The sequence below is a fragment of the Paenibacillus sp. RRE4 genome, assembly GCF_031844205.1.
Taxonomy (GTDB): Bacteria; Bacillota; Bacilli; order Paenibacillales; family Paenibacillaceae; genus Paenibacillus; species Paenibacillus xylanexedens_B.
On the sequence record NZ_JAUZUT010000005.1, the window covers coordinates 230,685 to 282,767 of the forward strand.

At 45.4% G+C, this 52,083-nt stretch carries 45 protein-coding genes; 29 read left to right on the plus strand and 16 right to left on the minus strand.

The features are described from left to right. Nucleotides 1-47 precede the first annotated feature (47 nt). The 8 genes from Q9R46_RS22130 (at nt 48) to Q9R46_RS22165 (ending at nt 10,690) form a co-directional block, all read left to right on the plus strand. Nucleotides 48-749, plus strand: coding sequence for a DNA alkylation repair protein (locus Q9R46_RS22130; RefSeq protein WP_311281805.1), 702 nt, complete (start codon nt 48-50; stop codon nt 747-749). Nucleotides 750-831: 82 nt separating this feature from the next. Next, nucleotides 832-2,634, plus strand: coding sequence for a sensor histidine kinase (locus Q9R46_RS22135; RefSeq protein ID WP_311281806.1), 1,803 nt, complete (start codon nt 832-834; stop codon nt 2,632-2,634). A gap of 11 nt (nt 2,635-2,645) precedes the next feature. Next, nucleotides 2,646-4,247, plus strand: a complete 1,602-nt coding sequence (locus Q9R46_RS22140) for a response regulator transcription factor (protein ID WP_311281807.1) — start codon at nt 2,646-2,648, stop codon at nt 4,245-4,247. A 152-nt stretch (nt 4,248-4,399) separates the two neighbouring features. Beyond that, nucleotides 4,400-6,073 carry an extracellular solute-binding protein gene (locus Q9R46_RS22145; protein ID WP_311281808.1) on the plus strand — a complete coding sequence of 558 codons (1,674 nt, stop codon included), beginning with the start codon at nt 4,400-4,402 and terminating at the stop codon, nt 6,071-6,073. Between the two features lie 311 nt (nt 6,074-6,384). Then, on the plus strand, nt 6,385-7,359 hold the full coding sequence (locus Q9R46_RS22150; RefSeq protein ID WP_311281809.1) for an ABC transporter permease: 975 nt from the start codon (nt 6,385-6,387) through the stop codon (nt 7,357-7,359). 15 nt (nt 7,360-7,374) lie between these two features. Continuing rightward, the gene (locus tag Q9R46_RS22155; protein WP_186375587.1) at nt 7,375-8,274 is read left to right on the plus strand and encodes a carbohydrate ABC transporter permease; all 900 of its coding nucleotides are present in this window, start codon (nt 7,375-7,377) and stop codon (nt 8,272-8,274) included. After that, nucleotides 8,271-9,851 (plus strand): glycoside hydrolase family 43 protein, encoded by a 1,581-nt coding sequence (locus tag Q9R46_RS22160; RefSeq protein WP_311281810.1) that lies wholly within the window; start codon nt 8,271-8,273, stop codon nt 9,849-9,851. The genes Q9R46_RS22155 and Q9R46_RS22160 overlap by 4 nt, the downstream gene beginning before the upstream one ends. Before the next feature lie 26 nt (nt 9,852-9,877). Continuing rightward, entirely contained in the window at nt 9,878-10,690 is an 813-nt protein-coding gene (locus Q9R46_RS22165; RefSeq protein WP_311281811.1) for a hypothetical protein, read from the plus strand. A 200-nt stretch (nt 10,691-10,890) separates the two neighbouring features. Here Q9R46_RS22165 and Q9R46_RS22170 read toward each other — a convergent pair whose 3' ends face one another. Beyond that, the gene (locus tag Q9R46_RS22170) at nt 10,891-11,610 is read right to left on the minus strand and encodes a suppressor of fused domain protein (protein ID WP_311281812.1); all 720 of its coding nucleotides are present in this window, start codon (nt 11,608-11,610) and stop codon (nt 10,891-10,893) included. 132 nt (nt 11,611-11,742) lie between these two features. On the opposite strand from Q9R46_RS22170, the gene Q9R46_RS22175 reads away from it, so the two are divergent. The 3 genes from Q9R46_RS22175 to Q9R46_RS22185 all read left to right on the plus strand — a co-directional run bounded on the left by Q9R46_RS22175 (nt 11,743) and on the right by Q9R46_RS22185 (nt 15,147). Next, nucleotides 11,743-12,072, plus strand: coding sequence for an ArsR/SmtB family transcription factor (locus Q9R46_RS22175; protein ID WP_145414628.1), 330 nt, complete (start codon nt 11,743-11,745; stop codon nt 12,070-12,072). Between the two features lie 177 nt (nt 12,073-12,249). Continuing rightward, complete coding sequence (locus Q9R46_RS22180) at nt 12,250-14,022, plus strand: SulP family inorganic anion transporter (protein ID WP_311281813.1); 1,773 nt, start codon at nt 12,250-12,252, stop codon at nt 14,020-14,022. Between the two features lie 75 nt (nt 14,023-14,097). After that, the gene (locus Q9R46_RS22185; protein WP_311281814.1) at nt 14,098-15,147 is read left to right on the plus strand and encodes a phosphotransferase; all 1,050 of its coding nucleotides are present in this window, start codon (nt 14,098-14,100) and stop codon (nt 15,145-15,147) included. Between the two features lie 145 nt (nt 15,148-15,292). Here Q9R46_RS22185 and Q9R46_RS22190 read toward each other — a convergent pair whose 3' ends face one another. Beyond that, nucleotides 15,293-16,285, minus strand: coding sequence for a DUF4003 family protein (locus Q9R46_RS22190; RefSeq protein WP_311281815.1), 993 nt, complete (start codon nt 16,283-16,285; stop codon nt 15,293-15,295). Between the two features lie 27 nt (nt 16,286-16,312). Next, nucleotides 16,313-16,681 carry a DUF6713 family protein gene (locus Q9R46_RS22195; RefSeq protein WP_311281816.1) on the minus strand — a complete coding sequence of 123 codons (369 nt, stop codon included), beginning with the start codon at nt 16,679-16,681 and terminating at the stop codon, nt 16,313-16,315. 303 nt (nt 16,682-16,984) lie between these two features. Here Q9R46_RS22195 and Q9R46_RS22200 point away from each other — a divergent pair, with 303 nt between their 5' ends. Beyond that, nucleotides 16,985-18,361, plus strand: coding sequence for an amino acid permease (locus Q9R46_RS22200; RefSeq protein WP_311281817.1), 1,377 nt, complete (start codon nt 16,985-16,987; stop codon nt 18,359-18,361). 179 nt (nt 18,362-18,540) lie between these two features. Beyond that, nucleotides 18,541-19,443 (plus strand): SDR family oxidoreductase, encoded by a 903-nt coding sequence (locus Q9R46_RS22205; RefSeq protein WP_311281818.1) that lies wholly within the window; start codon nt 18,541-18,543, stop codon nt 19,441-19,443. A gap of 146 nt (nt 19,444-19,589) precedes the next feature. Here Q9R46_RS22205 and Q9R46_RS22210 read toward each other — a convergent pair whose 3' ends face one another. Then, complete coding sequence (locus Q9R46_RS22210; RefSeq protein ID WP_311281819.1) at nt 19,590-22,043, minus strand: transglutaminase domain-containing protein; 2,454 nt, start codon at nt 22,041-22,043, stop codon at nt 19,590-19,592. A gap of 255 nt (nt 22,044-22,298) precedes the next feature. Here Q9R46_RS22210 and Q9R46_RS22215 point away from each other — a divergent pair, with 255 nt between their 5' ends. Then, nucleotides 22,299-22,721, plus strand: coding sequence for an ester cyclase (locus Q9R46_RS22215; protein WP_311281820.1), 423 nt, complete (start codon nt 22,299-22,301; stop codon nt 22,719-22,721). Nucleotides 22,722-22,810: 89 nt separating this feature from the next. Here Q9R46_RS22215 and Q9R46_RS22220 read toward each other — a convergent pair whose 3' ends face one another. Next, entirely contained in the window at nt 22,811-23,572 is a 762-nt protein-coding gene (locus Q9R46_RS22220) for a GNAT family N-acetyltransferase (RefSeq protein ID WP_311281821.1), read from the minus strand. Nucleotides 23,573-23,733: 161 nt separating this feature from the next. Here Q9R46_RS22220 and Q9R46_RS22225 point away from each other — a divergent pair, with 161 nt between their 5' ends. After that, nucleotides 23,734-24,393, plus strand: coding sequence for a M48 family metallopeptidase (locus Q9R46_RS22225; RefSeq protein ID WP_311281845.1), 660 nt, complete (start codon nt 23,734-23,736; stop codon nt 24,391-24,393). A gap of 1 nt (nt 24,394) precedes the next feature. On the opposite strand, the gene Q9R46_RS22230 is transcribed toward Q9R46_RS22225, so the two are convergent. Further along, on the minus strand, nt 24,395-25,477 hold the full coding sequence (locus Q9R46_RS22230) for a saccharopine dehydrogenase (protein ID WP_311281822.1): 1,083 nt from the start codon (nt 25,475-25,477) through the stop codon (nt 24,395-24,397). 194 nt (nt 25,478-25,671) lie between these two features. Between Q9R46_RS22230 and Q9R46_RS22235 the strand changes: the two genes are divergently transcribed. Both Q9R46_RS22235 and Q9R46_RS22240 read left to right on the plus strand, forming a co-directional pair. Continuing rightward, nucleotides 25,672-26,043 (plus strand): iron chaperone, encoded by a 372-nt coding sequence (locus tag Q9R46_RS22235; RefSeq protein WP_145414619.1) that lies wholly within the window; start codon nt 25,672-25,674, stop codon nt 26,041-26,043. Next, nucleotides 26,040-26,585 (plus strand): isochorismatase family protein, encoded by a 546-nt coding sequence (locus Q9R46_RS22240; protein ID WP_311281823.1) that lies wholly within the window; start codon nt 26,040-26,042, stop codon nt 26,583-26,585. Before Q9R46_RS22235 ends, Q9R46_RS22240 begins: the two co-directional genes overlap by 4 nt. Before the next feature lie 110 nt (nt 26,586-26,695). On the opposite strand, the gene Q9R46_RS22245 is transcribed toward Q9R46_RS22240, so the two are convergent. From Q9R46_RS22245 to Q9R46_RS22260, 4 genes are all read right to left on the minus strand, one after another. Continuing rightward, complete coding sequence (locus Q9R46_RS22245; protein WP_311281824.1) at nt 26,696-26,941, minus strand: hypothetical protein; 246 nt, start codon at nt 26,939-26,941, stop codon at nt 26,696-26,698. 52 nt (nt 26,942-26,993) lie between these two features. Then, nucleotides 26,994-28,154: a CAP domain-containing protein gene (locus tag Q9R46_RS22250; RefSeq protein WP_311281825.1), complete on the minus strand. Its 1,161-nt coding sequence runs from the start codon at nt 28,152-28,154 to the stop codon at nt 26,994-26,996. Between the two features lie 273 nt (nt 28,155-28,427). After that, nucleotides 28,428-30,656, minus strand: a complete 2,229-nt coding sequence (locus Q9R46_RS22255) for an S-layer homology domain-containing protein (RefSeq protein WP_311281826.1) — start codon at nt 30,654-30,656, stop codon at nt 28,428-28,430. Between the two features lie 198 nt (nt 30,657-30,854). Then, nucleotides 30,855-31,457 (minus strand): hypothetical protein, encoded by a 603-nt coding sequence (locus Q9R46_RS22260; RefSeq protein WP_186331836.1) that lies wholly within the window; start codon nt 31,455-31,457, stop codon nt 30,855-30,857. A 151-nt stretch (nt 31,458-31,608) separates the two neighbouring features. On the opposite strand from Q9R46_RS22260, the gene Q9R46_RS22265 reads away from it, so the two are divergent. The 5 genes from Q9R46_RS22265 (at nt 31,609) to Q9R46_RS22285 (ending at nt 35,521) form a co-directional block, all read left to right on the plus strand. Next, nucleotides 31,609-32,187, plus strand: coding sequence for an RNA polymerase sigma factor (locus Q9R46_RS22265; protein WP_311281827.1), 579 nt, complete (start codon nt 31,609-31,611; stop codon nt 32,185-32,187). Continuing rightward, on the plus strand, nt 32,156-33,007 hold the full coding sequence (locus Q9R46_RS22270) for a hypothetical protein (protein WP_311281828.1): 852 nt from the start codon (nt 32,156-32,158) through the stop codon (nt 33,005-33,007). The genes Q9R46_RS22265 and Q9R46_RS22270 overlap by 32 nt, the downstream gene beginning before the upstream one ends. Beyond that, complete coding sequence (locus tag Q9R46_RS22275) at nt 32,988-33,863, plus strand: ABC transporter ATP-binding protein (RefSeq protein WP_311281829.1); 876 nt, start codon at nt 32,988-32,990, stop codon at nt 33,861-33,863. Before Q9R46_RS22270 ends, Q9R46_RS22275 begins: the two co-directional genes overlap by 20 nt. Further along, the gene (locus Q9R46_RS22280; protein WP_311281830.1) at nt 33,860-34,927 is read left to right on the plus strand and encodes an ABC transporter permease subunit; all 1,068 of its coding nucleotides are present in this window, start codon (nt 33,860-33,862) and stop codon (nt 34,925-34,927) included. The genes Q9R46_RS22275 and Q9R46_RS22280 overlap by 4 nt, the downstream gene beginning before the upstream one ends. A gap of 144 nt (nt 34,928-35,071) precedes the next feature. Next, entirely contained in the window at nt 35,072-35,521 is a 450-nt protein-coding gene (locus Q9R46_RS22285) for an SMI1/KNR4 family protein (RefSeq protein WP_311281831.1), read from the plus strand. A gap of 76 nt (nt 35,522-35,597) precedes the next feature. Here the strand turns inward: Q9R46_RS22285 and Q9R46_RS22290 are convergent, their stop codons facing one another. The 5 genes from Q9R46_RS22290 to Q9R46_RS22310 all read right to left on the minus strand — a co-directional run bounded on the left by Q9R46_RS22290 (nt 35,598) and on the right by Q9R46_RS22310 (nt 42,569). Further along, nucleotides 35,598-36,836 carry an alginate O-acetyltransferase AlgX-related protein gene (locus Q9R46_RS22290; protein WP_311281832.1) on the minus strand — a complete coding sequence of 413 codons (1,239 nt, stop codon included), beginning with the start codon at nt 36,834-36,836 and terminating at the stop codon, nt 35,598-35,600. A gap of 14 nt (nt 36,837-36,850) precedes the next feature. After that, nucleotides 36,851-38,272, minus strand: a complete 1,422-nt coding sequence (locus Q9R46_RS22295) for an MBOAT family O-acyltransferase (RefSeq protein WP_311281833.1) — start codon at nt 38,270-38,272, stop codon at nt 36,851-36,853. Nucleotides 38,273-38,314: 42 nt separating this feature from the next. Next, nucleotides 38,315-39,493 (minus strand): carbohydrate binding domain-containing protein, encoded by a 1,179-nt coding sequence (locus tag Q9R46_RS22300; protein ID WP_311281834.1) that lies wholly within the window; start codon nt 39,491-39,493, stop codon nt 38,315-38,317. Nucleotides 39,494-39,511: 18 nt separating this feature from the next. Beyond that, complete coding sequence (locus Q9R46_RS22305; protein WP_311281835.1) at nt 39,512-41,788, minus strand: glycosyltransferase; 2,277 nt, start codon at nt 41,786-41,788, stop codon at nt 39,512-39,514. A gap of 376 nt (nt 41,789-42,164) precedes the next feature. Continuing rightward, nucleotides 42,165-42,569 carry a CBS domain-containing protein gene (locus Q9R46_RS22310; RefSeq protein ID WP_090923108.1) on the minus strand — a complete coding sequence of 135 codons (405 nt, stop codon included), beginning with the start codon at nt 42,567-42,569 and terminating at the stop codon, nt 42,165-42,167. A 175-nt stretch (nt 42,570-42,744) separates the two neighbouring features. On the opposite strand from Q9R46_RS22310, the gene Q9R46_RS22315 reads away from it, so the two are divergent. Next, a complete protein-coding gene (locus Q9R46_RS22315; protein WP_311281836.1) occupies nt 42,745-44,916 on the plus strand; it encodes a penicillin-binding transpeptidase domain-containing protein in 2,172 nt (723 codons plus the stop codon). Nucleotides 44,917-45,093: 177 nt separating this feature from the next. On the opposite strand, the gene Q9R46_RS22320 is transcribed toward Q9R46_RS22315, so the two are convergent. Continuing rightward, nucleotides 45,094-45,849 (minus strand): class I SAM-dependent methyltransferase, encoded by a 756-nt coding sequence (locus tag Q9R46_RS22320; protein WP_311281837.1) that lies wholly within the window; start codon nt 45,847-45,849, stop codon nt 45,094-45,096. 275 nt (nt 45,850-46,124) lie between these two features. Between Q9R46_RS22320 and Q9R46_RS22325 the strand changes: the two genes are divergently transcribed. The 6 genes from Q9R46_RS22325 to Q9R46_RS22350 all read left to right on the plus strand — a co-directional run bounded on the left by Q9R46_RS22325 (nt 46,125) and on the right by Q9R46_RS22350 (nt 51,478). Next, on the plus strand, nt 46,125-46,550 hold the full coding sequence (locus Q9R46_RS22325) for a VOC family protein (RefSeq protein WP_311281846.1): 426 nt from the start codon (nt 46,125-46,127) through the stop codon (nt 46,548-46,550). Between the two features lie 270 nt (nt 46,551-46,820). Further along, complete coding sequence (locus Q9R46_RS22330) at nt 46,821-48,029, plus strand: hypothetical protein (protein ID WP_311281838.1); 1,209 nt, start codon at nt 46,821-46,823, stop codon at nt 48,027-48,029. Nucleotides 48,030-48,041: 12 nt separating this feature from the next. After that, entirely contained in the window at nt 48,042-49,193 is a 1,152-nt protein-coding gene (locus Q9R46_RS22335; RefSeq protein ID WP_311281839.1) for a S1C family serine protease, read from the plus strand. 129 nt (nt 49,194-49,322) lie between these two features. Beyond that, nucleotides 49,323-49,928, plus strand: a complete 606-nt coding sequence (locus Q9R46_RS22340; protein ID WP_145335858.1) for a TetR/AcrR family transcriptional regulator — start codon at nt 49,323-49,325, stop codon at nt 49,926-49,928. A gap of 21 nt (nt 49,929-49,949) precedes the next feature. Next, a complete protein-coding gene (locus tag Q9R46_RS22345; protein WP_311281840.1) occupies nt 49,950-51,170 on the plus strand; it encodes an MFS transporter in 1,221 nt (406 codons plus the stop codon). A 140-nt stretch (nt 51,171-51,310) separates the two neighbouring features. Beyond that, nucleotides 51,311-51,478 carry a DUF3934 family protein gene (locus Q9R46_RS22350; protein ID WP_145335591.1) on the plus strand — a complete coding sequence of 56 codons (168 nt, stop codon included), beginning with the start codon at nt 51,311-51,313 and terminating at the stop codon, nt 51,476-51,478. The last annotated feature ends 605 nt before the right edge of the window (nt 51,479-52,083 follow it).

Sequence of the window (52,083 nt, forward strand, 5' to 3'; positions counted from 1 at the left end):
ATCGGAGTGTCCGTGTACACATAATCCTTACAAAAGGAGCTGCTCACATGAATGTAAACGAGGTTATGCAAGAGCTTGAGGCTCTGGGAAAAGAACGCACGAAAAAAATATATCTCTCTAATGGTGCGCATGAACCCGTGTTTGGTGTTGCGACGGGGGCGATGAAACCGATGGCGAAGCAAATCAAGAAAAATCAGCCGCTCGCAGAACAGTTGTATGCAACAGGTAACTATGATGCGATGTATTTTGCAGGTGTGATTGCTGACCCGAAAGCGATGACCCACGCCGATTTTGATCGCTGGATGGATGCGGCGTATTTCTACATGGTATCCGATTATATCGTTGCCGTAACTTTAGCGGAGACAGATATTGCCCAGGAGGTTGCAGACACCTGGATTGCGAGCGGAGAAGAGCTGCGAATGTCCGGCGGATGGAGTTGTTACTGCTGGCTTCTAGGTAGCCGTAAGGATACCGAATTTGAGGAAAGTAAACTTAGACAGATGCTTGAGCAGGTAGAAAAAACGATACACAGTGCGCCTGAACGTGCAAAAATAGCCATGAATCTATTTATCTATACGGTTGCCATGTCTTACGTTCCGCTACATGAGGTAGCGGTGGAAACGGCCAAAAGGATTGGTCCACTTGAAGTGGACAAGCCGAAAAGCAAGCAGATCAGTGCTCTGGGCAATATTCAAAAGGCGCTGGACCGCAATCAGCTAGGTTTCAAACGCAAATATGTAAGATGTTAGTCCGAAACGTGTATTCCATTATCACCATGGCTCGTTATAATGGTGTTAATGGATGACACGGGTGGGGGAGACAACAACGGACATGAAACGCAAGTTAAAGTGTAAGCGTATTCAGTTGCTGGATGATTGGAGTTTAAGAACGAAGTTATACATAATGTTTATTTTTTGTGTGCTGGTACCGGTGCTGGCGACCAATGCCGTATTTTATCAGAGCATCAAGGGACAGATTGAAGCCAAAGAACAGAGCCGGATCAACGAAATGCAGCAGCGGATTCGCTTTAATCTGCGGAACAGCTTGGATAACAGCCTGTACGTATCCAATTTTTTATATACGGATGCTACGCTGAATCGGTTTATGGAGTCCAAATACAACAATCAGGAAGACTATTATTTTGCATATTATGATATGCTGAGCGGCAACAATCTGGTTCGGTATTATTACAGTTACCAGCAAGTAAATCAGGTGACGTTTTATGTAGATAACGATACGTTTGTGAATGGCGGCAACTTTATCAAGCTGAATGATGACATAAGAAAAAGTGAATGGTATCAGGCATTGATGAACACAGACGACCAGATGATGATTTACTCCTATTTTGACAAGCAACAGGCTGAGATGTCGCAAAGTCAAGGCGGCCGTAAGGTCAGCCTTATACGCAAACTCAATTATTTCGGAAAACAACAGGTGGAGAAGGTATTGAAGGTAGACCTCGACTACGCCTTCATTAACAAATCGTTTAAAAATGAGGGTGCTGGCGGCAAAATCTACATCGTTTCGGATGACCGGATTATTTTCTCCAATGATGCCCAGCTGAATCAGGCACGGAAGCCGTTCCATCTGATGTCCGCCATGCCGAAAGATGGGGGTCAATCCACCGAATCGATTCCTGTCGTATCGGAAAATTGGCAGATTATTGTGCGCGGAGAGAGACTGGATTTTCTGACCGAGATCGTGGATTCCAGATTTAATCTGCTGCTGCTCATCATTGTTAATCTACTGGTGCCGACACTGCTCATCTGGCTGATCTCCAGATCCCTCATTCACAGGTTGGGCCGAATTGCAACGCATCTGGATCAAGTTAAACAGGAAAAATTCGAAGTGATTACAGAACCTGCGGGCAAGGATGAGATCGGCAGCTTAACCCATAGTTACAATACGATGGTCATCAAAATCAGGAATCTGATCGAGATTGTATTTAAAGGGCAGGTCGAACGGCAGGCGCTTGAACTCTCCAAGAAACAGGCCGAATTAAAGGCACTGCAGAGCCAGGTCAATCCACACTTTATGTTTAACACGCTTGAGACCATTCGCATGCGTAGTCTGATCAAGGATGAACATGAGACCTCTGATATCATTCAGAAGCTGGCGCTGCTGCTCCGGCAAACAATTAACTGGGGTAATGATCTCGTTACCATTCAAGATGAGATTCGTTTTGTCGAGAGTTATCTGGTCATCCAGCAATATCGGTTTGGCGAGAAGTTACAGTTCGTTATTGACGTTACGGATACGGATATTCTGGAGATGAAGATTCCGAAGCTGACCGTATTAACGTTTGTCGAAAATGCTTGCATCCATGGTATTGAAGGTGGCTTGAATGATGGTGTCGTGGAAGTCAGATTCCAGAAGGATAATGACCAACTGCATATGATGATCCAAGATACCGGAGTTGGCATGGAGCAGGACAAACTGGAACTCATCCGAACGATGCTGCTTGATCCAAGTCTGGAACGGCTTAGCGAATTGAGTAGCATCGGAGTGATGAATGCATATATTCGGCTTCGGATGTATTTCGATGAACGTGTGCAAGTAAGCATTGACAGTGAAAGGTACAAGGGGACTACGATTCGTATCCAAATTCCGCTTGTACAAGCATCTCAGGGATAAGGAGCGAGGATATGATCAACGTGCTGATTGTGGACGATGAGCCGTTTATTCGCCAAGGACTGCTTCTGCTGATCGATTGGAACACGCTTGGATTTCAAGTTTGCGGTCAGGCTTCCAATGGGGTACAGGCGCTCGAATGCATCCGTACAATGAAGCCTGATCTCGTCATATCCGACATTAAAATGCCGGAAATGGATGGCATGCAGCTTGCCAAAATCATCTATGAACAATACGGCGGCGAGATGAAGATGGTGTTACTTAGCGGGTTCTATGAGTTTGAGTATGCCAAACAAGCAATCAAATATCAGGTGAACGATTATATACTTAAGCCGATTGTGAAGGATGAGTTGTTGCAAGTGCTTGAGGCCTTTAGCAAGGCTTTCATGGAAAGAACGGAAGAAAAGCGGCATCAGGAAAAACAGGAACAGATCGTTATGGCTCAACAGGTGCAATCAATTTTGCTTGGAACGGCTGATGAGGATACACTCGCCAGCATCCAGGCCGATTACGGGGACGTAATGAAGTATCGATGCTTGATGATTGAAACGGAAACGGAGCGGGAGCAGCTGCAAACCGATGGGAGTCTGCTCGTGGAAGCCCATATGAATCGGAATCATGCAGGCTATGTCCTGAAATCTTTTACAGGTGAGAAAAACCGAGTGCTGCATATTGTGACCGACCTGTTGCTGAAGCGTGAAGCATCATCACTGGAACAATACGTCACAAGGCTGTATACAGAGCTAAGTCAGATACAGGGTGCAGCCATGGCCATCTATGTCGGCAAGGAAGTGGACAGGCTGGAGGAACTGCACGAGTCCTATTATTCTTGCGGTAAGATTAAAAGTTTACGTTTCTTTAGTGCGTACGGGCCGATTTATTATTTTGAACATATGGACACAAGTGTATTCACTAATCAGCCTGCCGGTCGGGAAAAACAGCTCTTCGATGGACTCATTCAAGCGATTGAGGAGCAGCGGATCGAAGATATACGTGGCCATGCACAGGCCGTTTTTCAATTTTTTCTGGAGCAGCGCATCGAGCCGGGCATCGTGGGCATTCATCTTCATTATTTGGCGTACACGTTGCTCGGACTGGTCAACAGGGAAGATACGGATCTGAATTCAGATGAAGAATGGATGCAGTCCACATTTTTACAGGAGAATTATGCCATGCTGTCCATGGAAGAGAATATCGAGAATCTGTGTAACTTTTCGTACATATGTGCGGAGAAGCTGAAAGAGCGTCAGAAGTGGAATGCGATGGGTGTACTGGCGCGAGTCGAGGCTTACATTCATGAGCACTATATGGAAAATATTAGCCTGAAGCTGCTCGGAGAGCATTTTTTCATGAACAGTGCCTATCTGGGACAGATTTTCAAAAAGCATTATGGCGTGAGTTTCAGTGATTACCTGAATCAGATTCGTATTGACGAGGCCATTCGATTGTTGCGCAGAACGGATTATAGAGTCTATGAGATCGCAACGAAGGTAGGATATCGGGACTCCGATTATTTCATTAACCGGTTTGAGAAAATCAAGGGAGAGACGCCTGCCCAGTATCGAAAAAGGGCACAAACGATTCAATCTTCGGATTCATCATCCTGCACGCCTTGAGGGGGAGCAGGATTTTTTGCATATCTGGAATTATTGGGATGAGGTCTATAATTTGTCCCGTTGAGCAGGACAGGTAACAATGATAATTTTAAATCAACCTTTAGAAAGCGCTTTCTAAAGAGTGTCTCTCAACATACTTCGCTGGAGGGGTCATGATGAAAAAGGATGTCAGAAAAAGATTAAGGCAGCTCGTTCTACTGACGTTAATGTTTACGGTTGTGCTCGCCGGTTGTACGCCGGGGTCATCCAAGACGGAAGAGAAGACGGCAGATGGCAAGGAACTGAAGCAATTTTCCGCATTTTTTGCTGTACCAGGCAAGCTCGCACCTGATGATAACCGCGTAATGAAGGCTATTGAGGAAAAGACAGGTGTACGCGTCACGATGGACTGGCTCACAGGCCAGACCGCCAAAGAACGGATCGGGGTTATGATTGCAGGTGGCGAATATCCGGATTTCATTGATGGCAGTGATGGTACACAGCAGTTAGTATCTGCCGGTGCTTTAGTGCCGCTTGAGGACTATATCGATAAATACCCGAATATCAAAAACTATCTCGGTGACAATTGGAAGAAAATGAAAAATTCAACGGATGGCCACATCTATTTCATTCCGCAATTCGGAAATTTACAGGGCGAGTCCATGAAAGTATCCCATGATGGGGAAGCGTTCTGGATTCAAAAAGCGGTGCTGGAATGGGCGAACTACCCAACGATCAAAACGCTGGATCAATATTTCGACTTGATCGAAAAGTACAAAGCCGCGAATCCAACGATTAACGGTCAGCCGACCATCGGATTCGAGATCATTTCATACGACTGGCGTTACTTCGCACTAGAGAATCCGCCGTTGTTCCTGGCAGGTTACCCGAACGAAGGTGCCGCTATTATCGACAAAGCTACATTAACAGCGAAAAACTACAATACGATTCCGGAAGCTAAGGCTTATTTTAAAAAGATCAATGAGGTTTACAACAAAGGGCTTGTCGACAACGAAACGTTCACAGCCAACTACGATCAGTACATTTCCAAAATTTCAACGGGGCGTGTACTGGGCATGGTCGATCAGGGATGGCAGTTCCTCGACGCAGAGGCTTCTCTGGTAAAACAAAAGCTGTATGAAAGAACCTATGTCCCCCTGTCCATTACGTTGTCTGAAGATGTAAAAGGACGTTATCAGCATAAACCGATTCTGAATGTCAACGGCGGTCTTGCGATAACGAAGAGTTGTAAGGATGTTGAAGGAGCGCTTCAATACATTAATGATCTGCTTGATCCGGAGACGGAAGTTCTGAGAACGTGGGGACAGAAAGATGTAGATTATCAGGTGGATGACAAAGGTGTATTCTCCCGTAACGAGGAGCAACGTGCCAATTCGAAAGATCCGGACTGGGTACTTGCCAACACTGGAAGCCCGCTGGTATATTTCCCACACCATGAAGGCATGACAGCAGACGGTAAAAATGCGATGGACCCGAAAGAACAGCCTGAAGAATACCTTGCTACATTGAATGACATTGATAAAAAAGTACTCAAGGCTTACGGATACACCAAATTCACGGATTTCCTGGAGCCTGCAGAAGAGAATGAACCATGGTTCCCGATATACACCTTCAATTTTGAACCGAATAAACCAGAAACGATTGCCAGACAGAAGATGGACGATGTAAAGCGCAAATGGTTGCCTAAAGTGATTATGACCTCACCAGCAGAGTTCGATCAAGCATGGGAAGAATATCAAGCGACACTCAAAGAAAGTGCAGATATTAAAGCCTATGAGGACGCATTGACCGAAGAGGTTCGCAGACGTGTAGACCTGTGGGGTTAAGCATGTGAAACAGATGAAAGTAGTAAGACAGGCTATATGATAAGAAGCAAGATAAGCAATACAATAAGCGGTGCGAAAATAACTACGGTAAGAGAACTATGACAAGTAGCACGATAAGTATGAAGAGTAATACGAGTAGTTAGAGAAGCAAGATCAGTAATCAATAGCTAGATTTAAGGCAGAGAGGCTATGGGACATCCTGTAGCCTTTCTTAATCCACACATAAACGTGTACCCATTGGACAGGAATGGATTCGAATCATCCATGGCGGATGATATAGATAAAACTCGTAATCAAGGAGAGAGAAAAGCATGGCTAAAAAGGAGTTGCAATCCTCGGTCAACACCAGTCATATCCCTTCGGGGAAGAGCTGGATCGGGTATAACTTGTCCCGAATGAAAAGTCAGCGCCAATTGATGTGGATGTCATTTCCCTTCATTGCGTTTATTGCTATTTTTGCCTACGGGCCTTTGTGGGGCTGGCTCATGGCTTTTCAGAACTACAGACCAGGCCTTGGGTTTATGGAGCAGGAATGGGCGGGGCTGGATCATTTTCGGACGTTATTTACAGACCCGACTTTCTTGCGTGTCATTCGCAACACACTGGCGATGAGCCTGATCAGTCTGTTTCTGGGATTTGTCGGTTCGATTGGCCTGGCGCTCTTGCTCAACGAACTGCGGTTGGTTTTATTTAAACGTGTCGTGCAGACCGTTTCTTATCTTCCGCACTTTCTATCGTGGATCATCGTGACAGGCATCGTTGCGAATGTATTGTCAACGGAAAACGGGATTGTAAATGTGCTGATGACCAAGCTGGGGCTGATTGATGCGCCGATTAATTTCTTTGCCGAACCCAAATACTTCTGGGGCATCGTAGGTCTATCCAGCATGTGGAAAGAGATCGGATGGGGCACAATTATTTATCTGGCATCTATGGCTTCGATTAATCCAAGTTTGTATGAGGCAGCGTCCATTGATGGAGCAGGCCGTTTTCGCAAAATGTGGAACGTCACGCTTCCGAGCATCAAACCAACCATCATTATCCTGCTGATTATCAATGTGGGTAACGTACTGAATGCAGGTTTTGAGATTCAATATTTGCTGGGGAACGGACTGGTGCAGGATGTATCCGAGACGATTGATATCTTTGTTCTGAAATACGGGATTAATCTTGGAAACTACTCACTTGCCACCGCGGCAGGGATCTTCAAAAGTGTGGTCAGTCTGGTGCTCATCTTTATCGCCAACGGGATTGCCAAATCTCTTGGGGAAGAGCGGTTGATATGATAAGGGGGCAGCGCTGTGAATCGAATTAGCGGAAAACGAAGCCTGGGTGACTCAATTTTCTCTATCACCAATGGCATATTTATGTTGCTTGTTATGGTTGTTACGTTATATCCTTTTTTAAACACCATTGCCGTATCTTTCAATAACGGTCTGGATACGATTCGCGGGGGAATCTATCTCTGGCCGAGAGAGTGGACGCTGCAAAACTATGTTTCCGTGTTCCAAAATCCACATCTGACCCAAGCGGCATTTATTTCAGTTGCCAGAACGGTCATTGGAACCGTGGTACAGCTCTTCTGTACAGCCATGCTGGCTTATGTACTGAGCCGTAAGGAATACATGTTCAACAAGTTTGTAACGACACTCTTTGTGATCACGATGTATTTCAGCGGCGGCTTGATTCCTGGCTACATGTTGATCAAACAAGTGGGGCTACTGAACAGCTTCTGGGTTTACATTATTCCCGGACTCATCGGGGTATTCAACATGATTGTCATCCGTACCTACATTCAGGGGCTATCCGAAGGACTGATTGAATCAGCCAAAATGGATGGTGCAGGAGATTTCCGCATCTTTATGCGTATTGTGCTTCCGCTCTCTAAACCGGTGCTGGCTACGGTGGCTCTCTTTATTGCTGTAGGTCAGTGGAACTCCTGGTTTGACTCCATGCTCTATACGGCAGGTAACCGCAATTTGACCACCTTGCAATATGAACTGATGAAGCTGTTATCTTCGGCAACGTCACAAGGGGGAACGGTCAATGTGGATCAATACAAAAATGTGACGAATATGGTCACCCCCGTATCCATTCGGGCAGCCATCACCATTGTGACAGCCATGCCTATTGTCGTGCTTTATCCATTCTTGCAAAAATACTTTGTCACTGGACTCACCATTGGAGGGGTAAAAGAATGAACAATGTTAATCAAGGCGAGCAATGCACGTTTAACAATCCGATCATGCCAGGATTTTATCCAGACCCGTCTGTCTGCCGGGTAGGGGAAGATTTTTATCTGGTCACATCCACGTTTGCCTATTTTCCCGGCGTTCCGATCTTTCACAGCCGTGATCTGGTTCATTGGAAACAGATCGGTAATGTGCTGGATCGTGAGTCTCAGCTTAAGCTGGAGGGCGCAGGACATTCCCAGGGGATTTTTGCACCGACGCTTCGGCATCATGATGGGCTCTTTTATATGATCACAACGAATGTATCTCATGGTGGAAACTTTGTTGTAACCGCTACCGATCCGGCTGGGCCATGGTCTGATCCTTATTTTATTGAAGGTGCGGAAGGTATCGATCCAACGATTTTCTTCGATGAAGACGGCAAAGCATATTATTTAGGAACACGGCCTTGCTCGGAAGGCGTGCGTTACAATGGCAACTGGGAAGTATGGCTGCGTGAACTGGATCTCGGCAGCATGAGACTGGTCGGAGACAGCTATGTTCTCTGGCGCGGAGCGATGGTGGATGTCATCTGGCCTGAAGGCCCGCACTTGTATAAAATTGGTGAGTATTATTACCTGATGATTGCCGAAGGTGGTACAGGTCTGAACCATGCAGTTACCATTGCACGCAGCGGCAGTTTGACTGGTGGTTATATCGGGAATCCGAATAACCCGATTATTACGCATCGTCATATGGGCAAGCATTATCCAGTCATCAACGTAGGACATGCTGACCTGGTACAGGCACCTAACGGTGAGTGGTTCATGGTGATGCTAGCTTCCAGACCGTATGGTGGGGATTTCAGCAACCTTGGCCGGGAGACGTTTATTGCTTCGGTAGAATGGGAGGACGGCTGGCCTGTCGTCAATCGGGGGCTCGGCAAACTGGAGGAGCAAGGTGTACTGAATCTGCCAGCGGCTCCTGTGGTGCCGGACTTGCGTTGTGAAAATTTTGACAATGATGAATTGGGCTTGCAGTGGATGTTCCTGCGTAATCCTCAGGAGGATTTGTACTCGTTGAGCGAACGCAAAGGGTACCTGCGTTTGAAGCTGAAACCGCAAACATTAAAGGAACTTGAGAATCCCAGCTTTGTCTGCATACGACAGCGGCATATGGATTATGTCGCAGCGACTGCGATGGAATTTGTGCCGCAGCATGAATATGAGACGGCGGGTCTGGTGGTTATCCAAAATGACCAGTATCACGTGAGAATCGAACGGGCATGTGAAGGTGAGCAGCAGGTGCTGCGGGTAATGACGTGGCTTGGTGGTGAGGAATCACAGGTTGGCCAAGTTGTGCTGGATGGAGAAACTCCGCGTGTTTACCTTAAAATGGTGGCGCTAGGACAGCAACTCAGCTTCTACTACAGTACAGATGGAAGCAAGTATCATTTGGTTGCAGGACAAGTGAATACGACCAGCTTGAGCACGGAAGTGGCTGGCGGTTTTGTTGGGTGCTGTATCGGCATGTTTAGCAGCAGTAATGGTGAGTCTTCCGATCAGGTGGCCGACTTTGACTGGTTCGAATATGGTTCGTACAATTAGACTCTCATTGAAGGAGAGAATGTATAATGAAAGCTGCAAAAACCATCCTGTCGAGTGTAGTAGCGATAGGAGTAATAACAACTTTGTCCGGGGTCTCTCAAATATCAGCTGATCAGGGTAGTAAGATGACATCATTAACTACTGTAAAATCTGCATCGGTCGAACCCGATTTGTACCAAGAAGTTCCCAAATTCCAAAAAACGTTAAGTAAGAACAAAGTGATCTGGAATGGGAAAAATATTGAATTAATCGCAAACATCGTAGAGGAAGAAAACGTCCCTGCACCAGAATCCAAAGTAATTCGTTCTATTGTCATTTCTAAAGGAAAGATGAAACAGACAATAAAAGCCGATGATTTGGGAGAAAAATGGCATGAAGTTATACGTGTTGTTGATTCAAATTCAAGTAATTGGGTGGCTGTGCAGGTAACAAAAAGTGCCGGTAATGCTGTCATTCTTATGAACCTGAAGGCAGGTGAATCCACGATTTTAAATGATCGCCTTGCAGAGGAAGGTAAGAAAGGCGTAGAGAGTATCCCTTCATTTAACTGGTCACCTGTGGAGGATAAGCTCGCAATTTCATATGGGAATACGGAGAAGAGTTCGCTAGCCATATACGATGCGAATAAAGGCACTTTTGTATATATACCGCGTACAATAAACTATATCAGTACAGGGGTTATCCTTTGGCACAAAAACGGGAAATCGTTTGATTACATTAGTGAGTACCCTTCCGATCAAATGAGTCTTTTTAGATATAATACAGTAGCCAAAAAGGTTAAACTGATCAAAAAAGTGACTCGAAAAGAATTACAACAATTTATGAAGCTGGACAAATAGGTCCAGGATTAATTAAGAAGATAACATGTTTAAGCGGCCTTAATCCTTTAATAAATGGGGAGTAAGGCCGTTTAATGCTTTCTGCAAGCGTTCGTAACTGCATAACCCATGCATTTCTTCATGTCTTCTGAAGCTTTTTCATGAATTTGTATTCAAGTTGTGTTCAGTAGGGATTGCAGAGGAGTGTCCAATGATTAATGCTACGCATCTCCGCAGGTATTGACCCGGTTCACATCCAAAATTTCGTTCACGTGATGTTCTTCAAATTGATCGAGTAGCGCATCCAAGCCATACTCCAGCTTGTGTTCAAGCTCTTCTAGATAAAGAGGCAGGATCGCATAGAAGTGCACAGTCTGTCCATTCTGCATGTCGAGCGTCAAGAAATCCTCGTCCGTCTCAAGTGGAGGAAGTACGATAAAGGCACACATGTCAGTCTTGCTAGAGATTGGCGTTGCCGGGTCGCCATTGGGTACCGTATGCCCCCAACTCAGCCAGGTATCATAGTCATGTGGCAGTCGAGCCATCGTTTTCAACCATCGTATCGGCCAGTAATTATCTGAATCCTCTAGTTCTTCTTCTAATAGAGGCCAATCCGGAGGTAAACATATCATCAGTTCTGCATACTTATAATCCTCGGCATCTTCAGGTGTGTTCATTGGCAAGGCGCTCATGCCTGTAGTATACAACGTATAATAATTACGCTCTGGTGTCGGACGAATGATATGTACATCGATATGAACTTTGTCTGATATGAGCTCATGGAATACGGAGTCGGCTTCGCCTAGATAAGTATCTGCATGTTGCTCGATTTGCTCCAGCCATTCGTCTTCTGCATAAGAAATAGACTGCCACTCACGATTCTTATCCTTATGACGAAGTATGGGGACTCCAGAGGGTGAATATTCGGATGACTCGGACATATTTACAGCTCCCTTGCACAGTATAATGTACTCGCTTTTCCATCTTATCATATCATGTGAATTGAAGTCTGGACCTCGTTCTATGGTATGATGTGAGCATGGTGAAGAGTTCGATTGAAGGAGCAAAGGGGAATGAATCAGAACGTACAACAGTTCAAAGCCGATTTCTTCAAAGCACTGGCACATCCGATGCGAATTCGCATTCTGGAATTGCTGAGTGAAGGAGATAAAAGCGTCAATGAATTGCAAAGCATTCTTGGAACGGAAGGTTCTGCGGTATCTCAGCAGCTGGCTGTGCTGCGCAGCAAAAATGTGGTACAAGGCATTAAAGAGGGCACAACCGTCACGTACTCTCTGCGGGATCCGCTGATTAAAGACCTGCTGACTGTTGCCAAACAGATTTTTGATAACCATCTGGTCGATGCGATTTCGATGCTGGAGGGTATCCGTAAAGACAGCTGACACAGGAAACAAGAGCAACCGTAAGTTAGCACGGGAGCTCTTGTTTTTTGTTTCATTTTCTATACGGGTACAATCCCATAGATTGTGATATTTGCGATTGACAGAGCATATATCAAGGAGTAGTGTTCAATGTATATTCAAATATTCAAATATATGAAGAAAAGAAGGTTATGGAGCATGAAAGGCATCGGAAGATATGCGGGGTATCGAATAACTGATTTTCGCAAGGATCTGATATCGGGGCTGATTGTAGGTATTATTGCGATTCCGCTGGGTATGGCATTCGCCATCGCCTCGGGAGTTAAGCCGGAATATGGATTGTATACTACCATTATTGCAGGTATTCTGATTTCACTGCTAGGCGGGTCCAAGTTTCAAATTGGTGGGCCAACAGGCGCATTCATTCCGATTCTTTTTGCTATAGTCATGCAGTATGGTTATGAAAATTTGCTGATTGCCGGCATGATGGCAGGGCTAATGCTCATTGTGATGGGCGTATTTAGACTCGGAGCATTAATCAAATTCATACCAAGGCCTGTGACGATTGGATTTACGGCGGGTATTGCCGTTTTAATTTTTAGCGGACAGATCGTGAATGTGCTGGGTCTTACGGGTGTCACGAAGCACGAGGATTTTTACTCCAACATGAAAGAGATCGGGATGCACATCGGTACCATTAATATATACAGTTTGCTCACAGCGGGGGTGTGCCTGGCTGTTCTTCTGCTTGTGCCGAAGTTTGCACCTAAAGTACCCGCTTCGCTGCTCGGTTTGATTTGTTCGACAGTTATCGCCGCCGTTTTCTTTAAGGATCAGGTGGCTACGATTGGCTCATCCTTCGGTACGATTCCAGGAACCCTGCCTGGGTTTCACCTGCCTGAGATCACATGTGAGCGTATCGTGAATTTGCTGCAGCCTGCATTTGTCATTGCTATGCTCGGTGGTATTGAATCACTGTTGTCCGCTGTTGTCGCCGATGGTATGACAGGCAGTCGCCATAACAGCAACCGGGAACTGATCGGGCAGGGAGTTGCCAACCTAGTCACACCGCTGTTCGGCGGTATTCCAGCGACCGGAGCCATTGCCCGTACAGCAACGAATATTAAATCAGGTGCGGTATCTCCATTGTCTGGTGTGATTCATGGTGTCGTGGTTCTGCTTGTTCTGATTTTGTTTGCACCGTATGCATCCCATATTCCGCTTGCCAGCATGGCGCCGGTTCTGATGTTGGTAGCCTGGAACATGAGTGAACGAAAATCGTTTGCTTATGTATTGCGAACCAGAACGGGAGATTCGCTTGTCCTGCTTCTGACCTTTCTGCTTACGGTATTTACGAGCCTTACGACTGCGGTCGAGGTGGGGTTGATTCTGGCGGTCATTTTGTTTGTAAAACGAATGAGCGAGATGTTGAAGGTAGCCAAGGTACTGCCTGATCCGGATCATAAACATGAGAAGGTGATGGCTCATATGGTACGGGAGGGACATGATTGTCCACAGATCAGCCTGTATACGATCGAAGGGCCGTTATTTTTTGGTGCAGCGGATATGTTTGAAAAATCGGTTATGGATTCACTTCCGGAGCGTCCAGGTATGCTCTTGTTGCGCATGGGGAAAGTTCCTTTTATAGATACAACAGGAGAGGCTAACCTGGCTAGTTTAATCAAACATTTTGAACGTTCAGGCGGGATCGTACTGTTGTCAGGTCTTCAGGAGCAACCGCTCGAAATACTGAAACGAACAGGTTTGCTGGAGCGAATCCATCCGGAACATCGATTTGAACATACAGGGGAAGCCATTAATTATGCATTGCAGCATCTGAATGAAGAGAAGTGTAAGGGGTGTAAGCATTTCGCTTTTCGGGAGTGCGCGGCTTTGTCGGGTTCCGGTATGGAATCTAAGCCTGAGCAACAGCAAAAGTGGAAAGTAGCTACGGCTAAAACGTCTCTATAATAATCGTTCCAATAAATTCCTGTATGGTATATATTAAGTATATTAATGACATATCAGACAGGAAGGGACTTGACCATGTTTAATTATCCAACGGCTTTGCGTTCAGTGCTCAGTCCGGCATATCTGGAGTGGGCATTACAGTCACATTATGATATCGGAACGTGGGAAGAATGCAGGTTTTGGCTACGGGGTTTGAACGATACTTACCGGGTAGAGACGAGTACAGGAGTATATATCTTGCGAGTATATCGTACTGAGGTGGCGGAAGCAGATGTTCGTTATGAACTGAGTGTTCTGACTGCACTAAAAGAAGGTCTAGGTTCAAGTGAGCATACAGAGGTGGGAGACTTTATCCCAACGAAAGATCAGACCGGGTATACAATGCTGGATGCAGCTGAAGGAAAGCGGGCAGCTGTGATCTTTAACTATATTGAGGGGACAGAGAATAATCTGGAGGATGAGGATTCCTGCTACGCTTTTGGCCGGTCTGCTGCTGAACTGCACCATGCTATGGATGGGATTAAGCTGGAAGCGGAGCGAGAACTGGTGTCAGCGGCAGACACAAGGTTGAAGGGGGAGCGGAGTAAAGAAAGGTTTAAGCTGGATACGAAATTTCTCATCGATGAGCCACTGGAGCGAGTCATTCGTTTCATAGGAGAGAGTCATAACGAAACAGCATTTTTGCGAACGTTTACCAATGTGTTAAAAGAAAAGATCTCTGCCGTCTCCAGTTCAGGTCTGGACTACGGCTTATGTCACGGGGATATGCATGGAAACAACAATGTGTTTGAGAAGCAAAAACGCTTCATCCATTATGATTTCGAATGGGCTGCACCGGGATGGCGTGCGTATGATCTGGCTCAAGTGAAAGTTCGGAAACGGCAGTCGGGTGATTCGGAGCAGAGGCAAAAGCTATGGGATTCGTTGATGAAAGGCTACCGATCCGTTCGGAACTTTACAGATGCAGACGAACAGGCGGTTGATCTGTTTATTATCGCTCGCAGGTTCTGGGTGATGGGTCTGGATGTGGCCTTTATCGATAGTGATATGGGCGCGCTGGATTACGGCGAGGATTGGCTGAATGACTTTTTGGAAGAGTTTCGTGGGATGGGGATTGTAGTGTAGTAACTCCTCCAGATCAAAAATTAGAAATAACTGTTCTAAAAAACGATTATGCGGTTTTACTCACATAATCGTTTTTTTCCTATATGTTGCATGTTGCCAGGAATAATAATCGTAGCAACATGCAATTTTTGACTGCCGTTCTCGGCTAGGATTGCGTGGAAGAGACAGCTGTCGCTGCAGCAGCAGCAGCAGCTGCGGTCATGGCAGCTTGCTGGGCGATGATGATATTGGTAATCGTCGTTGACATGGAAGTTGTCAGGATTTCGTTTTGCAGACTCTCCACATGTTGAATTGCAGTCAATGCGGATGAGAACAGTAGCAACTCCTGTTTGTTTATGGACCATGCCCCAAAACCCTCTTGGGTCCGTAACCAATCATATGTCTCAACAACCTGATCTACCAGCAAATTGATTTCTACTGGCAATAGTGCAAAGAGCGCAAGGGAAGGCAATGTGTACGTTTTGTCCATACGATGGTTCTTAGAGCGAAAGGCTTCACTTAAAGCCAGTAGACGTTCACTAACCTCAGAACCGCCATCCCCGATAACGAGGATCTGTGTTAAGGTCTGAACGCTGTTTTTTGCGGAAAAGTGAGGTTTTAACTCCCGATAAAGTTGCTCCATATGCGTTATAGCCGTGTCCAATTCCAAATCGGAGAGGGCTAACATGGCTGTGAAAATATAATCATCATGTCCTGTGAGGAAGGGATGCTCTTTTTTCATACGGTCATAGAATAATTTGGCGCGTTTGACGGTATGCTGAAACTGCTCAGGCTGCCCCTGAGCAGCGATCTGATAAGCAGCCATCACCAGGTAATCCGAGTTGCGGAACTTGATTTCTTTCAGCAAGTCATGGACTTGAATCGTATGTTGCAGTCTTGCAAGTTGATCCGTTGTCAGAGACAGCATAGCTGCAAAATGAAAAGAGGAGGGGCCTCTAAATGCAGAGAAACGTTTGGTATGCTGTTTCATCAGATCATTGGTTTGCTGAATGGCTTCTGGATCTATACTTTTATTCTCCACGACATAGAGCAAGGCGGCTAGACGACGCATGATCGGGTGCTGCCATTTGAATGGTTTTTTGAGAATCAGGGTATTAGAAACGAATAATTCCGCTTTTGCCATCTGTTCTGGTTGCATGTGTAAACCTCCTAAGGATTAATATGTTTATTTCAACATAAGGAATATTAAATGAATCAGTGCAATGCATCCCATTGGATAGATCAATGATCTGGAGAACCTGTTTTTAAATTCGTTCTGAGGATGCTTTTCAAAAAAGAAGTGTAATACGGTATGTATGATAAAAAATATATCCAGTATCCAGAACGTTATGGTCTGATAGGAACTGAAAAGAAGTGAGAAGATGATCGTATACAGTGGAAGATGAATCCAGGTGAAATAGGTATATGCTTTTTCTGCTTCCATATCTTTTAACACGATAAACAATTTCCATTCGGACCGCCGGATCGCATCCATTTCATGCAGAAGAAACAGGGAGAGGTTAAACAGAAATAAGATCAATAAAAAAATTGGCATCTTTATCCTCCTATTTTAATTTTGATGGATCGGTTGGTAAAGGCATTAAAAATGATACGGTACTCCCACCGGAAAAGTTCCGGTAAGATAAGCAAAAGCGCTACTCATATCAGAAAGAAATGATTGAAGATTTGAGCAATTTTTGACATATGTACCTGTGAGTGCTTACTTCCTCATAATCCATATTGTATTTCTGCTTCACATCTCGTACAATTTGATGAAGTAATTCTGCATTGCGTTAATGTAAGTGGATTGAAGTGGAATGATAATTGGAAGCTGTTTATGAGAAAAGGGGAGAATCACTTGGAATCAAAAGAACTATCGAGAGGGCTGAAACCCCGTCATGTTGAGCTGATTGCGCTCGGCGGTACGATTGGCGTCGGGTTGTTCATGGGATCGGCAAGCACGATCAAATGGGCTGGTCCGTCCGTATTACTGGCCTATTTGCTGGCCGGGATCATTATCTTTTTTGTCATGCGTATTATGGGGGAAATGTTGATTCAGGAGCCGGTAACCGGTTCGTTTGCGACATTTGCTCACAAATATATCAGCCCGCTTGCCGGGTTCCTCACGGCCTGGAGTTATTGGTTCCTGTGGGTTACGGTGGGTATGGCGGAAGTTACAGCCATCGGGATTTACGTGGGATACTGGTTCCCGGATATTCCCCAGTGGATTCCGGCACTCGCGGGTGTGCTCATTATTGCGACAGCCAATCTGGCAGCAGTGAAGTTCTATGGCGAATTCGAGTTCTGGTTTGCGATGATCAAGGTAACCGCAATCGTGGCGATGATTGTCATCGGAACAGGTCTTATTTTCTTCGGATGGGGAAATGGAGGAGAGCCGATTGGTTTGTCCAATCTAATCAGTCACGGAGGCTTTTTCCCGGGAGGCATCAAAGGATTCCTGTTTGCGCTATGTATTGTCACGGCTGCCTACCAGGGTGTGGAGATGGTCGGAATTACGGCTGGGGAAGCAGAAAATCCGAAATACACGCTGCGCAAAGCCATTAAAAACATTGTGTGGCGGATTCTCATTTTCTACGTAGGTGCGATATTTGTGATCGTTACGCTGTATCCGTGGAACGAGGTAGGGGAGACTGGAAGTCCATTCGTGCTAACCTTTGCCAAAGTGGGCATTGTTGCAGCTGCAGGTATCATCAACTTCGTAGTGTTAACAGCGGCAATGTCGGGATGTAACAGCGGGATCTACAGCGCAGGACGGATGTTATACACACTGGCAGAGAACGGACAAGCACCGGCCTTTTTCAAAAAGCTGTCCAAAGGCGGGGTTCCCCGTAACAGTATCGTAGTGACCATCTCTCTTCTTCTGATCGGGGTTGTACTCAACTATCTGATGCCTGATTCGAAGCTGTTCCTGTACATTTACAGCGCAAGTGTATTGCCCGGTATGGTGCCTTGGTTTGCGCTGGCGTTCAGTCAGTTCAGATTCAGAAAGCGTTGGGGGCAGGACCTGGCGGAGCATAATTTCAAGTCCAAATGGTTCCCCATCAGCAATTACATTATTATTGTGTACCTGATTTTGGTCATTATCGGTATGGCCTTTAACCCGGATACACGTCTGCCACTGATTGTGGGGGCAACGTTTATGGCGATTGTAGTGGTTGGTTATTACGTATTTGGCATCGGTGGTCGGCAGTCCAAAGCTAACGATTCCAAATAAAAGGCAACAATGATGATGCACTTCTTGAACATACTGGGTGACTCGCAAAGAGTCCCGTATGTTGAAGGAGTGTTTTTTTTGCAGTTTAAATAACGGGCATCTCGGTTACAAAGGAAAGAGTACACCTTTACGCAAATGAAATTCACAACACATAAATACGAACCGAGGAGGAACCAAACATGGCTACGCAAGATCAGCATTCGATTCAAGATCCAACGACACAATATCCGAAGGCAACGAAGGAGTGGAAGCAACAGCAGGATGAGCCGGGATTGCAGCGTGAGATGACTCCTGCTCCGGATTGCGGTGAAAAAACGTATAAAGGCAGCGGACGCCTTACGGGTCGTAAAGCGGTCGTTACCGGTGCGGATAGCGGGATTGGCCGAGCGGTGGCAATAGCCTATGCACGTGAAGGAGCGGATGTTGTACTTTCCTATCTGTCGGAAGAGGAAGCAGATGCCAAGGAAGTAGTGCAACTGATTGAGGAAGCGGGCCGCAGAGCCATTGCTGTCCCAGGTGATCTGAAGGATGAGAAGTACTGTGAGGAACTGATCGAAACGGCGGTCAAAGAACTTGGTGGCATTGATATTCTGGCTAATGTGGCGGGCAAACAGCAGTTTGTCGAGCAGATCGCCGACCTGACAACGGAACAATTCGATGCGACGTTCAAAACGAATGTTTATTCCATGTTCTGGCTCAACAAAGCAGCAGTCAAACACATGAAAGCAGGCGGTTCGATCATCAATACTTCGTCGATTCAGGCGTATAAACCGTCTCCGATCTTGCTGGATTATGCAACGACAAAGGCTTCCATCAATACCTTTAGCAAAGCACTCGCCCAACAGGTTGGCAGCAAAGGTATTCGTGTGAACGTTGTCGCTCCAGGGCCAGTGTGGACACCTCTACAGGTGGTTGGTGGACAACCTGTAGAGAAACTGGCGGAATTCGGCAACAACACACCGCTCGGCCGGGCAGGACAACCTGCCGAGATGGCCCCGGCTTACGTATTCCTGGCGAGTCAGGAATCCAGCTATGTGAGCGGAGAGACCTTGAATGCCAATGGTGGTACGGTTAGTCCATAATCGGGAGAAGGCTGTATAGTTATATTGAAAAAACCTCGGTATTGGAGATCAATCCATTCCATCAAGTTTCCAAAATAAAACAGGCCAAGGCAGAGTGTGCTCTGCTTTGGCCTGTTTGTATGTGTTGTGTTACGTCAGAAGTTGGTTTATTTTTGCTCCGACTTCGTTTCAAGCAGTACATAGCTACCTAGTGTAGCGAGCTCCGCGTTATCCAGCAGTGCTTCATTCACTGCAGTCACCGCTTCCGTTGTTGCATTCAACAGTTCATCGAAGTCAACAGGTGAGGCAAACCTGAGAACGACGGAAGCCTCTCCCTTTTTCAAATGTGTCTCGGTTTTGCTCTTATAATCGTTAATTGAGTCGACTTCAAGTTCGTTCTGTACATAATAATCATTGGCGTCACTTTCGCCTTTGAACGTACTGAGTTCGGAATCGAGCCAGTAATCTTTGTCCGCGATAGTCTTCTGACTTGCAGCCGTTTCATCATTGGTATTATACAAGAAATAAGGAATTCCAGAGTTGGTCAGATTATTAGTTGCGTCAACGTTGAACCACTCGTTTCCGATTTTCACCTTGTTCCATGCATGAGGTACGCCGCTGGAGGTTCCTGTAACCACGATACTCTCCAAGCCGGACAGATCTGAGAGCAGTTTGTATACGGAAGCATAACTTGCGCATACGCCGACGCCTTTGACGAGAATACCATAGGTGGTAAACGAATCATTAAACTGTGCATCCACATGCTTAAAGTTGTTTTGCTCTGCATTTTCCAGTGCAGCATCATCATATTTCGCATTGTCGTTCAAATAATCGTAGATGACTTTACGCTTCTCGTCATCGCTCATGCCTTGTTTAATAATGGAAGCAACAACCTCTTTGGCTTTGGCGATAATCTCGGTTTGTTTTTTCTGGATATCTGCAGCCGTTTCGTTGTAATGAATCGAAAGGGTCAGCGTGCCATAGTTATATTCGAAGCCTTCTACCCCAAGAATCAGTGGATTCTGGTACATGACTTTCAAGACAACATCCGAGAGTGTTGTAAAATTCTGAGCTTCAGGAAAAGCTTTCAAGGAGATACTGTCCTGAGCGGCAATCATATTTTTAGCCAAAACTTCTTCCAGCGCAGAATCCGCATTCATGAAATCATCGCCAGTAGCTGGCTCGGGCACGATTTCCTGATTACCTTGTTCTACATTTTGCTCGGTATTAGACTTCTGCTCGTCGACAAGGTTTTGCTGGGAGTCTGTATTTGCTTCTACACCTGTATCTGTATTTGTATTTGTTTCTGGAGCAGATGTCTCTTGCGAGGAATCACTCGCAGATTCGCTTGCCGTCTGATCGGCAGCTTCCTCGCCGGTGGTAGTTTCATTGTTGTTAATAATCGTTGGTACATCCGGTGCAGGCACATAAGGTGTATTATTTTTAGGCTCAACGAATCCGTTACTGGAATCAGCCACAGGCTGTTGGGCAAGCTTGTCTAGATCTTCCTGAGTAACATTCTCTACACGTACGTAATTTTTTAGCGCTGTTCCTTTGACGTGAAAAGGAATGACCGTTTCATTGAACGGAGAGATTTCTACATTAGAGGTATCATAGACAAGTGTTTCACGAGCCAGTGAGCCGTCATTGTACTCTACCGTTATTTTTTGTGGCAGGTCGTTAACGCTTTTCAATTTTTCTCGATAAAAATCTTCTTTTAATGCGGATGGTAACTGGGAGGCTAGTGGGGCTGTGGCAACTCCGTTGCTAAAGTTGGATTCTTTGCCTTTACCGACTGCAGTAACGTAGTATTCTCCCTGAATACCGGAATTCTGATGTGTTGTAACAATATCATTGTAAATACCAAGGCCGCCTTTTCCATCTTTCATAAAGTCATTAAAGGTCGTCTCGGTTGTGGTTGCAACAACCAGAGGTGTACTTTCACTATAAGCGTTCTCTGCACCTTGAAGAGGAAGATTATTAGGATCAAAAATTCGACTTCGGTCGATACGTTTATAAATGTTATATTGGGTAGCACCTTCAACTTTATCCCATGCAAGCGTTAGTCGTCTGTCTTTGTCGATAACATACTTCAATTTAGGTACGGGCAACTCCGATTTCACTGTAAATGGGATGATAAGTGGTTGATTAAGCAAAGTGGGATTCTCTGCATCCGGATCATAGTTTAGACGAATATAATAGATTGGAGCTCCGCCCCAACCGCTGCTTCCCTTGGTTTTCATCGCTTCCGAGCTTAATACCCCCCAGCTTAAGGGTTTAATCGATACGCTGTCTTCATTAATTTCTGGTAGTGCATATACCTTACTGGCCTTTAGTGCTTTAATATCGGTATGTACGGAGATAATATCATCTGAAGATAAGTTCAACTTTCTCAAATCGCCTTTGAACTTAAACGTAAATTCTTCATCCTGAGCCACATTGTACATGGGCATAATTGCTTTTTCCGAGGCTGTTCCATACTTTTCTTTCAAACTTAAAATGCTGGAGCCTTGCTTGGGTTCAGTTGATTTGTTCTCAGACGGGTTACTCTCCTGATCATTACTCTGGCAACCAGCCAGCAACAGGGTAAATACAAACATCATAAAAAATAATCGTTTCATGGTACACCGCTTTCTACTTATTCTGGGTAAAACTTATTTTGGATCCTCCTACCGTAAAAACCTCCTATTAATTTCCTAATACCTTTGATAGTTTATGGTCATATCTACTTATTGTCAAGGTAGGTTGTAGGGGGTTCGTAGACCTATATAGAGGTAGAACAGTTTAGCGATTTTTACATAGAAATGATGTTACAATGGTTCAATAGGAGTTAATAATCTCATCTCTAGAGAAGAATGTTGGAGGAGGCATCTTGTATGATTGCAGAACAGGTTGTGCGAACATTTTTTGAAGAAGTCCGGTCAGGCCGGAATCCGGATTATGCCAATCAAGTGATGGCGGAACAGGTGTTAGCCCATCAAGTGGTATCCGAGGAAGATATCACGGTAAACAGAACACCTGCCGATTATGCAGCTCATGTGCGCGAGATGATTGAGGCATATGGTTCTTTTACACTGGAGATTCAAGAGATGATTGCCCAAGGCAACAAAGTATATGTGCGTTGGAAACAATCGGGTGTTCATACAGGCCAGGTGGATCATTACAGCCCAACGGGGCTTCCGGTAATTGAGATTGCCAGTGCTGTTTACAGGGTGGAGGAAGGTAAAATCGTGGAATACTGGATTCAAATCGATAGATTAGGTATAGAAAAACAATTGGAACGCAACCTGAACGCATAAAGTCAACGATGGAGCAGTTGAGGCCTTTCTTTTTTACAAAAGAGAGGCCTGTTTTAAATTTAGTTGAGATTTTGCCAAACGATGGAGTCTTACAATGCATGATTCTTAACCCGGTACCAATACGAATAGGCATCGGTATATCCCAATTTGGCATATAGTCGCCGTGCAGCTGCATTGCCCTCGACCACTTGCAGATAACTTGAAACAGCACCATGTCTTTTCCCCCAATGCAGCAGATGCAGAATCATCTGTTCCGCCAGTCCGCGGTTACGGTAGCCCTTATCCGTAATGATGTCGTGTAGCCCAATGAATCCGCGCTCAACCACACCAAGCCCACAAGCCACCACAAAGCCGTCAACAAACAGTGTGATGAATCCCGTCTTCGCACGGACATTGAATAACATCTGAGCCATGGTTCCCCGAAACGCTTCACTGACCGTATTCAAACGGCAAAAATGGTTTAACCACTCTTCCGTTAACTGTTCCTCGATATGTACCTGTAGATGTTCAGCAGCTTTGAGATCCTTCAGGTCTCGAAGCTGTACCAGGGTTCGATCCACGACGTCATAACCTTTGTCTTGTAAAAGTTGATCCAATTCCCCTGGCTGAACGAACGGGGTTATTTTAAAAACCGTATTTAACCGGTTTGAACTGTAGATATTCTCACAGGTTTTGATCTTTTCATGCACATCCAGAGTAGAAGGGTAGATCGGCTGGACGGAATTGGCGCGTTTCGAATATCCTTTGGCAAAACGCAGTACCCAACCGTCATATAGTGAAGTGGATAAAGGCTGCCAGTGGTTGAGCGTTAACTCTTCAATTAAACAATGTTTGTTTTCTGTTGCATACATGTGGCTTATCCTCCTAACATGGGGTACAGGCAATATAACAATCAGATCAAATAATAATACATAAAAATGTATAAAAATTCAATTGAGATGATTCGGATGTTAGTCATCTGAATGATATAATCGATACATAGATTAATTTGTGAAATGGAGTACAACGAATGATTAACATAGAGATTCAGGGACACAAGATTACATGTCATATCGAACTAGGCAAACGAAAAAAAGCCTCCATCACGATGGATCTGCCCTACATGGTCACCGTCAAGGCACCGAACGGCACAAGTGAGGAGGTGATTCGTCAGCTGGTCCTGCAGCATGGCGCCGAGATTATACAAAAATCGGCCCGCATGCAGCAGGTGCTGGATGGTCCCCAAGCCAAGGATTACGAGAAAGAGGGCAAGGGTACATTCTTGCTTTTTGGCCAGGCTCATGCCCTGCATGACTTAATCCCGGTAGAGGGATTTACGGAAGAGGAGCTTCGTGCGAACCTGAAAAAGTTTTATTTTGCCGAATGCAAACGCATGATCGGGGAGCGAATTACACGTTATCAGCAGGAGCTTAAGGTGAAGCCGAAGTCTATCAACATCGTAGATTCTCCCACGAAATGGGGGAGCTGCAGCTGGGACAAAAAGCTAACGTTTAATTACCGCCTTGCCATGGCACCGCCAGAAGTTATTGATTATGTCATTATCCATGAGCTGTGCCATATTCATCATATGAATCATGACCGTTCGTTCTGGCGGAGAGTAGGTAGTATCATGCCGGATTACAAGGAAAAAGAAGATTATCTCATGCGTAATGGAAGGGCCATGACGTTGTAGATTAACCGAGTTGAACACCGTGTTCTGTGTAAAATTGTACAGCGGCATCCCGATTCGTATGGTGATCCAGCCAATGCTCAGGATAATAAATTCCTGCAGCCATCGGCCGGTCAGCAGGCAAGCGAAGCAGCTTATCCGCCTGAATAGCGGCACCGAGTGCTGTGAGATGGGACTGTCCCTGGGGATCGGAGACGGTTAGTCTACGCTTCACCTGTTTACCCGAGTGATCGATACCTTTCAGTTCGATGACGAGATGATGGGCGCCGCCATTCCCCGGGTTGTAGAGCAACTTGCGTCTGAGGGGAGTAAACCGTTCGCCACTAATTATATTCCATATTCCAGTTTTGACTAGGCCAGCAAGTGCGTAGGTAGACAACTTATGATCAAAGGCAATACGGAAGCTGGAAGTATCGATTTGGCTTTGCCGGGGAAGCGTAATGTGATCCGGTGTATCGAGCCTGTAACACTGCGTTTGATATCCTCCGGGAAAAGTGACAGGAAGCGGATCAGTCATTGGATAGACATCACGCTGAGTATTCAATTCAGTGATCTGAAAGGGAATGCTCATCCGGTCCATAAACGTAACGGAATCAGGTCCTGCTTTGTCCCGGAGTGAATATAAGGCACTGATGTTCATCTCCACATGATTTAAATTCTCTGCGAGCATCATCGCAAACAAGGAAGCTGTCCCGCCCATCCAGCCGGAAGATAAAATAACAGGGGAGCGAAGCTCTTCTTGTTTTGCCGTGTGATGCGCCTGATGAAATACCTCTGTCCAGCGAGTGACGTCAATGAGCGGGATGCCTCGCCGAATGGCAGATACGAGCAATGAATCCTGTAAATCATTTACGGCATTGATGATTAGGAATACGTCATCTTGGACGTGGATTAGAGGATCGGGTGCAGCTGTATCCACAATGACGGTGCGAACACGGTTTGAAACAAACGGAGGTGTTTTGCCAGAAGAACGGCCTCCGAGTAACAGTTCTAGATCAGTATGTCTGTCATGCAAAATGCGGGCAATCTGTGCACCAACTGCGCCGTAACCGCCGGCGATAAGAATTTTCCGATAGGTGGTAGTCATAAAGTTAACCCTCCATTAAATGTTTAAATGTTCGAACGCTTAAACATATTGTAGGGTTATCTGTCTCTAAAATCAAGTAGATGCGTTCTCCCGGAGAAAAACAGTTGTTGTTCGATCATGTTTATAACGTACAATAGAGCCAATAGTACTCGTTGCAAATCACCCTTAAACAGATGTGGAGGAAGGATCGCAAAATGAATCAAAACGGACAACACTCGGAGCTGGTGGATGAATATATCGCTTCATTTCCAGCAGATGTGCAACTAAAATTACAGAGGTTGCGGCAGATCATTCAGGAAGCGGCTCCGCTCGCTGAAGAGAAAATTAGTTACAAAATGCCTACATATGCGCAGCATGGGAATCTGGTTCATTTTGCGGCATACACGAAACATATTGGCTTTTATCCTGCACCCAGCGGTATTCTGGCCTTCAAGGAACAGCTCTCCAGGTTTAAGGGTGCGAAGGGTTCTGTCCAGTTTCCACTTGACCAACCTTTGCCAGAGAACTTGATACGCGAGATTGTTGAATTCAGAGTGCAGGAGAACGTGGAGAGGAATCAGAGATGAATAAATGCCTAATCGTACTTGATGTCCAGCGAGGACTTACCATGCAACGAGATGTATCGGCAACCGTGTCAAAGATCGAATCGGTCATGGCGACCTTCGAGAAGATGAATTGGCCCATGGTTTTTACTAAACATATTGATGAGCAGCATGAAGAGTCCTCACTCTACCGCGGGAAAGCAGATCATCTGGAAATTGTTGTGGATACGAAGCAACATCTTGTTCTGGAAAAGAACAAACCGAATGCTTTCAGTAATAGTGAATTGAAAAAATGGCTATGCGATCAGCAGGTAGAGCATGTGTTCATTGTTGGATTTAACATGGAATATTGTTGTCTTTTTACAGCAATCGCTGCTGAACATGAGGGTTTTAAAGTGACACTGCTTGAAGATGCGGCCGGTACGGTGAATACAGAAGAGACGTATGACATGGAGGGGCTGGATATACCTGATTTTATCGGTACGATTCTCAATTGGTCAGGCTGCATAGAAGTTCTATATACAGATGAATTTAGTGATGTGTACTGCCATGGTACTGAAAAGTAGAATGTGCTTATAATAGGATGCTACTTCGTTACTGGCTAAACCAATGTATACAAAATCCGGATGATGATTCATCCGGATTTTTTGGATGCCTGCTCTTTCCCCAACTGTTTCTACTCAAAGTAATAGGTAACATTGGAGTTGCTGGCCGCAGGAATCAGATACATAAAATAGGGGCTCACCTGCAGATAGATGTTCAGGTCGGACACGCTAAGATTGCGAACCGTTAGATTGAAACGGCCATCTGCACCGACTGTGACGGTTTCCGTACGAATATGTTTTTCTTCTGGTGACGGGCCATGAATCCGAAAGGAGAACGTTTGACCCGCATATGCTGTAAGTGTTCCTCGTACGTTCAAGGTGCGCTCCGCTGTATATTCGAATTGTACATGACGGTCATCAAGAACGACCTCATTGCCGGTATCCGGTTCCTGAGGCTGTGTGCCGGGATCTTGGGTCTTGGGGCTGCGTTCCAGGATTCTGTGGATCGGTCACGGGTTCCTCTGCGGAGGGGCTAATCGTGAAAAATTGAGTTTGATAAACGATGTCCGCGTTGGAACCGTCTTTTTTCTTCAATCCGGTAATTCGAACGGTAAACGTATCTCCATCCTTCAATGCTTTTACGTTATCCGGACGGAAAATGACAGCATAGCTATACCCATATCCATCGGCATTGACGTTGAAAAACGCTTGGGAAGGATCACTGCTGGTAGGTGTTTTGGCACCGAAATTCCAGGTTTTCTGATCCGATGTTCGTGTAAGTTCTACCTGAACCTCCGAATTTGAAGGTTTTGCAAAGACATCCGGGTTCAACTGCGCAGACCAGGCCTGCGACACATTGAAAGCTTCAATCGGAAACGCGCCTTTGTTTGGATACAAATTGTAATTGTAGCGCAGCTTCCCTGCCCGACTGGTATCCATCACCTGCATGGTGCTAAAATGACTTGCATAATTTTTGTTGTCCCGGGATGCGATTCCGAAGCCGACCTTTTTCAACTGCGGACTCAGAATCCAGCGACGGTGACCTAGTGCGCCAATGTTACTTGAGTCAGAGTCGTCCATATACGCTTCCACACTATTAACCGCCAGATTGCCGGTAGCGCCATAGGAAGCATACAAGTTGGAACTGGAGGCTGATTTAGCACCTAGATCAAAAAAATCCTTTGGCATATCGGCAGGCCTAGCCGGAAAATGGCTTAGAGGACCGGTAGAGACAAGAACTGCACCGTGTTGAGCCTGAACGTTAAGCGAAGCATCCAGCACAAGATCGCCTTCCAGTCCCGAAAGGTAACGATAGAAGTTGGCCGCATTTAATGCCTGCTGCAGAGAAGATTCACTTAATACGCCAGCAACATAAGGTGCTGTGGTGGAAGGGGTTTGGGTATATGTAGCGGGTTGATCCCTGTTCGACATCCATTGCGTCCATTTTTGATTAATTTCTTGCTGACTTCGCTCAGGCAACAAGCTGTCGACGGGGGCTGCCAAGGTCTGCTGTGCACCGAGTAGTACGAACATCAGACCAGCCAGAGGAAGCGTAAGCAATGTGTGAATAACCTTTTTCCGAATAAACATCTTCTAATCTCCTTCAACTTATAAAATGTAAATAATATACTTTCAATGCATTTTATCGACAGTAGAGGATGTATTAGTTAGTTGGTTTTAATAAAATGAATCTTTTGTACCAGACGATGAAGTTCTGTGTAAAATTAAATTAATTCTTGCTGATTCCATAAAAAAAAGCACCTCCCGAACGTGCAAGGTGGAGAACGATCCCCCATGCCTGCTTGTTCGGAAAGTGCGATTTAGGTTAAACCGGGGGCGATCGATGCCTCCAGCGCCATGTTCTTAACCCTCTGTATATTCGTTAACGGCCATTTTTCCTTCCTCTACGCGAATCCAGTACGTGTAATCCTCTTTTACATTCAAGTAAAGGTTGAGGTGCTTGGTGTTTTGTTCATTTACCTTGACCGTCAGTTTGAAGCTTCCGTCTGCAGCCAGTGTTACGTTTTCGGTCTGAATAGGCAATACTTCCGGGGAAGGCCCGTTGATATCAATCGGAATGGTGTGACCGGCATAGGCCTTAAATGTACCTCGTAAAGTCAAGGTGTGATCCACCGTATATTCGGCCTGAACCGTACCATCCGGGAGGTTTCCTTGCTTCTCATTGTCACCCGTTTCGGTAACTTGTTCAGGTCTGCCCCAAGGCTCGAATCCTTTGCCCTTTAGATTCCTCAGAAATACAACAGCCTCTGCTCGAGTAAATAATTCCTTGCCAGCATAACCTTCGACAGTGGCTGATGTTTTGCCAGAGGAGTATCCCATATTCAGCAAATACTGAATATTGTCCTCTTCTCTAACATAGTTTCTACCTCCAAGGCTGGCGATAATTACAGCAACCTCTGTCCGATTCAGCGCATGTTTGCGCAGCTTGGGATTTTGAATGCTGGCTTCCAGTGGCAGATTAAACCTTGCTGCATACGTATAGTATCGGTCACTCCAAAGCGTACCTTTATCCTGAGCCGTCTCCATATTCTTCAGGTATTTAGTGTTGGCATACATATTAAATAACATGGAGAGAAATTCGGCTTCGCTCACCTGATCATTAGGTCTGAACGTGTCATTATCCCCACTGACCATATTTTGCTGAATAGCCCACAGGATATCATGCTTGGCCCAATGATTCTGAATGTCTGTATAGTTAGGCATTTTCTTTACCGTAACCGAGACGACCGTTTCTTTCCCTCCAAAACGGATATGCAGCTCGGCTTTCCCGACCTTTGTTCCAGCGATTCGACCATTCCGAATCACAATCTTATCCGATGATGTCGTATAGGTCAGGTTGGAATAGGGGGTGTAGGAAGTACCGTCTCCAAGAATAGCTGTGATTAAAGGGATATCTGCGGTTTCTCCAACTCGCAAGGTCACATCGGACTTTGCAGGTCGAATCTGGGTTAACGTGGGTTCCTGCCTGCCGTCTATATGGAAGAAACGTGTAGTATAGGAGATTTCGGCAGGAGAGCCATCTTTCTTTTGCAGGCCTGTGATATGTACTTGGAAGGTATCACCGTTTTTAAACAACTGAATATCGTCAGGACGGAAAATAATCGCGCTGTTATCGCCAAAGTTGGTTGTCTCGACATTGAAGTAGGCTTGTTCAAACCAGCGTTTGTTTGAAGGATCTACATTATAATATTCCGAAGGGAATTCCGTCTTCTCTTGCTGGTTGAATGTCCATTTCCGCTGGTCAGAGGTTCGGATCATTTCAACCTGAACCTTTTCCAATTCGGGTTTTGCGAACACGTCCCTGTTTAATTGAACAGACCAGGCCTGCAGGGCGCCGAAGGCTTCAATCGGAAAGTCGCCTTGATTGGGAAACAGGCTGTAGTTATACGGTGTCACCTGAGTTCTGCTTTTGTCAAAAACCTGCATGGCATTATAATAACGAGTTCGCTCTTCCTCTTGATGGGCAGCCAGACCAAATCCGATTCGTTGTAGCTTCGGGCTTAAAATCCAGCGGCGATGGCCTACCCGATCAATGTTGGACGCATCCGAATCATTCATGTAGCCCATGATGCTTCCGGCCAGTACATTGAATTTGCCATTGCTGGTGACATGCAGGTTAGATGAGGAGGCAGAGGTATAGCCTTTATCAAAAAAATCCTTCGGCATATCTGCCGGTTGTTCAGGGGAATGGCTAAGTTGCCCTCCGGTGGAGACAACAACAGCTCCGTGCTGAGCTTGCATATTTAATGTCGGGTCGAGTACAAGATCACCGGACATACCGGCAATATATCGATAGAAGTTGGCAGCATTCAAACCCTGCTCCAGATATCTCTCATTGAGCAGGCCGGCAGAATAAGGGAAAACGGTAGAAGGTGTTTCGGTAAACATGGGGGCAGTCTGATCTACATGCATCCATTCATTCCACTTCTGTACGATTTCTTGCTGACTACGCTCGGGAAGCAAGCTATCGACCTGTTCAGCGTAAGCGGTTTGTGTTCCGCCTAGAAGCAATAACAGGCCAGCGAGTGGCAGTGCAAGTAGCGAGCTGATTTTTGTTTTTGTACCCATCATAATATTTGTGAAACTCCTCTCATCTTCAGTACGCACCTGAAACATACGCAAATGTAACTTTATGTATATGTTATCGTCTGTTTCGTTGATTTTGCTTAGGGTGAATCCAGAATGAAAGGATTAAAAAAAAGAACACAGGCTATCCTTAGATGCAGGAAAACGCATGCTCCTCTTTCATATCTCTCAACTTCAATTCGTTTAGTCCAGATTCAAGTCGAAATCCGGCTGACACATATAATCGACGGGATACAGGTCGTCCCTGGCCGAGATTAATGCACGGAAGTGGAGATACAGATTATTCGGTTGCTCCACAACGCCACCTGCTCGAAAAGGCACAAGTTCGGCTACAACGAAGACATCCTCTGCATTCGTACATCGGAATATCACATTGTTTGGGTTAATAACCTCATCCATATAACTGTAGGTCATCACGTGAAAGGACTGGCCGCGCCAGTTCGTCTGAATGACCCGGTACGACTGGGTTCGAATCAGGTCTATGTAACGTTCCAGTGGGAAGGTATGCTCAAACTGTGTAATATAACCTTTCTGATCCACGTCGATCGTAAATTCGACATCGTAGCTCTCGTGGAACTCTTCCTGATATGTACCTTTCATGATCTTCATCGTATCAAAGTGTGATCCAAATGCCGGATCGGTCACATAGGGAATAGAAATCAGTTCAGCATCAACATACTGTGAAATTTGACTTGTTGTGGACGGGGGCTGGTTATGCTTGGTTGGTCTCAAGTCAATAGAACCGATCATACTGCCGGGAAAACCGGGACTGCAACTTATTCTCATAGTCATCTCCTTTGAGGTGTATTCCTTTATTTAGACGAAGATGAAGGAGGAAAGTTTCACCATCTTGTAGTGGATGTGGGTACATAAAAAATCAATTTTTGATCTTTTCTAGTCCAAGCATCGTTATCTAGATTGAGGGGGTGAGGGAACGTTGACAGATGAAGAGTTGATTCGAGAGATTCAAGAAGGAAGCCGAGCAGCGATGGAAGTGCTGGTTAAACGTCACTATAAATCGGTGTTCGCATATATCTATCGCAAAACAGGAGAATATCATACGGCTTATGATCTGACTCAGGAGGTCTTCATTAAGATGATGAAATCTCTAAAAAGGTATCAGAATACAGGGAAGTTCGAGCATTGGCTTCTAAAAATTGCAGTAAACCATTGTCTGGACTATTTCCGTGGACGGGAGTATAAGCAACAACATAGGGAGACGGAACTAACGGAAGAAGCGTTCCCTTCGAGTGAACATCATAACGTCTGGGACATTTTTCAAAAAAGAAACCAGAACGAACAAGTCAGACAAGCCGTGCTAAGTTTGCCGGAGCATCAGCGGGATGCTGTTATTTTGAATTATTACAACGGATTGAAGATTCGTGAAGTTGCAGAAGCAACGGGAACCAGTGAATCAACGGCTAAGTCACGGATACGTTTAGGAATTTCGAAGCTGAAAGAGATGATTACAGGGGGGGATCGGCATGAAACACCAACATACAAAAGGAACCAATAAAGCTCACTCTGAAACAGAGATTGATATAGGTGAGTATCGTGAAATTGCCTCACATCTAAATCAGTATCCGGTTGAATTCCCCTCGGAAGCAGAGATCAACAGAACGATTCTTGAGCTGAGTGCATATATGCCTGAACCCGAAGGTGCTAAGCAGAACTGGGCTTCCAGAAGCTTGACCCAGGAATTGTTCCAAGTGGTCAGAGGGGAAATGGTCATTTTTCATAAATCCTATTGGTTAGCATGTGCGGTGCTTCTGCTACTTGGATTCTGGCTAGGGCGTCAACATTCCATGGATTCAACCTTAATTGTACTTTTCTTAGTGCCCATACCCTTTGTACTCGGATTGCTCGAGGTGTTCAAAGGCCGGGATTCGGGACTGATGGAGGTGGAACTGACTTGTAAAATGACCGAACAACAGCTAATGTTCGCACGATTGATCGTGGTACTCTCGGGTAATATCGTTTTTGTATTTTTACTAATGTTACTGGTATCTAACGAAACAGGAGACTTGTTGACATGGAAGTCTGCTGGACTGCTGTATACACAGTTGCTCATCTCAGCGGGGACAAGTTTGTGGCTTGCGATGCGTGTAAGAGGTGGAACCGCCGTCAGCCTTTTTTTGATTTTTTGGTTTGCGTTAGTACAGTTTGTGCTTACTCTTAAGGAAGTTAAGGCATTCATAGAGACCATTCAACCCTCATGGCTAGCCGTTATTGCTTTCGTTGGGGCGGGACTGTTGATCCGTCAAACCTATCAGATGGTGAGGAAGTATACATCACAGACAGAAAGAGGGTATTCCTTTGATACTGACCATAGATAATGTGTCCAAAAAGTACAAAGATAAATGGGTGGTTAAATCATTCTCGCTGGAGTTGTCCAATCAAGGAGTCTATGGTTTGCTTGGGCCGAATGGAGCTGGAAAAACAACATTGCTGCGAATGCTTGTAGATATCTCCGAGCCTACATCTGGACAGATTAAGTTGGATGGAAAACCGATACAACATACGGGGGAGCAATATCGAAGTATACTCGGATACATGCCGCAACGTTTGGGATTTTACAACCGGTTTAGTGCGTATAAATTTCTAATGTATATGTGCTCCTTGAAAGGACTGAGCGGAAGTCAGGCCAAAGTTCGTGTGCAGGAAACGTTAGCGTTGGTCGGCTTGGAAAACAAGGCACGGGATAAAATCGGTACGTTCTCTGGAGGCATGAAACAGCGATTAGGCATCGCTCAAGCCTTGCTGAACGATCCACAGATTCTCATTTTGGATGAACCTACAGTTGGCCTCGATCCCAAGGAGCGGATTCGATTCCGAAATATGATCGGCGAGCTCGGAAGGGAGCGTCTTGTTCTGCTGTCTACGCACATCATCTCGGATTTGGAGTTTTCATGTAAAAGGTTGATTCTAATGAATGAAGGCAAGCTGATACTGCAGGATACACCGAATGCAATTATGACGAGTATGCAAGATAGGGTGTGGAAAGCACCTATATTGGAATCACAGCTTACAGAACTGAATGCCAGATTCAAAGTAAGCAGCCTCTCCTATTCACCAGAAGGTATAACCGCCCGGATTTTGTCCCAAGAAAAGCCGATCCCGGAAGCTGTGCCCGAATCACCCCGACTCGAAGATGTATACATGCACTTTTTTGGTGAGGAGGCTGAATCATGATTCAGTTAATCCGGTATGAATTCGTTAAAATCATGATGCGTAAAAGTATCGCTTTAACCTTCGCTATCTTCCTTATTTTTTTCGTCGCTTATTCGTTTGTCCAACATGCTGGTTTATCTGATGCTTCCAAGGATTACAGGCCGTATGAAGGTCCCATAACACAGGAAAAAGCAAACCTGGCCAGAGATCATATGCAGATTATAGGTTTGAACAATGAGTATATTTACCCGAATGGTGTTTTCTATGACATCTTAAATTTCTCGCCAGAAACGAAAAATAACTATACAAGTTATGATGAGACTGGTCAGATCCGAACGCGAACCGTAGATGTAACCGACATTCACTACAATAAACCTTGGGGCTATTTACTTGAATATATCGATCAGTTTGGTACCGTGTTTATGATCATCTTTATTCTGCTCGGACTGGCTCCGGTATTTGCGAATGAATATGCACTGGGTACCGCATCCTTGTTACGCAGCAGCAAACGGGGAAAAAGCAAACTTGTAACGGCCAAATTATTAGCTTCTATGATCTACATTGTGGTGTGTGTTATCGTCTTTGCCGGCGTGAATTTGCAAATGTATTGGTTGCGATTCGGTCATTTGGCTGGCGCGGATACCCCCATTCAAAGTGTAGCGATGTATTTTGACACATTTTATTACGAATTCTCACCTTACCGATTTACGGCACTTCAATACTATATCGTTCAGTTATTGACTCATGCAGCTGGTAGCCTTGTGCTTGGGTGTATCGTATTACTGGTATCGGTTCTCAGTTCTACACCGTTTATTGCTGTATCGGTGAGCGCTGCGATTGTAGGCCTTCCTTACCTGGCATATGATGTGTTAAATCTGAACTCTGGATGGATGAGGTGGCTGGAAAGTTTTCAATTAAGCACGATGATCAGAGTGACAAGACTTTTCAAATACGATGTTCATTATTCAGTATTGGGGCTAAAGCTGTCTTATTTTACGTTATACATGGCTGTAATAAGCCTTTTTACCATTGGTGTTGTTGTGTTTACCTATCGCACCTTCCGCCGGCGTGAAGTATTCTCTTGAACATTTCTGATTCCCTCCTGAGATCATCAAGATTGTCCCGAGTCATTTGTGCAGCCCTCTAAAATCATGCTACTCTTTCAATAGGGTGACGTTCAAGTTACGATGAAATATTAACGACATATAACATAAATTAGGGGGCTCGCCATGTTATCCACTAAAGTCATTGAACATTGCCGCTTGAAAGGCTGGTGGCATGAAGACGTGCCTGCTGAATACGAGGAAGCGCTGCGTAAGCTGGACATTGATCTGAATTCGGATTTCGCACAATTTTACCTGCATGCCGAGGATGGACCGACCTTTTACAGTCGGCATCAGGAGCTTTACCAGATCTGCTGGGTGATCGAGAATACCGTATATCTACAGGATATGCATATATCGCAACTTACACTGGGATTACCAGAGGCATACATTCCGCTGGACAGCTTTGAAGGGGAAGGGGGATTCTTCTATAATCGCCAGACAGGTGAGGTTGTGCTGGTTGAACTGGGCGAGTCGATTGAACGATTCCTGAACGGAGAGAGTAAGCCGCAATGGGCGGATTTCAATGCCTTTCTGGAGTGGTATTTCGGTTTGACGGAAGTGACCACACTGTAACAGTAAAAGGGTGCTCCCGTGGCTATGAATGCCTAGGGAGTACCCTTTTGTATGTTCCAACTCGATGAACGATATTTTACTTAGAGCTAGTGTATTGACCATCCGTTTTGTTTTTCCCGTAAGGGAAAAACTCATCGACGAGATCTTGAGGGGAGATCGATACGAAGACATGATCCAGATCGGTCTTTTTCGCAAAATCAATGATGTCTCCTGTATAGTAACGTGGATCAATCAGATACACATCGGAGACAACCGTCGAGAGAAAAGAGATCATAGGCACGGCGAGTGAGTCCTTGATAAACATGACCTTGAGTCCGTTTGGATTGTTTTTATTCGTCACATGTACGATTCCCTGATTGCCATACAGATACGTAAAGTATTTGTCCGCAGTCAGGTCATACGCAGCGCCCTTCACATTCAGGGGATATGTCGTTAACAGCGCATCCTCAAATCGACCATTCAATGTAGCTTCCGTCTCACCTGTCTTAAAATAAAAAGAATAGTCGGTTCTGAATTTAGGATAAATCAGGTCAAAGTCATCATCCCCCGCGAAAAACTTGCCGGTTTTGCGGCCTTGTGAGCCGATAAAGAAATCCGTGTACGGGATGACGTTGTAGTTGCCGATATCCGTAAAATAACGGTCCGGGTCAAGTGGCTTGTTATATATGCCATCCAGATGGTGAACCAACTGGCCGAAGGCCCAGAAGGCCGTTTTGATTTTCCAGTGATGATCGGTTGTGAAAAATAAATCCTTCGCCGGTATGCCGCTCTCCAGCAAACCCTCGCGCAAATCCAGCGTATCGACCCCAGCCTGCTTCAGATGATCCAGGAAGCCATCGGCCGTTTCATTGTTATAATTGTAAGGAATGCCATCTGGAAAAGTGGTATAGCCACGTACATATTTGTCCGGTGTCATGACATACGTAAGCTTGGTTTTTGCCCCCAATTGTACCCCTAGCTCGGCAACCCGATCAGAAAGCTCTGACGTATCCGTTGGCCCCGTGGCGAAATAGGTATAGTGAAGCTTGCCCTCCGTATCTTTGACCACCTCGAAATTGTTCTCTTCGTTCTTCCACATGAGTGACTGTAAGTATCCGTAGGCTTCCACGAATCCAAACTTTTCAAAAACGTGCTCATTGATGTCTGCATCCAATTCGTTGATGATGCCTTTGGCATTGGAGAATCGGTAGTCTGCCGCCGATAGTGTTTTTTTCATCGGTCCGAAGGAATGCATGATATTCAAGATCGATAATGTGGCAAGCACAAGAATGAAGAGGAAGGCGGTCATTCTCTTTTTGGCAAAAAAGTTATGCATATGGAATCCTTCTCTCAGAAATTAAAATATATGAACGGGTTGTATGTTCCTTTGACCAGATAGGATACACACACGAGAAACAGAGCAATAATGGTCACCGGGTATATCAGTTCAAGCGGTTTACCGAAGCGTACACCATCCACCATCCATTTGTTCATCCGTAAGGCAAGTGGCGTGGAGAACAGAATACCGAGAATGAAGAAAAGGGCGTATTCCTTCATGAACATCCATGTCGTATCACTCCAGAACCCGTTGCCATACAGTCCGAACATATTGCCAAGGTAGTTGCCAGCCTGTAACAAGTCCGGTGACCGGAAAATCACCCATCCAATGACCACAACAAACATGGCATAGAAATGTCGGAGCGGAGCATACCGTGTGCTTTTGTCCAGGTTGAAAATTTTCTCCAGTGCAATGAATGCGAAGTTGATTAGACCCCAGATGACGAATGTCCATTCCGCCCCATGCCAGATGCCCGTCAGTCCCCAGACGACCAGCAGATTGCGAATCATTTTATCTTTATTGCTGACACGTGATCCTCCCAGCGGGAAATAAACATATTCCTTAAACCAGGTGCCAAGCGAGATGTGCCAGCGGCGCCAGAATTCGGTGATGGAGCGTGAGATATACGGATACCTGAAGTTTTCTTCGAACTTGAAACCAAACATCAGCGCGAGTCCAATCGCCATATCCGAATAACCCGAGAAGTCGAAATAAATCTGTAATGTATAGGCAATCGCTCCCAGCCAAGCCAGACTTGAAGCCATATCGCCTGTTCCGCCCATGCTGAATGCATGATCGGCGACAATGGCCATGCTGTTGGATAACAGCACTTTTTTACTCAAACCCACAATGAACCGGCAACAGCCGACCGCGAACTTGTCCCAGCTTTCCTTCCGATTGATCATCTGATCCGCAATCATGTTGTAACGCAGAATGGGCCCGGCCACAAGCTGAGGGAAGAAGGAAATATAGAGGGCGACATAAAACGGATTTTTCTGCACACTGCCATGCCCGCGGTACACGTCAATGACGTAGGAGATCGCATGGAAGGTAAAAAAAGAAATGCCGAGGGGCAGCGCAATATGCGGAATGCTTAGGCCAAAGCCTGTACTTTCATTGACAATACGCAGGGCAAACGCCAGGTATTTATAAACAAACAGCATACCCAGATTGGCAGCCAGCATCACGGTTATCACGGTGTAGGCGGCATTGCGCCGATCCCGGTACTTGTCCACGAGCAGTGCGAACACGTAATTCAGTGCGATGGAGACCAGCATAACCAGCACAAAGCGGGGCTCACCCCATGCGTAGAAGAACAGGCTTGCCACGAGTAACAACATATTTTTCAGCGTCACAGAAAACCGCAATATATAATACAGCCCAAGTACAAGCGGCAAGAAATAAAATAAGAAGACTAAACTGGAAAAGAGCACTGCCTTTCCTCCTTGATAATGTTGATGATGAAATAAATTAAGCTACATTCTGAACAGCCGCTTGGACCTGCGATGATTCATCGAACGTTGTTTTCCCGCTTGTGAGCCTTGCTGAAGTTTGCGCCACAGCCAGTACGGAACAACCACCATGAGTCCAATCAGAAGAAGACCGATCCGGATCAGCCATTCCATCCATGGTTGTAACCATATGGTGGAAGGTTCAAGTACTTTGGGAACCTCGCCTGGCGAGGGGATGAAACGAGGTGTTCCATCCGCTTCCTTCATCTGCATCGCCGTGGAACGATCAAGCTTCACAATATAATCAAGACTCCACTGCTGATTCACCAGCGCACGAATAGTCACCGAGTCGGCTTTTGCGGCGTCCGTTTCAACGGTCAGTAGGCCATCCGATGTGATGGTTACGCCCTGTACAGGATGAGCAAGCTGGAAATGTACTTCTGGCGTTTCCGAAGCTTTCGATTCTGTCACCTGCAGGCCACTAACGGTATAAGTTGCAACCGATTCACCGACCACCGGTTTTACGACTCGTTCATCACCTTTGATTGTCACAGAAGATAATTGGTTCTCTGCAACAGCTTCTTTCCTAGGAACCAGTTTGATATTGCCAACGCGGTAATTCAGCTGTGCGTTTTCCGTCGTGGTCATCGTGATGCCCCAGCTCAGCATTTTCCCTGGTGCGACACGGCCAACCGTATTTGCATGATTTCGAACCATGAGGCTGGAAAAGGGAACACGAACCTCCCCCTCAAACCCTGGCTCCAGCCTTATCAACCCATCCACCGGATGAACCAGCTTCGGTTCTTTGGTTGCCAAGGGAATAAGGATGACATTGCGTTGATCCGCCACCGTCAGTGCCGATTGATCCGTTCGCGTGATGACAACGTTTAGCGGCAGCGTTTGATCGGAATCACTGCGAATCGAGAATCTTAACTCGCTGTAGCCCGACCAGTCCCTGTTCTGTAGCTCATACACATAGGCGGAGTAATAGCCTTTTTCTAGATCCTGTGTCGAGGTGTTGATCTGTAAACTGCCGTTACGATTCAACGTGGACTGCACTTTGGCTCCATTGTTCCATATCTTTATGGAGCTCTCGCTCCACTGCAGCTGATCCGGCTGAGCCGAAGCAGTAGTAGCGAGATATAAGCTTGATAAACCTGTGAGGATTGCGACAAGCAGCCATTGCTGCCATTTCGTACTCATGCGTTCTTTGCCTCCATGTTATAAATAGGCCATCTCGTCCAGTTCATCATTCGAGATGAAGCTGTTATTCTGTACTGGGCGTTTGGGTATGCTTGCGTCAATATACGCCACATTCCACTGTTTCAAAAGAGCTTCCAGTTCAGGCATTTGTCCATTTCGGGCAATGTCCTGAATATTTCTGATCCGGTACAGAATGCCATGTTTGCTTCTCATCGACTTCACCCATACACAGTCCAGTTCGAGGCCTTCGGCAAGCGGCAAACGAAGCTCATAGACCATTTCCTGTCGAGATATATTCACAAGCAAAAATTCATAATTAAAGTCCATCAGCGTAACGGTTCCATAGTCGGATGTATCCAGCTCATGGTTCAGCGGAATGCGTGCCAGTTTACGGTTGGACATGATGCCCGCTTGTCCACGTCTTACAAAATTCAAACGGATGTCCTCGAACGTACTGATATCTTTATCCAGCTTCTGCGGAAGCGTAGGCTCGCGGTCATACACAATATGTAACAACTGACGCTGATCCTGCTCTGTAATCTCGTGCACTTTGAATGCATACTTCCACTTATTACCGAATGAAGTTACGTGGGTTACTTTGGCTGTAAACTCGCTTGAATAATGATCCGTTACCAGACGTACAGCAAATTCGGCTTCGCTCGGGATGTATCTCGGTGTATCCAGTACGATAGCGATCCCGCCTTCCGAAATATCATGTGTAACCGTGGACAGAGTTTCACCCTCAGTCGTTAGTGTACAGTCCACTGCAGCCAGAATACGCTCATAGTTGCGGAACACTTTACGGCCGCTTAGGAAAAAGATCGACATCATAATGTTGTAGAAATTAATCAACAGCCAGTACAGAACTACGAGAAATCCAATGGTGCCCTGACTAAATGTCCAGTGAATGCAGTTTACGATACCGATGATAGAGAGCACGGCCAAGATCAGATGCGGAATGATCTGTTTGAGCTGGTAATTGCGATCGTTATGGGCACCGTCTTTGCGGGTTACCGCAAATTTATTCATCGTGACGCCCAGTGTTTCCAAAATGACTGCAGGTAGAAGAGACGGAAACAGGATCGTTTCGTATACATTCGTCCATTTCGTGGTTCGAATATTACCTGACAACATACGTAGACACATATTCGTTAACAGATACATCGGCAGCCAGAACACGAGAATTTCCAGAATGGTACACTTCACTACGAGCACACCGAACACAGCAAACAGAATAGGCGACATGATGTAGAGCACCCTTTTCAGCCCTGAGTACCAATAGGTTATGGAAGAAATATAATTCAGTCTCTGGGCAAAAGTAAGCCCGCGCTTGAACAAAATGTTCATTTTTCTGCCCGTTTGGATACATCCGCGTGCCCAGCGTTGGCGCTGTTTGATCAGGCTTTTCAAATCACCCGGGGCAAGTCCTGAAGCAAGCACTTTATTGGTGGCAAAACAGCGATACCCTTTGCTCTGCATTTCAATGCCAGTGGCAAAATCTTCAGTAATGGAGCCGGTATAGAAACCGCCCACATCTTCGAGTGCCTGCCTCGACAGCACTGTATTGGTTCCGCCGTAGATAACGGAGTTGGACTTGTTCCGCCCGACCTGCACATCACGATAGAAGTAGTCCTGTTCATTTGGAATCCGAGCTTCGGAATACAAATTGTATTGAAACTGATCGGGATTATAGAAGCTTTGCGGAGTTTGCACGAAGCCAATCTTTTCTCCTGTCAGAAAATAAGGCACACAGGACGTCAGAAAATCATGCTTCGGAATCATATCGGCATCAAACGTGGCGATTAGAGGGGAGGAAGTATGTTTCATGGCGTTGTTCAAGTTTCCAGCCTTGGCGTGAATATGCTCTGTCCGAGTCAGATAGTTAATCCCCATATGATCAGCCAGCTCTCGCATCTCGGGACGATTGGAGTCGTCACACAGGTAGATATGTACTTTGGAGCGATCCGGATAATCCATGTTGAGACAGCCGTTAATCGTTTTGAAAAGCAAGGATGCAGGTTCGTTATATGTAGCAATAAAAACATCAACGTCAGGATACAATGACTCATCAACGACAGGAATTTCAGGGTATTCAAGCCGGGTCATATTATAAAAATGCACAGCGAGTTCAAACATACCAATGAGTTCGACAATCAGGAGGGCAAGACCGGCGGTCACAGCAAGCGGGCCATGGCCGAAAGGGATGGTGAAGAAAGTGCGCCATATGACGTAAATACAAGACATAATTACGGTTGCGGTAACCAGCATTTTTTTGCGTGTGCTTAAACGATTCAAGGTGCATACCTCTCTCTATGATTGGTGAAAGAATCAACGTTCATCAAGTTTAACCTTATGTCCATCTTACAATAGTGCTCTGAACGAATTCTGAACAAATAATGCATATATTTTCCTTATAATCTATTATATTCAATTAATAAGGGGGGGGGTTGTTCGAAAACATTATTATGATGACGAATTATGTCGATTCATGAAGAATATTGTATTTATTTTGGTCGGAATTAGCAACATTTTTATGTTAAGTCCATAATGTGGAAATTTACCTTTTTTTAAGGATGACACAAAAAAGACGAGCACATTGGCTCGTCTTTTTCGGTTGACTTTTGCAGATACCGTAATCTCACTGTAGCACTTCCATGCTACCCGAGATTTATTAATCGGATATGTTGCGGGTGTAATATTCAATGATATCTTTACGACGAATGATTCCAAGAAAGACCCGATCTATATCCACCACGGGCACAAAGTTTTGGTCTGCCGCAAGAGTCAGCATATCCTCCATCTCTGCTTCGATGTACACGCATTCATTATAGACACGATGGCTAATCTCATCGACCTGCACTTGGTCCATATTATCAAATGTCAATCCGGGCGTATTACGCATTTTCCATAACAGATCACCTTCGGACAGAGTAGCAACATATTTTCCATCCGGATCAATTACGGGAATGGCGGTGTAGTGGTGCGATTCCAACTGCTCAATAGCATCTTTCATGGAAGCGGTAGACTCGATATAGGCCACTTCGGCTTTTGGGAGTAAAAAATAGCTGATTTCCATCATCGGGCTCCTTTTCAGCCTTTTGCATCGCAAAAAAGCTTTAGTATGTAATTCACTATTCTTATTTAAACATATTATGTGAGCTTAAGGCTATTTTTAATGACAAATTCATCAGATTTGTTACATTGTTTAATCGGCGCAGGAAATTTATAGTATAGAGTAGAGGTGATGTGACGTGAAATCCAAACGTAAATTATTATACGGACTTTTGCCGATTCTATTTGCAGGTGGCATCGGGATGTATCTTTATATGCAGCATAGCAAACCAGAGGAAGCAAAACCCCAGGCAACCGTGAATCAGTACATAGAGTATCTGCAAAAGAAAGAGTTCGACCAGCTGTATTCGTTGATGTCACCTGCTTCGTTGACCGAGGCAGGTATGTCCAAGGAACAGTTTATTGAGAAATACAATGCAATCTACTCAGGTATACAGGTCTCTGCTGTTAAAGTTGAGCTGACGGTAGCGAATACGGCAGGAACGGAAGCTGATTCTGGCGCTCAAACGACAGGGACTGAAGGTGGAACCGAAACGAAGACTAAGGTTGAATCACAGGCAACAACGGACAAAGAGGGGACGAATCAGACAGAACAAGGGGCTAGTAATCCGGATCTTTACCAAACCGATTATGATATACATCTGACCACTTTTTTGGGCGAAGTCAATGAAACACATACGCTAAGTTTGGTTCGACAGGAGACTGAGGACGGGAGCAAAGTCTGGCAGATTAACTGGCAACCTTCTCTGATCCTTAGTGACATGGTGAAAGGTAGCAAAGTCCGGGTGAAGACGTTATTCCCGAATCGAGGAAATATCGTAGATCGTGACGGGCTACCACTGGCAACACAAGGCACCATGAATGAGTGGGGGATTGTACCCGAGAAGCTCGGAGAGAATCCGGATCAGATGATCACACGCATCGCGGATCATTACAAGGTGTCCGTAGAAGCTATTCAGAAGGCACTTGGCCAGACATGGGTGAAACCGGAATTTTTCGTGCCAATGGGCTCGACAGAGGAATTTGATGTACCGGCCTCTCTTAGTGGAGTTGCTCTGCAAAGTAAGGAAATTCGGTATTATCCGCTTGGTGAGGCAGCGGCACATCTGATCGGATATGTGCGTAAGGCCACCAAGGAAGACTTGGACAAGGATACCGAAGGGTATTACCGTGCGGAAGATTGGATCGGCAAAGCTGGACTGGAACAGTCTATGGAGAAGCAACTACGCGGAGAACGTGGCGGTTTAATTGAAATTACGGATGAAGCGGGCAACACGCGTTCCGAATTGATCCGCAAAGATGCAGTCGACGGTAAGGATGTGCAACTAACGATCAGTTCATCACAACAGAAAAAGCTGTATCAGACGCTGGCGGGTGGCGGCGATGCCGGAGCGATGGTGATGATGGACCCGAAGGACGGAAACCTGCTTGCTCTGGTGAGCGCGCCTTCCTACAATCCGAATAAAATGGTTACCGGTCTGACTCAGGCCGAGTGGGATGCCTATTCCGCGAATGAGAAGCTTCCTTTTATCAACCGGGTCACGACACGATATGCTCCTGGCTCAACATTCAAGGCGGTTACTGCGGCGGCAGGGTTAATGGAAAAAGTAACGACACCCGACAAAACCCATGAAATTTCTGGTTTGCAATGGCGGAAAAACGATAGCTGGGGCGGATATTACGTCAAACGGGTGAAAAGCCTGAGTCCTGTGAATATGGTGGATGCGCTCGTATACTCCGACAATATTTATTTTGCAATGGAAGCGACAGAGATGGGGAGTGCAAAGTTTATTGATGGCATTCAAAAGTTCGGGTTTGGTGACAATTTCGGACTGGATGAACTCTATCTGAAACCTAGCCAGTATGCGAATGAGGCGCATAGGGATCTTTCTTCCGAGGTACTGCTAGCCGACACTTCGTATGGTCAAGGTGAGATGTTAATGTCGCCGATCCATCTTGCTGCTGCGTTTACGCCGTTTGTGAATGAAGGCAAGCTGGTGAAACCTGTATTGATTGTTGGAAAAGAAACCCCCGATCCTGAGGTGATCATCACACCGGATGTAGCCAATACCGTTAGAGACGCACTGAAACAGGTGGTATCTCGTCAAGGCGGAACAGCACATGCCCTTAGCTCGATTGCTGGCAGTCTTGCAGGCAAGACGGGAACGGCCGAACTGAAAGCAAAGAAGGGTGAGCAAGGTCAGGAGAACGGATTTTTCGTTACCTTTGATACCGAATCACCGTCGTTCCTGCTGGCGGCTGTAATCGAAGAGGTGAATGGTCGCGGTGGTAGCCATTATGTGGTGGATCGCTTGAAACCATTCTTGGAGAAGCTGCAGCTTGAGCCATGAACGTAGTCCAGTGATGCTTCTGGTATCAACATGATTGAAAAGGATTGCAACACCCTGAACTATTAAGTGTGTAACGATGAGACATAACCAAAAAACGCGTTCTTGGCTTAACCGTACAGGTCGCCAAGACGCGTTTTTCATTTTACTTTATATATTACATTTATAAGGGATTTAAGATCATTTTCTGGCTGTAATCATGAACCGTGCCGAGTTGGTGCGAATCCCCTTCTCGTCGCCGTGATCTTGAACAAACTGTTCAAAAATATTCAAGTCGGACGCGAGTTCTCCAAATCGAGGAACGATAGGTGTGTGGGTTAACAGGAACAAGAGATCCTCCGGTGTAGTGTAATGCTCGGTTACATTATATTCGCGGACGTCGATTTGTCTGAAACCGGCATGTTTCAGCTCCTGTTTGTATTTTTCCAACAGCGTTCCAGGTTCAATGCCGAGATGCTGTCCGCGTCCAAAGGCCTGCTTTACATTCAATTTGTCGTGCTCGCTGACCTGCTGGGTCAGGAATATGCCATCCTCTGCGAGAACGTTGTACACTTCTGACGCGGAGAATGCGGAATGTCTGCAAGAAACGATATTGAAGAATGACTTTGGAAACTGTAAGTTGTCCGCATCCATCTGCATGAATCGCACATTCATACAGTTCGCAGTTCGCTTTAAATTTCGCCGAGCTGTCTCGATCATGCCCTGAGCCAAATCGATGCCGACAAGCAGATGAGCATGTTCAGCAATGGAGAGCACGGCTTCGCCTCCACCTGTGCCGATGTCCAGCAGCAGATCGGATGGTTGTGTGCAACGAGTCACCTCATCATAGAAGTCCCAGTCGGTGGGTTCGGAGATCACCTTCATTGTGCTGAAATCCCATCCGTTTTGTTGACCGACACGTTCATAAAATGTGTTGTAATCCCATGGTTTCGTCATATTAATTCTTCCTCCAGTATGTGATGTGTTATTTAGGATTTGTTGTTTTCAATCATCGTTCATCTACACATCGAACAGGCTCAAAAGGACAGACCTACCCCTTGGTAGCTGGTACGCGTTTTGATCCAGCCCGACATTTAATTACTTCGAACGATTGGGAACAACATCCCTTTCACCTCACATGTTGGAATAGCCCCATTATACATAATTGACAGCGCATACGCGAGGTGATATTTTGGGGTGGAATCTATTCTAGGAATCCGAGGTGATCGATGGTGGCTGTTCGTGCTAATCAGATTTTTGTCAACTTGCCAGTTCAGGATTTGAAGAGATCGGTTGATTTCTTTACGAAAGTGGGGTTTGAATTCAATGCCCAGTTTACGGACGATAAAGCTACCTGTATGATTGTCGGAGAAAATATCTATGCCATGCTTCTGGTGGAGGAACGTTTCCAATCCTTTATCGCGAAAAAAATCGCGAATGCGGCCGAGACAACAGAAGTGATCGTCGCTTTGTCTGTTGCTTCCCGTGAAGAAGTGGATGCGATTGTACAAGCTGCCCTAGATGCTGGAGCGAAGCAATATAACGAACCCCAAGATCATGGATTTATGTATGGACGGAGTTTTCAAGACTTGGACAACCATCTATGGGAAGTCTCTTATATTAATTTGAGTGCGTTCCCTTCAAACCAGCCCGAATAGATCAGGTAAAATCATGTCGACTAATATAGAGGCCCTCCTTGATAAAGGAGGGTCTTTTTTGCATGAATCCTTGTGAATATCGTATTTTTTCATCAGGAATATATGGTGCATTTTACCTTTTTGCTATATGATAAATGTCGATTCACCCCGAGATTAGGCAACACATATTCTGGAGTGATATCAAGTAACAGAACGACAACAGAAAAAACAAAAGAAAAAACAAAAGATGACATATCTAATTTTACATATGTTTAGGCTGGAGGGATCAGGATGTATTGTCACATATGCGGAACGAAGAATAGCTCCGGGGAAGACCACTGTCAGAAGTGTGGAACCCGATTGAAACAAGATAGCTCCACAGAGGAGCAAATCTGGTCGGAGCCATCAGGGCTGGAGCCACGTAATGCATCTGCAACCGGAACGGTGAGCAAGCGCAAGAGCAGTCCATTTCTATGGATCATCCCACTGCTGCTTGCAGCAATTATGGGGTCGTTGTTAACGTATTATTATAATCAGGAGAATCTGATTAACGCTCATGTGAAGACATTGCATATTGAGGCAGAGAAGGCTGCACTGGACGGGAAATATTCAGAAGCTCTGGAGTTGCTGGACAAAGCCCTCGCTCAAAGACCGAATGTAGGGGCGCTCGTGCAGGATCGTCGAATTACAGAGCAAGCGAACAATCTACTAAAACAAATGGACGAAGCCGCGAATTTGCTCAAAACAGGCAAGCTTTCGGAAGCGGACAAAACGATTCAAACCGCAGCTAAAACACTAAACGAACGCCAAGAGCCGGTGTTTGATAAGGTAAGGTCAGCGTTGAACAATCGAAAGGTGACCCTGGATGTTTTGAAAGTGAAAAAGGAAATTGACCAGTTAACAACCGTCGAGGCACTCGCTGATAAACTTAAAACGATCTCCAAGCTGAACGGTAAGGAAGCCGAAGTTGTGAAAAAGCAGATTACGGATAAGCTGGCAGGTATAAGTTACAAGCAGGCGGAGCAGCAAGTGAAGAAGCGTGATTTTACAGCAGCACTGCAAACCGTGGACAACGGATTATCTTATGCCCCTGAGGATCAGAAGCTGACTAAATATCGGGATGAAGTATTGCGTGAGAAGAAAGCTTTTGAGCAGGCAGAGGAAGAACGTATTCGACTTGCAGAACAGCAAGCAGCTGAAGAGGAGCTTCGCAATCGTACAGGGGCTGTATACGTAACGGATCTGTCTGCTAAGCTGGATGAGTATGGAGACTTGTATATCAGCGGGTCGGTGTTTAATCAGGGAACACGCCCAATTTCATCCGTGGCACTTATCGTTAGCATCAATGCCTCCAATGGCGATTACATCGGCGAGACAGATGTTTATGTATACCCAGCTATATTGGATGTAGGAGAAGAAGGGTATTTTGAAACCTACTATTACGGGGTATATGAAGCAGCGAATGTGACAGTTACGAATGCATCTTGGTATGTGGAGTAGGAGGAAGAAAAAATGAGCAAACGTGTATGGGGAACGATCCTTTCCAGTGCAATCATTATTGGTGCTGGTGCTGGAGGCGTATTCTGGATTCACCAGCATACAGCAGATGAGATGGCGCTAGCTCCCAAACTGGCTGTGGCTTCCTCGAAACAGGCGGATCAACCCAAAGCAAAAACAACATCTAAAACCACGGAAAAGAAAACACGTAAACAGATTATTGAAGATAGTCAGCGAAAAGTAGTTACGATTGAAAGTAGCGATGGTCTGGGCTCCGGCTTCTTATATAACAACAAGGGCGATGTCATCACTAATGCGCATGTCGTCGAGGGTTCCAAAGAAGTGACCATTCGCACCTTGGATCATCAGGAATATCGAGGTACGGTGATTGGTTTTGGCGAAGAGACGGATGTGGCTGTTGTGAGAGTCCCTGATCTTGTGAAAATGGAACCTCTGCCTATTGCGTCAGCTAAAGCGGAGGTTGGTGATGAAATTCTGGCACTCGGCAGTCCGCTAGGTTTCGAAAACACGGTAACTACCGGCATTATTAGCGGACTTGACCGCAGTTTTGAAATCCCGCCCTATATTTATACCAACTTATATCAGATATCTGCTCCAATTACTAACGGTAACAGCGGCGGCCCGCTGATTAACGCGGAAACGGGAGAAGTTCTGGGGATCAATTCAACGGTGGTTAAACAGGAAGGTGGACTGGGGTTCAGCATTCCCATTACCAGTGTATTGAAGCAAGTGGAACAATGGTCAGAGCGTTCACCTGATACCAAAGGGGCGCAAACGGTACGTGACTCATCTTCGCAGACGTCATCTGCTGCTTTATCTGAAGCAGAAGCATTGGTTGCTGATTTTTACAACTACTTGAACATGAGTGATTATGTATCTGCTTATGCGTTGCTTGGGAGTGATTGGCAGAGCGGCACAAGTTACGCTAAATTCCGTGAAGGCTATACGTATACGAGCTATGTCAGTGTGGAGAAAATTTCGTCTGCGAGCACGAGTAAGGAAGAGATGGAAGTGAGTGGTGTCATTGCTGCCGAGGAGCGCAAGGATGGGGAATACGTAACGACCAAATATAACGTGACATATCAGGTCGGATACGAGAATGGACAATTAAAAATATTACATGGACAGGGTAAAAAGAAGACATAAATGAATCCGTGAATAGACGGAGGACTTGCGAATTAGCAGGTTCTCCTTTTTATATTGCGGATTAGACATATATTTGATAAAATACAGAACGAATGTTCAGTATGTAAGAATGGAGTGAAGTGAGTGAGCTTGAATAAAAAGCAGCTCCAGTCCGAGCAGACCAAGAAAAAACTTGCGGATGCATCCAAAGCCCTTTTTGTACAAAAAGGATATAAAGCAACGTCTATTGAGGACATCGTCGCGGCGACTGGAAGCAGTAAGGGAAATATATATTATCATTTCAAAAGCAAGGAAGGACTCTTTCTCTATCTCATTGATGAATGGGATCGGGAGTGGGAAGCAAGCTGGAAGTCTAAAGTACACTTGTACCGCACCTCCACTGAGAAGATCTATGGCTTGGCGGAACAACTCATTCTGGATGATATTAACCATCCTTTAACGAAAGCGGCCGATGAGTTCTTCACTGGAGAGAAAAAAGAGAATGATATTGAAGAACGAATCGCTGTATTGTTCGAGCGGCACATTCAATTCAATAAACAGCTGATCCAAGAAGGAATAGACAGCGGTGAGTTCAACGATCAGAATGTAGAGCATCTTGCGTTGATTTTGGAAAGTACCATTATTGGGCTCAGCCAAATGTCACGAAAGCTGGAACCCGGCGAGGCTCTTGCATTGTATCGTCAGGCCGCCAGTGTATTTCTCCACGGGATTGCCAAGGATAAACAGCATAATTAGACAACAATGGAGGATGGAATCATGGCTTTACTGACACGCAACAGGGGCGCGCTGCTGCTGTTGATGTTTAATATTTTTCTCGTATTTATGGGAATAGGTCTGGTTGTGCCGATTATGCCTGCTTATATGAACTTACTTCATATAACGGGCTTCACGATGGGGCTTCTATTCGCGGCGTTTTCATTCACACAGTTTTTGTTCTCTCCAGCTGCTGGCAGGTGGTCAGACCAGTGGGGACGCAAAAAGATTATCGTATTCGGGATGCTGATCTTTGCGGTATCTGAATTTATGTTCGGTGCGGTAAATGCACCCTATCTGCTCTTCGCAGCCCGGATGCTGGGCGGTATTGGTGCGGCGATGATCTTTCCTGCGATTATGGCCTATACGGCTGATATCACAACGGAAGAAGAACGTGGTAAAGGTATGGGGCTTATTAATGCAGCGATCACAACAGGTTTTATCATCGGGCCAGGAATCGGCGGTTACATAGCCGAGTTTGGCATACGGGTTCCTTTTTATGCGGCAGGGGTTGCGGGTTTGCTGGCTGCAATCATTACACTGATTATTTTGCCTGAATCCGAGCGGAGCGCGAGTGAGCAGACTACACCTGAAACTAGCGGGGCAAAAGTAAAAGCACCAGGCATGGTATCCCAACTTATCAACTCTTACAGGGAACCTTACTTTTTTAGTCTAATCATCGTATTTGTCATGGCCTTTGGTTTGGCTAACTACGAGACGGTATTCTCCCTGTTTGTGGATCACAAGTTTGGTTTCACGACCAAAGATATCGCGTTTATCATTACATTTGGCTCCATTGCTGGAGCAGTTGTGCAAGTATCCCTGATTGGCTGGTTGCTGAACACATTTGGGGAAAAGAAGGTTATCACGGTATGTTTGCTGTTTGTTTCCGTGTTTGTATTACTAACCTTGTTCGTTCACACGTATTGGTTGATCGTTGTTGTAACATTTATCGTCTTCTTGGGTATGGATATTTTACGCCCAGCAATCAGTACGCAGATGTCCAAGCTCGCTGAAGAACAACAGGGGTTTGTGGCTGGGCTGAATTCTGCGTATACAAGTCTGGGCAACATCGCTGGACCCATCGTAGCCGGAGCGTTGTTTGATGTGAATATTAACTATCCGTATGTATCGGCTGCGGTCGTGCTTGGTATCTGTTTCTTATTATCCTTACGTGTGCTAAGAAGTGTTAAATCGGTACAAGAGCCAAAGGTTCAAGTGTAATTCTTCTAAATATAAAACGTGAACACTTCAAGTTTGGTATAATAAGAAATGCTGGAAGTGAACCACATGGGCTGATTTACATTGGAACATTACCGAGGAAGAGCATTTTTAGACATAGACAGGATTAATGGAGTGATAACATGAGCAAAGCAAAAGGTAAGGGCGGCACAGGCCGCGGAACAGGCAAGAAGGGCTGGAATCGCTGGCAAGCTAGTGCCAACCGAGCGAAGAGTGCTCCAAAGCCTTATAAGAGCAAGGGAACTAAGAATAAGGAAAGCGCCGAGTCTGGTACGGATAAGTCCAACTAAATGGACATGGGAAGAGACGGAGTAGAATCAAGTGCTTAGTTTGTCAGAGAAACAGCAGTTTTTGGATGTGATATTCATATCTGAAGAACTGTTGTTTTTTTATGTAGGCTTACCAGAACAGACAGTTTACGGGATTAGACATTTAAGAACGTTCTTACTATACAGATAGAGGTAGATATTAAAGTGCACTGCTTCGTTTAGCTCTTAAGGCAGGAGGCAGTATCATAAGATAATGTGACTTTAAAAACAAGATGTCTTGGTATGGAGTAAGCTACGCTTCAAAAAAAAGTCCAAAATATGGAAATTAAATTTTAATAAATAATGCTTTACATGTGGTAGTGATACGTGGTATATTCTTATTCCGGCCAAGAAAACACAGTTTACACGGTGCGGCAAGCAAATTTAAAATAAGCTTCGAAAGAAACTTAAAAAAAGAGCTTGCAAAGTTGGTTCGGACATGATATTATATAAGAGTTGCTGGAACGAATTGGTTTCGGTAGCGAGAACACGTTTGATCTTTGAAAACTGAACAACGAGTGAGTAAACATTCTGCTTGCAGAATGACGTGAAGGTTTTGTTACATGCCATCTGGCTGTATGAAAACT

Bases quoted from the DNA above. Each gene is read 5' to 3' on its own strand.
- Q9R46_RS22130 (WP_311281805.1), top strand. From the start codon at position 48: ATGAATGTAAACGAGGTTATGCAAGAGCTTGAGGCTCTGGGAAAAGAA.
- Q9R46_RS22135 (WP_311281806.1), top strand. From the start codon at position 832: ATGAAACGCAAGTTAAAGTGTAAGCGTATTCAGTTGCTGGATGATTGG.
- Q9R46_RS22140 (WP_311281807.1), top strand. From the start codon at position 2,646: ATGATCAACGTGCTGATTGTGGACGATGAGCCGTTTATTCGCCAAGGA.
- Q9R46_RS22145 (WP_311281808.1), top strand. From the start codon at position 4,400: ATGATGAAAAAGGATGTCAGAAAAAGATTAAGGCAGCTCGTTCTACTG.
- Q9R46_RS22150 (WP_311281809.1), top strand. From the start codon at position 6,385: ATGGCTAAAAAGGAGTTGCAATCCTCGGTCAACACCAGTCATATCCCT.
- Q9R46_RS22160 (WP_311281810.1), top strand. From the start codon at position 8,271: ATGAACAATGTTAATCAAGGCGAGCAATGCACGTTTAACAATCCGATC.
- Q9R46_RS22165 (WP_311281811.1), top strand. From the start codon at position 9,878: ATGAAAGCTGCAAAAACCATCCTGTCGAGTGTAGTAGCGATAGGAGTA.
- Q9R46_RS22170 (WP_311281812.1), bottom strand. From the start codon at position 11,610: ATGTCCGAGTCATCCGAATATTCACCCTCTGGAGTCCCCATACTTCGT.
- Q9R46_RS22175 (WP_145414628.1), top strand. From the start codon at position 11,743: ATGAATCAGAACGTACAACAGTTCAAAGCCGATTTCTTCAAAGCACTG.
- Q9R46_RS22180 (WP_311281813.1), top strand. From the start codon at position 12,250: ATGAAAGGCATCGGAAGATATGCGGGGTATCGAATAACTGATTTTCGC.
- Q9R46_RS22185 (WP_311281814.1), top strand. From the start codon at position 14,098: ATGTTTAATTATCCAACGGCTTTGCGTTCAGTGCTCAGTCCGGCATAT.
- Q9R46_RS22190 (WP_311281815.1), bottom strand. From the start codon at position 16,285: ATGCAACCAGAACAGATGGCAAAAGCGGAATTATTCGTTTCTAATACC.
- Q9R46_RS22195 (WP_311281816.1), bottom strand. From the start codon at position 16,681: ATGCCAATTTTTTTATTGATCTTATTTCTGTTTAACCTCTCCCTGTTT.
- Q9R46_RS22205 (WP_311281818.1), top strand. From the start codon at position 18,541: ATGGCTACGCAAGATCAGCATTCGATTCAAGATCCAACGACACAATAT.
- Q9R46_RS22210 (WP_311281819.1), bottom strand. From the start codon at position 22,043: ATGAAACGATTATTTTTTATGATGTTTGTATTTACCCTGTTGCTGGCT.
- Q9R46_RS22215 (WP_311281820.1), top strand. From the start codon at position 22,299: ATGATTGCAGAACAGGTTGTGCGAACATTTTTTGAAGAAGTCCGGTCA.
- Q9R46_RS22220 (WP_311281821.1), bottom strand. From the start codon at position 23,572: ATGTATGCAACAGAAAACAAACATTGTTTAATTGAAGAGTTAACGCTC.
- Q9R46_RS22230 (WP_311281822.1), bottom strand. From the start codon at position 25,477: ATGACTACCACCTATCGGAAAATTCTTATCGCCGGCGGTTACGGCGCA.
- Q9R46_RS22235 (WP_145414619.1), top strand. From the start codon at position 25,672: ATGAATCAAAACGGACAACACTCGGAGCTGGTGGATGAATATATCGCT.
- Q9R46_RS22240 (WP_311281823.1), top strand. From the start codon at position 26,040: ATGAATAAATGCCTAATCGTACTTGATGTCCAGCGAGGACTTACCATG.
- Q9R46_RS22250 (WP_311281825.1), bottom strand. From the start codon at position 28,154: ATGTTTATTCGGAAAAAGGTTATTCACACATTGCTTACGCTTCCTCTG.
- Q9R46_RS22255 (WP_311281826.1), bottom strand. From the start codon at position 30,656: ATGATGGGTACAAAAACAAAAATCAGCTCGCTACTTGCACTGCCACTC.
- Q9R46_RS22260 (WP_186331836.1), bottom strand. From the start codon at position 31,457: ATGAGAATAAGTTGCAGTCCCGGTTTTCCCGGCAGTATGATCGGTTCT.
- Q9R46_RS22270 (WP_311281828.1), top strand. From the start codon at position 32,156: ATGAAACACCAACATACAAAAGGAACCAATAAAGCTCACTCTGAAACA.
- Q9R46_RS22280 (WP_311281830.1), top strand. From the start codon at position 33,860: ATGATTCAGTTAATCCGGTATGAATTCGTTAAAATCATGATGCGTAAA.
- Q9R46_RS22285 (WP_311281831.1), top strand. From the start codon at position 35,072: ATGTTATCCACTAAAGTCATTGAACATTGCCGCTTGAAAGGCTGGTGG.
- Q9R46_RS22290 (WP_311281832.1), bottom strand. From the start codon at position 36,836: ATGCATAACTTTTTTGCCAAAAAGAGAATGACCGCCTTCCTCTTCATT.
- Q9R46_RS22300 (WP_311281834.1), bottom strand. From the start codon at position 39,493: ATGAGTACGAAATGGCAGCAATGGCTGCTTGTCGCAATCCTCACAGGT.
- Q9R46_RS22310 (WP_090923108.1), bottom strand. From the start codon at position 42,569: ATGGAAATCAGCTATTTTTTACTCCCAAAAGCCGAAGTGGCCTATATC.
- Q9R46_RS22320 (WP_311281837.1), bottom strand. From the start codon at position 45,849: ATGACGAAACCATGGGATTACAACACATTTTATGAACGTGTCGGTCAA.
- Q9R46_RS22330 (WP_311281838.1), top strand. From the start codon at position 46,821: ATGTATTGTCACATATGCGGAACGAAGAATAGCTCCGGGGAAGACCAC.
- Q9R46_RS22335 (WP_311281839.1), top strand. From the start codon at position 48,042: ATGAGCAAACGTGTATGGGGAACGATCCTTTCCAGTGCAATCATTATT.
- Q9R46_RS22345 (WP_311281840.1), top strand. From the start codon at position 49,950: ATGGCTTTACTGACACGCAACAGGGGCGCGCTGCTGCTGTTGATGTTT.
- Q9R46_RS22350 (WP_145335591.1), top strand. From the start codon at position 51,311: ATGAGCAAAGCAAAAGGTAAGGGCGGCACAGGCCGCGGAACAGGCAAG.